Annotated in this window: 43 protein-coding genes, 4 pseudogenes and 1 riboswitch; of the genes and pseudogenes, 29 read left to right on the top strand and 18 right to left on the bottom strand. The window is 53.9% G+C overall.

Features of this window, described 5'->3' with window-relative positions; translation table 11 throughout:
- Positions 1-480: 480 nt before the first annotated feature.
- The 6 genes from F7Q90_RS10910 (at position 481) to aceK (ending at position 8,405) form a co-directional block, all read left to right on the top strand.
- Positions 481-1,551, top strand: a complete 1,071-nt coding sequence (locus F7Q90_RS10910; RefSeq protein ID WP_006121524.1) for an ABC transporter substrate-binding protein — start codon at positions 481-483, stop codon at positions 1,549-1,551.
- A complete protein-coding gene (locus tag F7Q90_RS10905) occupies positions 1,520-2,278 on the top strand; it encodes a substrate-binding domain-containing protein (RefSeq protein WP_006121530.1) in 759 nt (252 codons plus the stop codon). Before F7Q90_RS10910 ends, F7Q90_RS10905 begins: the two co-directional genes overlap by 32 nt.
- Before the next feature lie 138 nt (positions 2,279-2,416).
- Entirely contained in the window at positions 2,417-3,346 is a 930-nt protein-coding gene (gene metA / locus F7Q90_RS10900) for a homoserine O-acetyltransferase MetA (protein WP_006121532.1), read from the top strand.
- A 262-nt stretch (positions 3,347-3,608) separates the two neighbouring features.
- On the top strand, positions 3,609-5,207 hold the full coding sequence (gene aceB, locus F7Q90_RS10895; protein ID WP_006121533.1) for a malate synthase A: 1,599 nt from the start codon (positions 3,609-3,611) through the stop codon (positions 5,205-5,207).
- Positions 5,208-5,224: 17 nt separating this feature from the next.
- Positions 5,225-6,526 (top strand): isocitrate lyase, encoded by a 1,302-nt coding sequence (gene aceA / locus F7Q90_RS10890; RefSeq protein ID WP_006121534.1) that lies wholly within the window; start codon positions 5,225-5,227, stop codon positions 6,524-6,526.
- 58 nt (positions 6,527-6,584) lie between these two features.
- The gene (aceK, locus tag F7Q90_RS10885; protein WP_006121535.1) at positions 6,585-8,405 is read left to right on the top strand and encodes a bifunctional isocitrate dehydrogenase kinase/phosphatase; all 1,821 of its coding nucleotides are present in this window, start codon (positions 6,585-6,587) and stop codon (positions 8,403-8,405) included.
- Here aceK and uxuR read toward each other — a convergent pair.
- From uxuR to F7Q90_RS10865, 4 genes and pseudogenes are all read right to left on the bottom strand, one after another.
- Positions 8,363-9,120, bottom strand: a pseudogene (gene uxuR / locus F7Q90_RS10880) (Uxu operon transcriptional regulator). The gene aceK and the pseudogene uxuR overlap by 43 nt on opposite strands.
- Positions 9,121-9,327: 207 nt before the next feature.
- Positions 9,328-10,590 (bottom strand): glucuronide uptake porin UidC, encoded by a 1,263-nt coding sequence (gene uidC, locus F7Q90_RS10875; RefSeq protein WP_006121536.1) that lies wholly within the window; start codon positions 10,588-10,590, stop codon positions 9,328-9,330.
- A gap of 104 nt (positions 10,591-10,694) precedes the next feature.
- Positions 10,695-11,132 (bottom strand): annotated as a pseudogene (locus F7Q90_RS10870) (MFS transporter); the annotation flags it as partial.
- A gap of 158 nt (positions 11,133-11,290) precedes the next feature.
- Positions 11,291-11,887 (bottom strand): hypothetical protein, encoded by a 597-nt coding sequence (locus F7Q90_RS10865; RefSeq protein WP_237166101.1) that lies wholly within the window; start codon positions 11,885-11,887, stop codon positions 11,291-11,293.
- Positions 11,888-12,045: 158 nt separating this feature from the next.
- Between F7Q90_RS10865 and F7Q90_RS10860 the strand changes: the two genes are divergently transcribed.
- Positions 12,046-13,047 carry a serine hydrolase domain-containing protein gene (locus tag F7Q90_RS10860; RefSeq protein ID WP_080577460.1) on the top strand — a complete coding sequence of 334 codons (1,002 nt, stop codon included), beginning with the start codon at positions 12,046-12,048 and terminating at the stop codon, positions 13,045-13,047.
- A 90-nt stretch (positions 13,048-13,137) separates the two neighbouring features.
- On the opposite strand, the gene iclR is transcribed toward F7Q90_RS10860, so the two are convergent.
- The 6 genes from iclR to pgi form a co-directional block, all read right to left on the bottom strand.
- A complete protein-coding gene (iclR, locus tag F7Q90_RS10855) occupies positions 13,138-13,968 on the bottom strand; it encodes a glyoxylate bypass operon transcriptional repressor IclR (protein WP_006121537.1) in 831 nt (276 codons plus the stop codon).
- A 359-nt stretch (positions 13,969-14,327) separates the two neighbouring features.
- Positions 14,328-16,418, bottom strand: a complete 2,091-nt coding sequence (locus tag F7Q90_RS10845; protein WP_006121538.1) for a YjbH domain-containing protein — start codon at positions 16,416-16,418, stop codon at positions 14,328-14,330.
- Positions 16,418-17,161 (bottom strand): capsule biosynthesis GfcC family protein, encoded by a 744-nt coding sequence (locus F7Q90_RS10840; RefSeq protein ID WP_006121540.1) that lies wholly within the window; start codon positions 17,159-17,161, stop codon positions 16,418-16,420. The genes F7Q90_RS10845 and F7Q90_RS10840 overlap by 1 nt, the downstream gene beginning before the upstream one ends.
- Positions 17,158-17,805 carry a YjbF family lipoprotein gene (locus tag F7Q90_RS10835; RefSeq protein WP_006121542.1) on the bottom strand — a complete coding sequence of 216 codons (648 nt, stop codon included), beginning with the start codon at positions 17,803-17,805 and terminating at the stop codon, positions 17,158-17,160. Before F7Q90_RS10835 ends, F7Q90_RS10840 begins: the two co-directional genes overlap by 4 nt.
- 192 nt (positions 17,806-17,997) lie before the next feature.
- Entirely contained in the window at positions 17,998-18,243 is a 246-nt protein-coding gene (gene yjbE, locus F7Q90_RS10830; RefSeq protein ID WP_006121543.1) for an exopolysaccharide production protein YjbE, read from the bottom strand.
- Between the two features lie 558 nt (positions 18,244-18,801).
- A complete protein-coding gene (gene pgi, locus F7Q90_RS10825; protein WP_006121544.1) occupies positions 18,802-20,448 on the bottom strand; it encodes a glucose-6-phosphate isomerase in 1,647 nt (548 codons plus the stop codon).
- A gap of 399 nt (positions 20,449-20,847) precedes the next feature.
- Positions 20,848-21,041: riboswitch (Lysine riboswitch) on the top strand.
- A 110-nt stretch (positions 21,042-21,151) separates the two neighbouring features.
- Here pgi and lysC point away from each other — a divergent pair.
- Both lysC and panS read left to right on the top strand, forming a co-directional pair.
- Positions 21,152-22,504 carry a lysine-sensitive aspartokinase 3 gene (lysC, locus tag F7Q90_RS10820; RefSeq protein WP_006121545.1) on the top strand — a complete coding sequence of 451 codons (1,353 nt, stop codon included), beginning with the start codon at positions 21,152-21,154 and terminating at the stop codon, positions 22,502-22,504.
- A 115-nt stretch (positions 22,505-22,619) separates the two neighbouring features.
- Positions 22,620-23,552 carry a ketopantoate/pantoate/pantothenate transporter PanS gene (panS, locus tag F7Q90_RS10815; protein WP_006121546.1) on the top strand — a complete coding sequence of 311 codons (933 nt, stop codon included), beginning with the start codon at positions 22,620-22,622 and terminating at the stop codon, positions 23,550-23,552.
- A 39-nt stretch (positions 23,553-23,591) separates the two neighbouring features.
- Here panS and F7Q90_RS10810 read toward each other — a convergent pair whose 3' ends face one another.
- Together F7Q90_RS10810 and F7Q90_RS10805 are read right to left on the bottom strand one after the other, a co-directional pair.
- Positions 23,592-25,217: a Na/Pi cotransporter family protein gene (locus F7Q90_RS10810; RefSeq protein ID WP_006121547.1), complete on the bottom strand. Its 1,626-nt coding sequence runs from the start codon at positions 25,215-25,217 to the stop codon at positions 23,592-23,594.
- Between the two features lie 380 nt (positions 25,218-25,597).
- On the bottom strand, positions 25,598-26,410 hold the full coding sequence (locus F7Q90_RS10805) for an alkaline phosphatase family protein (protein WP_006121548.1): 813 nt from the start codon (positions 26,408-26,410) through the stop codon (positions 25,598-25,600).
- A gap of 574 nt (positions 26,411-26,984) precedes the next feature.
- Here F7Q90_RS10805 and psiE point away from each other — a divergent pair.
- The 3 genes from psiE (at position 26,985) to ubiA (ending at position 28,887) form a co-directional block, all read left to right on the top strand.
- Entirely contained in the window at positions 26,985-27,395 is a 411-nt protein-coding gene (gene psiE / locus F7Q90_RS10800) for a phosphate-starvation-inducible protein PsiE (RefSeq protein WP_006121549.1), read from the top strand.
- An 83-nt stretch (positions 27,396-27,478) separates the two neighbouring features.
- Positions 27,479-27,991 carry a chorismate lyase gene (gene ubiC, locus F7Q90_RS10795; RefSeq protein WP_006121550.1) on the top strand — a complete coding sequence of 171 codons (513 nt, stop codon included), beginning with the start codon at positions 27,479-27,481 and terminating at the stop codon, positions 27,989-27,991.
- 29 nt (positions 27,992-28,020) lie between these two features.
- Positions 28,021-28,887 carry a 4-hydroxybenzoate octaprenyltransferase gene (ubiA, locus tag F7Q90_RS10790; protein WP_377776251.1) on the top strand — a complete coding sequence of 289 codons (867 nt, stop codon included), beginning with the start codon at positions 28,021-28,023 and terminating at the stop codon, positions 28,885-28,887.
- 101 nt (positions 28,888-28,988) lie between these two features.
- On the opposite strand, the gene plsB is transcribed toward ubiA, so the two are convergent.
- Positions 28,989-31,415, bottom strand: coding sequence for a glycerol-3-phosphate 1-O-acyltransferase PlsB (plsB, locus tag F7Q90_RS10785; RefSeq protein WP_006121552.1), 2,427 nt, complete (start codon positions 31,413-31,415; stop codon positions 28,989-28,991).
- 128 nt (positions 31,416-31,543) lie between these two features.
- On the opposite strand from plsB, the gene F7Q90_RS10780 reads away from it, so the two are divergent.
- The 4 genes from F7Q90_RS10780 to F7Q90_RS10765 all read left to right on the top strand — a co-directional run bounded on the left by F7Q90_RS10780 (position 31,544) and on the right by F7Q90_RS10765 (position 34,449).
- Positions 31,544-31,912 (top strand): diacylglycerol kinase, encoded by a 369-nt coding sequence (locus tag F7Q90_RS10780; protein WP_006121553.1) that lies wholly within the window; start codon positions 31,544-31,546, stop codon positions 31,910-31,912.
- Positions 31,913-32,018: 106 nt separating this feature from the next.
- Complete coding sequence (lexA, locus tag F7Q90_RS10775; protein ID WP_006121554.1) at positions 32,019-32,633, top strand: transcriptional repressor LexA; 615 nt, start codon at positions 32,019-32,021, stop codon at positions 32,631-32,633.
- A gap of 109 nt (positions 32,634-32,742) precedes the next feature.
- Positions 32,743-34,065 carry an MATE family efflux transporter DinF gene (gene dinF, locus F7Q90_RS10770; RefSeq protein ID WP_006121555.1) on the top strand — a complete coding sequence of 441 codons (1,323 nt, stop codon included), beginning with the start codon at positions 32,743-32,745 and terminating at the stop codon, positions 34,063-34,065.
- Positions 34,066-34,236: 171 nt separating this feature from the next.
- On the top strand, positions 34,237-34,449 hold the full coding sequence (locus F7Q90_RS10765) for a CsbD family protein (protein ID WP_006121556.1): 213 nt from the start codon (positions 34,237-34,239) through the stop codon (positions 34,447-34,449).
- Between the two features lie 71 nt (positions 34,450-34,520).
- Here F7Q90_RS10765 and zur read toward each other — a convergent pair whose 3' ends face one another.
- Complete coding sequence (gene zur, locus F7Q90_RS10760) at positions 34,521-35,042, bottom strand: zinc uptake transcriptional repressor Zur (protein ID WP_006121557.1); 522 nt, start codon at positions 35,040-35,042, stop codon at positions 34,521-34,523.
- A gap of 423 nt (positions 35,043-35,465) precedes the next feature.
- Between zur and F7Q90_RS10755 the strand changes: the two genes are divergently transcribed.
- The 3 genes from F7Q90_RS10755 to pspG all read left to right on the top strand — a co-directional run bounded on the left by F7Q90_RS10755 (position 35,466) and on the right by pspG (position 38,260).
- The gene (locus F7Q90_RS10755; protein WP_006121558.1) at positions 35,466-36,737 is read left to right on the top strand and encodes a conjugal transfer protein TraF; all 1,272 of its coding nucleotides are present in this window, start codon (positions 35,466-35,468) and stop codon (positions 36,735-36,737) included.
- Positions 36,738-36,836: 99 nt separating this feature from the next.
- Entirely contained in the window at positions 36,837-37,832 is a 996-nt protein-coding gene (gene dusA / locus F7Q90_RS10750; RefSeq protein ID WP_006121559.1) for a tRNA dihydrouridine(20/20a) synthase DusA, read from the top strand.
- A gap of 161 nt (positions 37,833-37,993) precedes the next feature.
- Positions 37,994-38,260 carry an envelope stress response protein PspG gene (gene pspG / locus F7Q90_RS10745; RefSeq protein WP_006121560.1) on the top strand — a complete coding sequence of 89 codons (267 nt, stop codon included), beginning with the start codon at positions 37,994-37,996 and terminating at the stop codon, positions 38,258-38,260.
- Between the two features lie 363 nt (positions 38,261-38,623).
- On the opposite strand, the gene F7Q90_RS10740 is transcribed toward pspG, so the two are convergent.
- A complete protein-coding gene (locus F7Q90_RS10740) occupies positions 38,624-39,607 on the bottom strand; it encodes a quinone oxidoreductase (RefSeq protein WP_006121561.1) in 984 nt (327 codons plus the stop codon).
- A 96-nt stretch (positions 39,608-39,703) separates the two neighbouring features.
- Between F7Q90_RS10740 and dnaB the strand changes: the two genes are divergently transcribed.
- From dnaB to F7Q90_RS10705, 6 genes and pseudogenes are all read left to right on the top strand, one after another.
- Entirely contained in the window at positions 39,704-41,110 is a 1,407-nt protein-coding gene (gene dnaB / locus F7Q90_RS10735) for a replicative DNA helicase (protein ID WP_006121562.1), read from the top strand.
- 126 nt (positions 41,111-41,236) lie between these two features.
- Positions 41,237-41,728 carry an Lrp/AsnC family transcriptional regulator gene (locus F7Q90_RS10730; protein WP_006121563.1) on the top strand — a complete coding sequence of 164 codons (492 nt, stop codon included), beginning with the start codon at positions 41,237-41,239 and terminating at the stop codon, positions 41,726-41,728.
- A 183-nt stretch (positions 41,729-41,911) separates the two neighbouring features.
- Positions 41,912-42,526: a YitT family protein gene (locus F7Q90_RS10725; protein WP_006121564.1), complete on the top strand. Its 615-nt coding sequence runs from the start codon at positions 41,912-41,914 to the stop codon at positions 42,524-42,526.
- 42 nt (positions 42,527-42,568) lie between these two features.
- Positions 42,569-43,762, top strand: a complete 1,194-nt coding sequence (locus tag F7Q90_RS10720) for an amino acid aminotransferase (RefSeq protein WP_006121565.1) — start codon at positions 42,569-42,571, stop codon at positions 43,760-43,762.
- A 296-nt stretch (positions 43,763-44,058) separates the two neighbouring features.
- Positions 44,059-44,949, top strand: a pseudogene (locus F7Q90_RS10710) (polysaccharide biosynthesis C-terminal domain-containing protein); the annotation flags it as partial.
- A gap of 8 nt (positions 44,950-44,957) precedes the next feature.
- Positions 44,958-45,908 carry an ATP-grasp fold amidoligase family protein gene (locus F7Q90_RS10705; protein WP_006121567.1) on the top strand — a complete coding sequence of 317 codons (951 nt, stop codon included), beginning with the start codon at positions 44,958-44,960 and terminating at the stop codon, positions 45,906-45,908.
- 52 nt (positions 45,909-45,960) lie between these two features.
- Here the strand turns inward: F7Q90_RS10705 and F7Q90_RS10700 are convergent, their stop codons facing one another.
- Positions 45,961-46,242, bottom strand: coding sequence for a YjcB family protein (locus tag F7Q90_RS10700; RefSeq protein ID WP_006121568.1), 282 nt, complete (start codon positions 46,240-46,242; stop codon positions 45,961-45,963).
- Positions 46,243-46,485: 243 nt separating this feature from the next.
- Complete coding sequence (soxS, locus tag F7Q90_RS10695) at positions 46,486-46,911, bottom strand: superoxide response transcriptional regulator SoxS (protein WP_006121570.1); 426 nt, start codon at positions 46,909-46,911, stop codon at positions 46,486-46,488.
- A 155-nt stretch (positions 46,912-47,066) separates the two neighbouring features.
- On the opposite strand from soxS, the gene soxR reads away from it, so the two are divergent.
- The 4 genes and pseudogenes from soxR to F7Q90_RS10675 form a co-directional block, all read left to right on the top strand.
- Positions 47,067-47,552, top strand: a complete 486-nt coding sequence (soxR, locus tag F7Q90_RS10690) for a redox-sensitive transcriptional activator SoxR (protein ID WP_006121571.1) — start codon at positions 47,067-47,069, stop codon at positions 47,550-47,552.
- Between the two features lie 39 nt (positions 47,553-47,591).
- The gene (locus tag F7Q90_RS10685) at positions 47,592-48,257 is read left to right on the top strand and encodes a glutathione S-transferase family protein (protein WP_006121572.1); all 666 of its coding nucleotides are present in this window, start codon (positions 47,592-47,594) and stop codon (positions 48,255-48,257) included.
- Positions 48,258-48,602: 345 nt separating this feature from the next.
- Positions 48,603-49,952 (top strand): NCS2 family permease, encoded by a 1,350-nt coding sequence (locus F7Q90_RS10680; RefSeq protein WP_006121573.1) that lies wholly within the window; start codon positions 48,603-48,605, stop codon positions 49,950-49,952.
- Between the two features lie 144 nt (positions 49,953-50,096).
- A pseudogene (locus F7Q90_RS10675) lies at positions 50,097-51,356 on the top strand (Na+/H+ antiporter); the annotation flags it as partial.
- A gap of 69 nt (positions 51,357-51,425) precedes the next feature.
- Here F7Q90_RS10675 and F7Q90_RS10670 read toward each other — a convergent pair.
- Positions 51,426-51,874, bottom strand: a 449-nt coding sequence (locus tag F7Q90_RS10670; RefSeq protein ID WP_151160891.1) for an IS66 family transposase, incomplete at its 5' end; no start/stop codon positions are given.

The raw sequence follows: 51,874 nt of genomic DNA, 5'->3' as shown, positions 1-51,874 counted from the left end.
GCTCTGGCCATGGTTCGGGCGCTGAACAGAATGACAAAGGCAGGAATGCCAGAAAGTGTCCGTATTGCCTGAAACTCTGCCCTGCTACAGGGACACTCGCCCCGAATCTGATTTATTCAACAAAGCCGCCCAGATCATGAGTAAACAGGTTAAATGCACCAGGATAAAGCGCATTTGCTGAGTACGCACTAATCCTGCCGATTTATTCTCATCTTTTGTAGTTTGTCTCAGCTAAAAACATGCCCTCTTAAGTGGATATCAGCATGCAGATCGATGTCAGGGCATACGCGCATTTCAGGGTCAGCAAACCGAACCAATGGGCTGGCGCTGTCTGTCAGGCGCGCCCTGCATCGAAAACGCCACGACACCGACAGTCATCCCTGCCACGCAGACCCGCGACAACGACAGGCGCATCCACTGTCTACCTTGTCACGGTGTATCGCTATATAATCAAATACATTACGCTACAGGGGACCCTCATTGAAAATCAGACTGAATCGCCTCGTCTTTGCAGGCTTACTTATCTTTACCGCATGGAACAGCTACGCCAGCCGCATCGTGACCGATCAGCTTGGCCGTAACGTTACAATCCCGGATCGGGTTGATCGCGTGGTTGTGCTTCAGCACCAGACGCTGAATCTTCTGGTGCAGTTAAATGCGACAGATAAAATTGTAGGGATACTGGCTAACTGGAAACAGCAGTTAGGGGACAATTACGCAACGCTGGTGCCTGAGCTGACGCATAAAGCAATGCTGGGTGATTTGACCCATGTTGATCTGGAAAAGCTAATTGCACTGCATCCACAGGTGGTATTCGTCACCAACTATGCGCCGAAAGAGATGATTGACCAGATCTCCGCACTGGGCATTCCTGTACTGGCGATTTCACTGCGTCACGATGACGCCGGGCAGCAGGGCGAAATTAATCCCAGTATGCAAAATGAAGATAAGGCCTACGATCTCGGGATAAAGGAAGGCATCACCCTGATAGGTGAGGTGGTGAACAGGCAGCAGCAGGCCAAAGCTCTCATCTCAGCAGCCTTTGCGGGGCGTAAAGAGGTGACTGATCGTCTCCACGATCTCCCTGAACAGCAGCGTGTACGCGCCTATATGGCCAATCCCAGTCTGACGACATACGGTGCCGGGAAATATACGGGGCTGATGATGACCCATGCTGGCGCACTGAACGTGGCAGCATCGACTATTCAGGGTTTCAGGCAGGTCAGCATGGAACAGGTGGTGGTCTGGAATCCGCAGGTAATTTTTGTGCAGAACCGCTATCCGCAGGTTGTTCAGTCGATTCAGCACGATCCGCTCTGGCAGACCATTGATGCTGTCAAACATCACCGTGTCTGGTTGATGCCTGACTATGCCAAGGCATGGGGCTATCCGATGCCAGAAGCCATAGGGTTAGGTGAACTGTGGATGGCGAAAAAACTCTATCCTGACAAATTTCGCGATGTGGATATGCAGCAGCGGGCCGACCGCTGGTATCGCCGCTTTTACCGGACCGCCTATCATGAAACCTCTCCAGATTCTGGCGGCCGGTAGTCTGCGCGATGTGTGGCCGGTGCTGGTTGCCGCGTTCAGCGCGGAATACGGCATAACGACACAAACACACTATGGCCCGGCTGGTTTACTGCGTCAGCGCATCGAACAGGGTGAAGTCGGTGACATGTTTGTTTCGGCCAACCTGCAGCATCCCACAAGCCTGTCGCGACAAGGTCTGGCAGAGGACACCGGTCATTTCATCGATAACAGGCTGTGTCTGACTGCCAGGCGGGAGGATGTCTCTGCAGAAGACGACTGGCTGTCATTACTGCAACGTGATGATTTACGGCTGGCAACCTCAACGCCCCTGTACGATCCCTCAGGGGATTACACGTGGCAGTTATTCGAAAACATTGAGCAGCGATATCCCGGTCAGGGCAGCCGAATCCGGAACAAAGCAAACGCCCTGGTTGGTGGCCCGGACAGTCTGCCTGTTCCTGTTGGCAGACTGGCAGCCCAGTGGCTCATTGATGAAGGCTACGCTGAACTGTTTATCGGCTATGCCAGTTATGCGCCCCGCCTGAGGCATCATCAGTCCCTGCTGGTGCTTAATATTCCTCCTGCTTACAACGTACGGGCGCAATACGGCTGGGCCACTCTTTCACCCTCCGCCATACCGCTTGCCGCCTTCCTCCATACAGATGAGGCACAGCGTATTTTGCGGCGTTACGGTTTTTTGCCACCGTCTGGTTCCAGAAAGCCCGCACAAGGTAAAGCCTGTCTCTGACCCGCCAGTGCGGGCTGTAACAGTGCCTTGAAACTTTTTCACCTGTCGATATGCAGACTCGACATTTAGCAAAAGAGCCGTTATCTTTGGCTGTCTGGATGTCTAAACGTATATATGGTTACAAGAGGTGATTAAGTCATGCCAATCAGGATTCCCGATGAATTACCGGCAGTGAATTTTTTACGTAACGAAAATGTCTTCGTGATGACGTCGTCGCGCGCCAGTGTTCAGGAGATCCGCCCACTTAAAGTTCTGGTACTTAATCTGATGCCTAAAAAGATTGAGACCGAAAACCAGTTCCTGCGCTTGCTCTCTAACTCACCTTTGCAGATTGATGTCCAGTTGCTGCGTATCGACAGCCGTGAATCGCGTAACACACCCAGCGATCACCTTAATAATTTCTACCGTAACTTTGAGGACATCCAGCACGATAACTATGATGGCTTAATCGTTACAGGTGCGCCGCTGGGCCTGGTTGAATTTAACGATGTCGCCTACTGGCCCCAGATACAGCAGGTGCTGGCGTGGGCGAAAGATCATGTTACCTCGACCCTGTTTGTCTGTTGGGCTGTACAGGCAGCACTGAATATTTTGTATGGTATTCCTAAACAAACCCGACAGACGAAACTTGCAGGCGTATTTGAACATCAGATTCTCCATCCCCATGCCTTACTGACGCGGGGATTCGATGATAATTTCCTCGCTCCGCATTCGCGTTATGCGGATTTCCCCACTCAGCTGATCACCGATTACACCGATCTGGAATTATTTGCTGAATCGGAACAAACCGGTGCCTACCTGATGGCAAGCAAGGACAAGAGGCTGGTGTTCGTTACGGGTCACCCGGAATATGATGCGTTAACACTGGCGGGAGAGTTTCAGCGCGACTATGACGCAGGGCTGAACCCTGACGTGCCGTACAATTACTTCCCCCACGATGATCCGCAGCGTCATCCACGCGCCACATGGCGTAGCCATGGAAACCTGTTGTTTTCAAACTGGCTGAACTATTACGTCTATCAAATTACGCCGTTTGATCTGCGCCATATGAATCCGACGCTGGAATAAGCGCACATTCATTACAACTGAACCGTGTTAGCTGGCTGGCAACACGGTTTTTTTTCGTCCTTAAAAATATTTGAAAGGCATTACCTAAAGGAAAATAAAAATAAAACCATAAATTTCAATGGTATAAATATAATATTTAATTAAAATGGAAATAGTTTTTGATTTTGCATTCAAAATACATATGCTCTGCTCCTGTAGAGCACTAATCACCCTTTTTGTGGATCGACCATGTTGATCTGCCTGTAAACAGGAGAGAGCAAGCATGACAGACTCAGTTATTACCCACGAATTACACTTCCAGAAGCCCTTTTATCATCTTGAAAAACAGCTTCTTACTGAAGAGACCGTCGCGTTTTTACAGGATCTGGTTATCCGTTTTGCCCCCCAACGCGATACGTTATTAGCGGCGCGACAGGCACGACAAGAAAAGTACGATGCCGGGTCGTTACCTGATTTCGAAATGGAAACGGCTTCCATCAGAGAGCGAGAATGGACGATTCGCGGTATTCCCTCGGATTTACGGGATCGTCGCGTGGAGATTACCGGACCGCCGGATCGCAAAATGGTAATTAATGCCCTGAATGCGAACGTAAAAGTATTTATGGCTGACTTTGAGGATTCCCTGGCACCGACCTGGGAAAAGCTGATGGAAGGGCAGCAAACCCTGCGTGAAGCCGTGGCTGGCACATTGTCTCATACCAGCGAGACAGGCAAGATCTACCAGCTTCGCGCCGATCCGGCTGTCCTGATGTGTCGGGTACGCGGACTGCATCTGTCAGAGAAACATGTCAGCTGGCAGGGCAATGCCATTCCTGGCGGACTGTTTGATTTTGCACTCTACTTTTTTCATAACGTCACGAATCTCCTGGCGAAAGGTAGCGGTCCCTATTTTTATCTGCCTAAAACGGAAAGCTGGCAGGAAGCGGCCTGGTGGCGAGAGATCTTTAGCTTCGCTGAGGATCGTTTTGATCTGGCGCGAGGCACAATTAAAGCCACAGTCTTAATTGAAACGCTGCCCGCCGTGTTTCAGATGGACGAGATTCTGTGGAATCTGCGCGATCATATCGTGGGCCTGAACTGCGGGCGCTGGGATTACATTTTCAGCTACATCAAAACATTACGGGAACATGAAGATAGGGTTCTCCCTGATCGTCAGTCCGTGACCATGGCTCAGCCTTTTCTGGATGCTTACTCGCGGTTGCTGGTTAAAACGTGTCATCGCCGCGGTGCCTTTGCTATGGGCGGTATGTCGGCGCTTATTCCAAGTAAAGACAGCGCACGTAATCAGTGGGTGTTGCAGCGCGTCAGGGAAGACAAGCAGCGCGAAGCCAGTAACGGACATGATGGCACCTGGATCGCACATCCAGGCCTGGCCGATACCGCAATGGCGGTGTTTAACCAGGCGCTGGGCGATCACCCCAATCAGCTTCATGTTCTGCGCCACGAAGACGCTCCGGTGCAGGCCGAACAGCTTCTGGCGCCCTGCGAAGGCGATCGAACGGAAGCAGGGATGCGCGCCAATATCCGTGTGGCATTGCAATACCTCGAAGCCTGGATTAGCGGCAACGGCTGCGTTCCTATTGACGGCCTGATGGAAGATGCCGCCACCGCCGAAATCGCCCGTACCTCTATCTGGCAATGGATCCATCACAAGAAAACTCTGCGCGATGGGCAGCAGGTCACGGCGTCGCTGTTTCAGCAGTTGCTCAACGATGAGTTGCACACGCTGCAGATGAATCTGGGTGATAAGACGTTCAGTTCAGGCCGTTATGAGGAAGCGGCGCGATTAATGGCGCAAATCACTACCGAAAACGAACTGGTTCCTTTTCTTACTCTGCCGGGCTATCGACTGCTTCCCTGACATAAGGAGTGGTTGCCATGACACGTACACAACAGATTCAGCAACTCGAACAAGACTGGCAGGAAGCACGCTGGCAGGGAATTACCCGCCCTTACAGCGCACAAGATGTTATCTCGCTGCGCGGTTCAGTTCTGCCAGCCTGTACGCTGGCCGAGCGGGGTGCCGGTAAACTCTGGTCATTACTTAATGGCAGCGCGCGCAAAGGTTACGTCAATAGCCTCGGCGCTTTAACCGGCGGTCAGGCATTGCAGCAGGCCAAAGCCGGAATAGAAGCCATATACCTCTCTGGCTGGCAGGTAGCCGCCGATGCCAATCTGGCGGGGCAAATGTATCCCGATCAGTCGCTGTATCCGGTGAACTCGGTGCCTGAGGTTGTCACCCGGGTTAATCAGACCTTTCAACGTGCCGATCAGATTCAATGGGCCAACGGCATTGAACCGGGCGACAGCCGCTTTATCGACTATTTTCTGCCCATCGTGGCGGATGCCGAAGCGGGCTTTGGTGGTGTGCTGAATGCCTTTGAACTGATGAAGGCGATGATCAGCGCAGGGGCCGCAGCGGTCCACTTTGAAGATCAACTTGCGGCCGTGAAGAAATGCGGCCACATGGGAGGCAAGGTACTTGTGCCTACCCAGGAGGCCTTACAGAAACTGGTTGCTGCACGCCTGGCCGCTGATGTGATGGGTGTTCCCACCATTCTGCTGGCGCGAACGGATGCCGATGCCGCTGACCTGATCACCTCTGACTGCGATGACTATGACCGTCCGTTTATCCGTGGCGATCGTACCGCGGAAGGCTTCTACCGCACTCATGCCGGCATCGAGCAGGCTATCAGCCGCGGTCTGGCTTATGCGCCTTATGCTGACGTGCTGTGGTGTGAAACGTCGACGCCCAACCTGGCGATGGCGCAGCGCTTCGCCGAAGCCATCCATGCCCGCTTTCCCGGTAAACTGCTGGCTTACAACTGTTCGCCTTCGTTTAACTGGAAAAAGAACCTCGACGACAGCACCATCGCGGCCTTTCAGCAGGCGCTCAGTGAGATGGGCTATCGCTTCCAGTTCATTACCCTGGCCGGTATTCACAGCATGTGGTTCAACATGTTCGACCTGGCACAGGCTTATGCTCAGGGCGAAGGCATGCGTCACTATGTTGAAAAAGTCCAGCAACCAGAGTTCGCTGCCCGGGAGCGGGGGTACAGTTTTTCCTCGCATCAGCAGGAAGTGGGCACCGGCTATTTCGATCAGGTCACCACGATTATTCAGGGCGGTCAGTCCTCCGTTACGGCGCTGACCGGATCGACCGAAGAGCATCAGTTTTGAGTGAAGTCTGTGTCTTTCCCGCCCGGTAACTGTGGGCGGGCTTTTTCAGGAGTGGATTATGCCACCACGTGAATCCCTAATCGCGCACACCATTCTGCAGGGCTTCGATGCGCAGTATGGCCGTTTTCTTGATATTACGGCGGGTGCTCAGCAGCGTTTTGAACAGGCTGAGTGGCTGGCCGTACAGCAGGCTATGAAGGCACGAATTCATCTTTATGACCACCATGTGGCGCTGGTTGCCGATCAACTGCGCGCACTGAACGGGGCGGCGCACTGGGACGATGCTTTTTGGCTGAAGATCAAAAACCACTATGAAACCCTGTTACCCGGTTATCCGCGTTATGAAATTGCTGAAAGCTTTTTCAATTCCGTTTACTGCCGGCTGCATGGTCACCATGCATTACAGCCGGAACGGTTATTTATCTTCAGCTCGCAACCGCCTGCGCCACAACGTCAGGTTTCGCGTCCACTGGCGCGAACCTATCGGCCCGATCGGGGCTGGCAAACACTGCTGCATGAGGTGCTACGCGATGTGCCTTTGACGCTGCCCTGGCAGGATCAGGCGCGCGATGAAGCCTGGATTGTACGCCATTTGCATGAGGCGTTCTCTTCCGCGCAACTGGCACAGGGCTGGCTGGACGTCTGTTGTGAGCTGTTTTACCGCAACAAAACCGCCTGGATAGTGGCTCGCCTGCATCTGCCCGACGCTATCCTGCCATGCCTGTTGCCGGTTCAGCGCAGCGAGCAAGATGAATTGTGGATCGATACCTGCCTGACGGATGTGAACGAGGCCAGCATCGTGTTCGGCTTTGCCCGCGCGTACTTCATGGTTTATGCCCCATTACCCGGCGCGCTGGTCGCATGGCTGAAGCCTGTCTTACCGGGTAAAACGCTGGCAGAACGTTATATGGCCATCGGCTGCCAGAAACATGGCAAAACGGAAAGCTACCGGGAATATCTGCAGGCGCTGGAGCAAACGGATGCCGCCTTTGAGATTGCGCTAGGCATCCCTGGCATGGTGATGCTGGTCTTTACGCTGCCGGGCTTTGATCGGGTGTTCAAAGTCATCAAAGATCGCTTTGCTCCGCAAAAAGAGGTCACGGAAGAGCAGGTAAGGGCCTGCTATCAGCAGGTTAAAGAACATGACCGTGTGGGACGCATGGCTGACACGCAGGCCTTTGAAAAGTTTGCGCTGCCGCTCGCACGCATTACGCCAGCACTGCTGGTGGCGTTCCAGAATACGATTGCCGGAAAAATGCGTATTGAAGGCGATCGCCTGATCATCAGTCATCTGTGGCTGGAACGTCGTATGCAGCCGCTTAACCTTTTTCTGGCTGAGGCCAGCGACAGCCAACGCGCTCAGGCCATTGAAGAATATGGCAACGCGATCAAACAACTGGCTGCCGCCAATATCTTTCCCGGTGATATGCTGTTTAAAAATTTTGGCATCACCCGTCATGGACGCGTGGTGTTTTATGACTACGATGAGATTCGCCCGATGCAGGAACTCCATTTCCGTGACGTGCCTGCGGCGCGTTACGAGGAGGACGAGTTAAGCGCCGAGCCCTGGTACAGCGTTGGGCCAGATGATGTTTTTCCTGAAACCTTTCGTTATGCCCTGTGCAGTGAGCCGAAAGTCGGTGCGCTGCTCCAGCAACGGCATCCGGAAATTTTTGACGCGGGCTGGTGGCGCGCCCAGCAGCGGCGCATTGCGCAGGGGCATATTGAGGATGTTATTGCCTGGCAGCCCGCCCAGCGCTTCTGTGTGCGCTATGGCAGCAGGCTTGCACCACGTTATAAAACCCCAGAGCATCCCGACCAGGAACGGGAACCGCTTCAGCCGTCACTCTTTGCCAGCGGCCAGGAGTCAAACAGATAACCATCAAAGTCGAGATCGTCCACGTTGGAAAATTCCAGTAAACGCTGCTTCACATTTTCCAGATGCTGCCACATAGCCAGCTTAGCGGCGCGGGCATCTTTTTTGATCAGCGCGGCAAGAATTTGCCGGTGATCGACCAGCCACGCTTTACGATATTGGGTATCGCCAAGATGACTGTGCAGCTGAATCCACATAGGGTTGTTTTCGCGCCACTGCCATGACTGGCGAAATACGTCGACCAGCATACTGTTATGCGTGGCTTCAGCGATGGCCAGATGAAAGTGCATATCACCTTTTTCCGGGTTTCCCAGCGAACACGAGGTCAGCTCGCGTTCTTCCAGCAGCAAAGCCTGACGCATTTTGATGATGTCCGCCCGTGTCGCCTGCAGGGCGGCAAACTCCGCGATATTGCTTTCCAGCAACTGTCGCGCCTGAAGCTGCTCAAACGGGCCGGCATCGTTGTGAAAGCACTAATACGGCATGGAGAGTTGTGCGCTGTGACGTAAATACCGGCTCCCCGTCTGACTTCGATCAGCCCTTCGATTTCCAGCATAATGAGCGCCTCGCGAACGACGGTGCGGCTGACGTTAAGCATGCCAGCCATTTCACGCTCGGGTGGCAGGCGCCCGCCCGGGCGATAGGGCGTTTCCACAATGCGCTGCCGGATTTTTGCGGCGACTTGCTGATAAGGACGTTGCTGAGAGACAGATCTCATAGTGATGCTCCCGTCAGATACCGTTGCGGCAAAAATTTTACCACCTCACGATCGGGATAACAGGGTTCAGCGCACGTTAAGATAAGCAGGCTGACGCGTTGGCACGCTGTTTTATTCTTTATTTAACAATAAATTGCGAGAATAATTAAAAGCGGCATCAAGAGATGCCACTTTGGAAACATACAGACTACTTCATCTGATGATTTGTTACTTCAGCATGAAGTCATATTGCATACCGGCTTTCACATCCCAGTAATTGAGCCGGTCACCCAGTGAGCTACCGGGGCGCTTCTCCCTGGCTCTGTCGGCGGCAATATACATGTTCAGGCCTTTAAACGGGCCCTCTGCGACGTTGTACAGGATCGCGCCCATCAGGCCCACTCCGTTGATTCTGGTGTGACGCTGTTTGTCTTCATAACCGTGGGTAAGAATCGGGCCCAGCATAACGCCGACGTTCGGGGTGAAGAAATATTGCCCGCCAAGCTGAACAGACAGCATGCCTTCTTTATTGCGATCAATACTCAGCGAGTCGGGATAGCCAATATCCGTATAGATAATGCGACCATCAATATCATGGGTAAGCTTACCCACGGCACCAAATAACCGGGCATTCGCAAACGAATAGGTTAATCGCCCGGAAATCAACGCCGTCTCGTGGTGATAACTGAGAGGCTTACTCATCCCCTCAACCTGACCATAAAAACCCATCAGCTCCCATTTGAGTGCGCGATCGTCAGCAAAGGCATAGGTTTTTTCGACGATGCTTTGCACCTGAGTCGATACATCTTGTTGATAAGAGGCACCCAGTGAATACCGCGAAGAAGCATCGTGCCAGGATCCCACCAGATAGCCGCGGCTCCGATGGGGATGGTATTTCCCTGTTGTGCTGTTAATCACGCCTTCATCACGCACGCCCGTGGCAGAGTCGACATAATAGAACGCGCGCTTACGCCACATTGACCAGAATTCCAGATTCTCTGTCGCCTCAAAGTGGGCCAGCGCACCTTCAGAAATTGTCTGTATCGTGCGTGACGAATTATCGGCGATCAACGGGATGCGCCAGGGCAGGCTGCCGTAACCATAATCCGTCCCAAACCGCCCGAGCGTCAGGCGAAGATTCTCTGCCGGTTTAAGTTTGACCGCGCCAATGGCCACACCAAAGCTGTCGTGGCCGTCCAGATAATAGCGGGTGCTCCAGCCGGCGTTTGCACCCAGCTTGTACACATAATACGCTCCCGCGCTCACGCCGATGACGTCATTGTAATAGCGCGTATTCACATCAATCAGCCCACCCTGTACCCAGGCGTAAATATGACGATCTGAACCCGCGCTGGGTTTGTCGGCCCGCCGAAAATCGTTTTTCAGACGAATGCGCAGGCTGTCCTCATCGTCATTAATCGCGGCAGCATAAAGCGGAGAGGACGGGAAAAACAGGCTGACAAGCAGAATGCAAAATAGGGCAATTTTCATCACGTATCCATACCGTATGTGAACAGAGCCGGATGACGTCGGGCCGGGCGGTTATCCGCATGCCTTGCGTTTTACCTTTCCTGACCCGCGTCAACCCGACCAGATTAAGGCCGGGTGCATTTATCCTGTTGCCAGACCTGCTCGTAGTCGTAGCCCGTCAGGGCTTTCACGACCTCTTTGGTTTCGGGTGTGCAGTCGGCTTTATCGCCGCCTGCCTTGAGGCGATCAATTTCATTCACCAATACCCGATGCGTTTCGCGTGTCAGTTTAAATTTGAAGGTCATATATAAACTGATCAGTAACAGACCGCCGGTGCCGAAGACCAGGAGCCCGGTAATCGCGTTGAGCGCACTTTCCGGTTGAATTAACTGGCCTTTAACAAAATGATTGTGTTCCAGTACCGCACCCACCACCATAATGGCGACGGCCACGGTACTTTTTCGCATCAACGTCATGACGCCAGCAAAAACGCCTTCGCGCCGCTGACGCGTGACCATTTCATCCACATCGGGAATAAAGCTGTAAATATTCCAGGGGATAAAGGCTTTGTTGAATAATAGGTAATCATTCTGTTTTGTCTGCACTGTTTTGGTAGAAAACGCTGATGCCAGACAGAACACCGTCATACGCAAGCATGTAACGCATTGATTTTATGTTATCTGAAACAACCGTTTTCATAGTACCACAGCATAAAATCCATTTATTCAACAAAGCCGGGGATAAAGTAAAGCCCCGCACGGCCAAAACCCAGCAGGACAAAAATGAGCGTGGTCAACCACCATGACGACACTGCCGAATGGCCGATAAACATTAAAATCAGATAACCCAGCACACCTAAAATACACAGGTAGGAAATACGCATGGCGTAGGCGGGCCTGACATTCAGTTTATCCAGCATAAACATGAAAAGCAGCGTGGAAGGAATGGAGACGGACGTCGCAATGGAAAGATAGGCCGACGCGTTGGCCGCATCCAGATTTAAACCGTAGACAACAAAGTAAACGAAGACAGCAATAAAAATATCCAGTGCAGTAAATGAAGAGATATAGATAATTAAATGTTGTCTGAATATTTTTATTTTGAAGGTTGTCATTAACTCGACAAACATATTTTTCAGGTGGCTCAATAATCCGAGGCTGGGACCCGTATTGCGCCGTTCAAACTCTTCCGGGTTCATATTTTTTGACTCCCAGGTACAATACCAGGTAATCAACACCACAATAAAGAACAGGCAGGAAAACATAATACCGGTGTAGGTATAGGTCAGCGCCGAATCCTGGCCAAAATACTGAATCACAATGCCCGGCAGGCTTTGTTGAATAAATGGATTTTATGCTGTGGTACTATGAAAACGGTTGTTTCAGATAACATAAAATCAATGCGTTACATGCTTGCGTATGACGGTGTTCTGTCTGGCATCAGCGTTTTCTACCAAAACAGTGCAGACAAAACAGAATGATTACCTATTATTCAACAAAGCCCCGTCTTGCGTCACTCACCAAACCCATTGTCAGCCTGACCGCCATGCGCCTGATCGAGCAAGGGGATATCACACTGGACGACGATATCACCCGCTGGCTTCCGGATTTCCGTCCCTGCCTTGAGAACGGTGAGCCAGCCACTATCCGGGTGCGGCATTTGCTGAGCCATATGTCAGGTTTACGCTATCGTTATTCCGCCCCGGCGGATTCGCTTTATCACTCACGCAATGTGTCAGACGGCATCGACTATCAGCCCGGACTCACCCTGGAAGAGAATCTGCAGCGCCTTGCGGGCACCCGGTTACAGTTCCGTCCCGGCACCGGCTGGCGTTATTCCCTGGGCATCGATGTCCTCGGTGAAATCATGGTGCGGGCGACCGGTAAAAGCCTGCCAGAACTGGTGAATCACCATATAACGAGCCCACTGGGGATGGCAGACACGCTGTTTAGCGTCAGAGACGCATCGCGATTAACCACGGTCTACACGGACGACAACCCGGTGCCTTCAGTCATGCGTGATAATCAGCAGATCCCTTTCGGTGAAGGCGCCGCGATTTTTAGCCCCGGCCGTATTCTCAAACCCGATGCCTGGCCGTGCGGCGGCGGCGGTATGGCAGGAACGGCCCTCGATTTTATGCAAGTGCTGGAAACCGTCCGGCGTGAAGGCGCGCCGCTAATCACGCGTGAAAGTTTTGACTACATGACGCAGGAACACGTGACGGCAAACTGGGCTACGCAGGGGCCGGGATGGGGATTTGGTGTGGGCTGGGCACTGCTGGTGGATCCGGATGCTGCCCTGTCGCCTCAGTCAGCCGGTACGCTGTCGTGGAGTGGAGCGTATGGACACACCTGGTTCGTGGATCGTCAAAACGCGCTGTGCGTGGTCGCCATGACCAATACCACACCGGAGGGGGTGAATGGGCAGTTTCCTGTGATGGTGCGTGATGCCGTCTATAAAGGTTTACTAAGCGCCTGATATGACAGTCCATCAGCCACTGGCGCGCTGGATCGCGCCAGTGATCTACGCGTCGATTTCCGGACTCGCGCACGGTGCAAAGCCCGTTCCTTAACGACCACTGTAAGCCTGGGTAACCTGGCGCGCTTCCCGAATGACCAGCGCGCCCAGTTCGGTAATGCGATCGTCAGTCATGCGGGCAATTGGACCCGAAATCGACAGCGCGGCACAAGGCTCGCCGTGTTCGTCATAAATGGGTGCCGCCACGCAACGCAAGCCGAGCGCATGCTCTTCGTCATCGAAAGAAAATCCACGGGTACGTATTTGTGCCAGGTTAGTTTTCAGGCTCTGCGGAGACATCAGCGTATTGGGTGTGTAGTAATGCAGGCCCTTCTGGTGCAGCAGCGCGGTCACTTTGTCGTCGCTGAGATGGGCAAGAAAGGCTTTGCCCGCTCCGGAAGCATGCATGGGCAGCTTGCCGCCGATCGGTGCGGACATGCGCATGAGCTGCGTGCACTGTACCTGGTCAATAATGACCGCCTGGAAGTCGCTCAGGTCCAGCACCGCCAGATTGACCGTTTCGCCCGAACTCTCCATCAGTGAACGTAACACCGGATGCACCAGCGCCAGCAGGTTGCGGCTCTGCAAAAAACTGCTTCCAACCACAAACGCATGCGCGCCGATTGTCCAGAAACCCAGATCGCCCACCTGGCGTACAAAGCCCTGCTGCTGCATTGTGGTCAGCAGACGATGGGTGGTCGAGTTTGGTAAACCCGCCTGTTGTGCCAGTTCGGTAAGTGCCACGCTACCCTGTGAACTGGCGATCAACTCCAGCAACGTCAGCCCCCGTGTCAGTGACTGAACCTGACCGCCAGCCGGAGCGGGAGGTGCCGACGTGCTGCGAGGTTTTTTACCGCGTTTGGCGGCAACAGGCGTAGCCATAGAGTCTCTCCTTTCACATAGTGGAAACCATTTTCGTTTTAATCACCATAAATGCAAACGCTGGTGCGCTGGTCAGACCTGCTCTCCGTCTCCGCAATCCGCCGGGCCTGACCGGATGTGGAGGCACACGCTGGAATGAAACCTGTGGGGGTAATTTGCGATGTGGTCAGGCGCGTCAAGGTGAGGCAGATATTTTAGTCATCCTGCCAGCCGCTATGTTGCGGTGGCGCAAAGCCAGCGCGATCGGGTGGAAGATTATGCGGCTGTAAAAACACATCGGTGAGCGGCGTGGCGCGCGGGCCTTTCAGCTGAGGACGACGCAGACAAAAAAGAAGGCAGCCCGCAGGCTGCCCTCTTTATCAGTTGAACCGCGCATCGCGATCCGAGGTCATGTCATACAGCTGGTACTTGCGTCCCAGCATCTGACCGCCATCGCGGGTGAGCGGAACCCAGTTAATCTGCGCACGGCCACGCGTTGGCGTCACGGTAAACAGATCCATTGGGATGGAAATGTAGAAACCTTTCGTAAAGTCGCCTTCGCCGTACTGCTGAGAGGAGACATTGGTTTTGGTCGCATAGACGCCGACCATGACGCCGCTGTCGAAGCGTTTAGAGACATCCAGCGTGACGCCTTTATCCTTCGCCAGATACTGGCCGATACTGGCCTTAACCAACACATCTTCCGCAAACCACGGCCGCCAGTAACCTGTCAGGTTGCCGGTCGGGGCTTCGTAATGCGTAAACCGCATCATGTCGTTCCAGTCACGCTGGCGCACATAGTTGGCGTCTACGCCCACCGCCCAGTTGCTGTCCACCGGACGATAAAGCACTTCGCCCCCGACACCACCGTACATGGTTTCCAGATAGCCGCCATAGACCTGGCCGTAGAAACCATTGCCCAGATAATCCATGTAGTTAGCCTGCAGATCGTTGACGTAAACGTTGTTCTCAACGTAGTCACGAATATGCGTACGCACGCGGGGCAGGGTAGAATCGGCGGGGGCACCGTTGTAGTTGAATTTATTATAGTTATTTGCCACGTTAGCAAACAGGCTGCCACTGACCAGCAGATGATTGGTCAGCCAGTAATCGACGTTGCCCATGACGCCGACCTGATACAGATAGAAGCTCTCCGGGCCGCCGACAGACTGATTGAGTACCGGAGACAGACCGTAATCCAGGCGATCTTTGCGAATAAACATCCCCTGCTCGGTCTGACCCGGATCGACCGGATTTTTGCGTACCTGCTGCAGAGACTGCTCATGTCCTAACGGGTAGCCAGTCAGATCATTACGCAGGCTGGCAACGGACGTTTCTGTCGTCACCTGCGGCATATTGAAGCGCGACTCTGTGACGTTAATCGTATCGATGCCGTCCGGCAGGTTGTTCATGATGATACGATTGGCGCGGTCGACCCCTTCGCGGGTATCGCGATATTTGGTCTGCTCGCCCGATACATACAGCGTATTGCCTTTGGTCTGGATTTTCGGGCCCGCCAGGCCTGCGTCGTACTTCAGCGCAGACAGCTGATTGCCTGTCACCGTGGTCTCCAGCAATTTCGGCTGCGGATGCGGATCATAGGCCGGTTTAGGGCTGTCGATATGATCCTGATGCATATCGTTAAAGTTAGTCCGGATGGTAAAGCCGAACATAAAGGTATTGCCGCGCTCATAGCTGGCATTGATATCCGCCCAGTCAGTTACGCGGTAGATCGCACCGACGTTAACTTTACTGCGCTGCGGCAGGCGTCCGGCAAAATCATCTTTATAATCATTGCCTTCATATTCCACTTTCAGGCGCAGCGGCTGCCACGGCGTTTGGTATTCAATACCGCCGAACACGGCAGAAGGGCCGTGAAACATCTGAGAACCGTTAATCGAGCCAGCCTGTCCCACGCCCGGGCGCTGACAGAAGCTGTCGCTGTAAGAGCAGAAGGGGTTGGAAACGGTTCCGCTGTTGCCCAGATAGCCCCAGCCAAAGCCCAGCGTAAAGTCAAAGGGCCCCCAGGCTTTGGTGGCGACCAGATATTCACTGTCAAATAAGCCGGTACCGCCAAGATCGCGCGTACCGAACGAGACTTCAGGTAACCAGTATCCTTCCTGCCACAGCCGCAGTTTCAGGTCGAAGGCTTTATCTTTATAGCTTTGATTACCACTGAAACTCTCTACCGCACTGTAACGTCGTGTCCGCACATCGGTGTAGCGCACAGTCGTTTCCAGCCAGGGGAAAAGCTGTAATGAGGCGGAATAGTAGCGATACTGGTCATTATCGCGGAAGTTAAGGCTGAATTCGCCTTCTCTTGCCATTCGCGCGGTCGGTACCTGCATCAGCCCTACGCCGCCGAAATCAGACTGCGACGGCGTGACGGGCGCCTCATACATTTCCGCCTGCGCCTGGCAGGCGCTTGCTACTGAAACAGCCAACAGGCTGAGAAGATAACGTTTTTTCATCAGTCTGGTATCCGGTGAGTCAGAACAGAAACAAGGCGGCTATTCAGATCGTCAAAGGCGCCTGGCAGGCTCCATGAGGAAAAGCCCACAAAAATAATGCTGCCAGGTTCAGGTTCGACATGGCGATGGTTCCAGTAAGCAATCGGGACGTTCTGCGTCGTTCCGTCTGGCGCAATCACAACCGCGAAATTGCGTTCTGCGCCGGCCAGCCGTGGATGGTCACGCAGGTATTCCCGCACGGACTTGCCCGGTTGCCAGGCTTCGCGTCCGGCTCCGGCAATCGCGCCCAGCAGCAGCACATGATGACTGGGCTGAGTGAGATAGAGATCATAACGCCCGTCCAGGCGGCGGTTGTCTGCTGAATGCAGCCGGATGCGATCAGGATCCAGCGTGACGAGCTGACGGCCCGTCACCTTCATGTTGCTGAACTGCCGAATCACCGCCTCAATGGCGGCGGCTTGTTCACCACTGCTGTCGGCCCGCCAGGTACGCAGCGCGGCCAGGGCCTGCTGATACTGCTGCCGGGCCTGGGCTGTCGCTCCCTGCTCAGCAATCACGGCCCGTCGCCAGTCGGTTTGGGCCATTAAGGCGGGCTGTGTCACCAACTGCGCCAGATTTTCGACCTGATTGAGTTGCACACTGGCGGTGTCCTGCGGGGCATGGACGGTAACCTGACCTGCGGCACGGGCACCCAGACTGGTAAGCAGGCTCACGCCTGCCAACAATAGCGTTATTTTTTTCATGATTTCGCCGGTTTCAGAATGGTGATTTCAACAGGGAAGGTATCGGCAGCAAGCATCTGTCGGGATTGCACGACCTGACCGCTGCTGTTATCGATCCAGAACGTGTTTTGCCACTCACGGCCAAGGCTGTCGATACGTAACGCCTCATGCCAGACGCGGCAGGGGATGCGGTTTCCGGCAATCGTCAGAACTTCATCATCGCCACGCTCGAAAGTGGAACTGACGGTGGCGCTCTGGAATTTGCCCTGCCCGGTCCACTGCACAATCCGCGTCCAGTGCTGGCCGTTGGTCAGCGACAGGCCTTTCGCCAGCGGATCCTGTTGCAGGTTACTGACGTTCATCAGGTTGTCGGGCAGGCCCAGCGTTTTAATCAGCCTGCCGTGGGCCGTTACCAGCATGGACTGGTCACGCGTAATCCATTTTTGCTGGCCGTTTTCGTTGTAACCCAGCACGACAAAAATGCGTGGGCCGTCATTAATGCGTGCATACAGGCTGGCGTAGGGCAGCGCATCAATTTCCTGAGGCGTGACAGTGACATCTTTTGGCCCTTCGATGGCCATTATCACCGTCTGTTCGAGTCCTTTTTGCGTTTGTGTACAGGCCTGCAGCAGCAGGCAAACGAGCAGCAGCGGAAGTTGGCGCACAATGTGTCCCTGATAAATGATGCCAAAGTAAAAATAACCACACGAATGTGTGGTTATGATTAATGCTCCCATACCTCTGTTCTTTCAGCTGCCGACACGCTGGCGTCCTCGTTGCAACACACTCACCTGCGTAAATGCATCACGACTCACACGTTCGCGGCCTTGCTGCAGCCTAAAGAATCAGGGTACCCATCAACGTGTGGTGCCCGTTGTGGTCGTGGTAGTTGTACCCGTATTTGCCCCGTCACCACCGCCAGAAGCGGCAACGCCGAGTCCTACTAACGCGCCGAGCACGCCGATACCTACAGCGGTAGTCGTACCTGCGGAGATTGTCCCCGCCTGTGCGCCTGCTGCGGCACCAGCTTCTTCCGGTGCCGCATAAGCGCTGGAAGAGACGGCGACGAGTAATGCCAGACCGGCAATCATGCGTTTTTTCATAACAACACCTACATTGGTTGAATGAAGGATTGCTATCCAACACATTCGCGAAACAGAATAAACGGTTATCGCAAACCGAAGGACAGACCCATTATGGGCGCGTCCAGTATAGGGCAACAAAATACCAGAGTTGAGTAGTCTTAAAACCTGGTAAATGACGCGTAAAAAAACGGGGCAAATTAAGCGGATTCAGCGTTAACTTATTTTAAATTGGTGGATTTACCGTGAAAGGCCGGATATTTGTCTGTGAGTAAGAGGAAAGCAAAGCGGTTTCTACTTATTTAGTATCTTTTGGTACGGAATGAGAATAATCGGAATTACCTGAATAAGCGTAAAATCCAATCACCTTATAAAACAAGAGGTAAGAAGCATTGGCTTACCGTTTTAGATCCGGTTTTTAGTAGGGTGATGCGCTCTGCGCAGCGCGAGGTTCAGAATTGCCGCAGTGCATTTTAAGAATTTTCCAGTCTGCCAGCAGGCTTTTCAGATAAAAAGCAGCGTGCCCGATCGTGATGACAAAAAAAAGGCGGCCGGCAGGCCGCCTCTGTCACTATACGATTAGCGCCATTTCTTGTAGCAGTTAATTAAGGCGTTAGTCGAACTGTCATGACTGGTAATATTACTGTCATCTTCCAGCTCCGGCAGAATACGGTTAGCCAGCTGTTTGCCTAATTCCACGCCCCACTGGTCAAAGGTGAAGATATTCAGAATTGCCCCCTGGGTGAAGATCTTATGCTCGTAGAGCGCAATCAGCGCGCCCAGGCTGAATGGCGTGATTTCGCGCAACAGAATTGAGTTGGTCGGGCGGTTCCCTTCAAACACTTTAAACGGCACGATGTGCGCGACAGATTCCGCCGATTTACCCGCATCAGTAAATTCTTTCTGCACCACTTCGCGTGACTTACCAAATGCCAGCGCTTCGGTCTGAGCAAAGAAATTCGACAGCAGCTTAGGATGGTGATCGGCCAGGGCATTGTGGCTGATGGCAGGTGCAATAAAATCGCAAGGTACCAGTTTAGTGCCCTGGTGAATCAACTGATAGAACGCATGCTGGCCGTTGGTGCCGGGTTCACCCCAGATAATCGGGCCCGTCTGATAGGTCACCGGCTGGCCTGCGCGATCAACGTACTTCCCGTTCGACTCCATATTTCCCTGTTGGAAATAGGCTGCAAAACGGTGCATGTACTGATCGTAAGGCAGGATAGCTTCGGTTTCCGCGCCAAAGAAGTTGTTATACCAGATACCAATAAGCGCCAGCAGAACGGGGATATTCTTTTCGGCTGGCGTGGTAGAGAAGTGCTTATCCATGGCATGCGCGCCACTCAGCAACTGCTCAAAGTTCTCAAAACCAATCGACAGAATAATGGACAGGCCAATGGCCGACCACAGCGAATAGCGGCCGCCGACCCAGTCCCAGAACTCGAACATATTGTCGGTATCGATACCAAATTCGCCCACGGCTTTAGCATTGGTGGAGAGCGCAGCAAAGTGCTTCGCAACGTGTTGTTGATCGCCGGCCGTTTTCAGGAACCAGTCGCGTGCGCTGTGCGCATTGGTCATGGTTTCCTGGGTGGTAAAGGTTTTTGACGCCACCAGAAACAGCGTGGTTTCGGGGCTGAGGTCTTTCAGCGTTTCGGCGATGTGCGTACCGTCAACGTTGGACACAAAATGCATGTTCAGGTGGTTTTTGTACGGGCGCAGTGCCTCAGTCACCATAAACGGCCCCAGATCGGAACCGCCGATACCAATGTTCACCACATCGGTGATCGGTTTGCCGGTGTAACCTTTCCAGTCACCGCCAATAATGCGCTCGGAGAAGCTTTTCATTTTCGCCAGCACCGCGTTGACTTCAGGCATCACATCTTTGCCATCCACCTTGATTGGCGTATTGCTGCGGTTGCGCAGGGCGACGTGCAGGACGGCGCGATCCTCCGTCCGGTTAATTTTTTCGCCCGAGAACATGGACGCAATCGCGCCGCTTAAATCGGTTTCTTTTGCCAGGGCCAGCAGTTTATCGAGCGTCTCCTGCGTGATGCGGTTTTTCGAGAAATCTACCAGCATCTGGTCGTCAAAGGTGGCTGAGAATTTAGCAAAACGATCGGCATCCTGGGCAAACAGGTCGGCGATTTTCGCCGTTTTCATCTGTTCATAATGCTCTTGCAGCGCTTTCCAGGCTGCGGTTTGGGTCGGATTGATATTTTTCATGGCAACACTCTTGTTGATATTAAGAACCGTCATTCCATCGGGGTCGCATCGTACCCGGTTAGCATTTCAGTATGACCACAGTTGCAACTGAAAGGAAAAACTTTGTCAGTGCGATGGTGTCAGCGCACGATTACAGCCCGTTTCGCAGTGGATGATGCGGCAATCATTCGGACTGTTTCCATGGGCGAAAGGCTGAAAAGTATGGCGCAACGGCAGCCCACGAACATTGTGCCGCATCAGAATGTGACGACGTTGCTGAAGCCATTTAGCACTGTAGTCGCAGAGATTAGGCAAAATTTGTTATCCGGTGCGCTCTGCATGAAAAATTGTCCCGTGACGGTCATTGACAGCAGGGCCAGAAATCGCTAAATCTATGCGCGCTACTTGCGCACCTGTGCGCAAGCCAGAAGAGGCGCGTCGACCAGGCAGTGTGTTGGAGGAACCGTATCCAGAGATAACACATCAGGGGGAGCGACGCCGAGGTGGTCAACATCACGGTGTGTTGACTGTCGGCTACAGGGGCTGAATCCCCTGGGTTGTCACCAGAAACGTCCACAGTCGGACGTTTCGCAAGGTGGAGCGCTTCTGGGTGACTCGTCTATTCGATTTTACCCGTTTCTGCTCTTTCCTTGTGCTTAGGCTGAATTACTGTTTCTCATCTCTTAACGGGTGAGGGCAACGTATCCTGACACGAGGTCATACAATGTCTCTGAATCTGAATGTAGCGAAATTTGGCGGTACCAGCGTTGCCGATTTCGATGCCATGAACCGTAGCGCCGATGTGGTGTTGCAGGACAGCAATACCCGGCTGGTGGTGCTTTCTGCCTCTGCAGGCATCACCAATCTGCTGGTCTCCCTTGCCGAAGGTCAGGAGACATCGCAACGCGCGGCGCAGCTCGATGATATCCGCCGCATTCAATATGCCATCATCGATCGCCTGAACAATCCAGACGTTATCCGCGATGAAATCGACCGCATTATCGACAATATCGGCATGCTGTCTGACGCCGCGGCTCTCGCCACCTCCAGCGCCTTAACCGACGAACTGGTCAGCCACGGCGAACTCATGTCGACTCTGCTGTTTGTCGAGATCCTGCGTGAGCGCGGGGTCAATGCGGAATGGTTTGACGTGCGTAAAGTCATGCGCACCAACGATCGCTTTGGCCGTGCGGAGCCTGATGTTGCCGTACTGGCCGAGCAGGTCAGTGTGCAGTTGCAGCCGCGCATTGCCGCCGCTCTGGTGGTCACGCAGGGCTTTATCGGCAGCGAAGAAAAAGGACGCACCACCACGCTGGGCCGCGGCGGCAGTGATTACACGGCCGCCCTGCTGGGTGAAGCATTAAACGCTGCGCGCGTGGATATCTGGACAGACGTACCGGGCATTTACACCACCGATCCGCGTGTAGTCCCGGCGGCTAAACGTATTGATGAAATCACTTTTGAAGAAGCGGCTGAAATGGCCACTTTTGGTGCCAAAGTTCTGCATCCAGCCACGCTGCTGCCCGCTGTCCGTAGCGACATTCCGGTGTTCGTCGGCTCCAGTAAAGATCCTGCAGCGGGCGGTACGCGCGTGTGCAATGAGACGGCGAATCCGCCGCTGTTCAGAGCGCTGGCGCTGCGCCGCAAGCAAACCCTGGTCACGTTGCACAGCCTGAATATGTTGCATACGCCGGGCTTCCTGTCTGAAGTGTTCAATATCCTGGTGCGTCACAACGTGTCAGTGGATCTGATTACCACCTCGGAAGTCAGCGTCGCGTTGACGCTGGATACGACCGGCTCGACTTCAACCGGCGACCATCTGCTGAGCCAGGCGTTGTTAACCGAGCTCTCATCCCTGTGTCGGGTGGAAGTAGAGGAAAACCTGGCGCTGGTGGCCATAATCGGCAATGAACTGTCGAAAGCCTGTGGGGTAGGTAAAGAGGTGTTTGGCGTACTTGAGCCCTTTAACCTGCGCATGATTTGCTACGGAGCCAGCAGCTATAACCTCTGCTTCCTGGTGCCAGGTGACGATGCGGAAAGTGTGGTGCGTACGCTGCACCACAACTTGTTTGAATAAGCGCCGCTGACATCAAAAGAAAGCCGGACCCTGTCCGGCTTTTTACTGACCGGCTGTGATGCCGCCGGACATCATTCCACGCACGTCGCTGATTTTGCTAAAAGGATGTTTGTTGATGCTTGCCACCTTAACCCGTCTGTTCCCCCTGTGGGCCGTCCTGTTGTCTGTCGCGGCTTACTACTCGCCCACCACCTTTCTGGGTATTGGCCCGTGGGTCGCGTATCTGCTGATGCTGATTATGTTCGGTATGGGCGTCACGCTGAATATCAATGATTTCAAACGCGTCTTAACCCGTCCGGCACCGGTGCTTGCAGTTACATTCCTGCACTATCTGGTGATGCCCCTGGCGGCATGGGCGCTGGCAAAACTGTTTAACATGCCGCCCGATCTGGCTGCCGGGATGATTCTGGTGGGCAGCGTTGCCAGTGGAACCGCCTCGAACGTGATGATTTATCTGGCGAAAGGCGATGTGGTGCTCTCGGTGACCATCTCCTCGGTGTCCGCGCTGGTTGGTGTGTTTGCCACGCCGCTGCTGACCCGTTTTTATGTGGATACGCATATTCAGGTTGATGTTGCCGGTATGCTGCTGAGCATCATCAGGATCGTCGTGATCCCTATCGGGTTAGGGTTGATCATTCACCACACGTTTAACGGTCTGGTTCGTCGGGTAGAGCCTTATCTTCCCGCTTTTTCAATGGTGTGTATTCTGCTGATCATCAGTGCTGTGGTCGCCGGTAGCCAGAGCTTTATTGCCTCGGTTGGCGTGATGGTGATCGCCGCCGTCATGTTACATAACGCTATTGGTCTGCTCGGCGGTTACTGGGGCGGCAAGCTGTTTGGCTTTGATGAATCTACCTGCCGCACGCTGGCGCTGGAAGTGGGCATGCAGAATTCAGGGCTGGCGGCGACGCTGGGTAAACTGTATTTCTCGCCACTGGCTGCACTGCCGGGGGCGTTGTTTTCCGTCTGGCACAACCTTTCCGGTTCCCTGCTGGCGGGCTACTGGTCCGGTAAGCCCACAGATAAAAAGCCGTCATCCCGTCCCTGAGAGACACAGTGCGAAGGCCAAACGGCCTTCGCACTTTCTTTAGTCATAATCCCGCTCATCGTCAGGCTGCTCCAGAACCGTGTAAGCGACCGCGCAAAACAGCGAGTTCAGACGCTTCATATCGCCCAGCAAGCCCAGGTGCAGCGAACTGGTTTCAATGCTCTGAATGTTCTGCTGATGTAACCGATCAACATGCGAGTGTGAATAGCGGCGTATTTTCAGGCGAAAGCGGTGTTTGGCGCGGCGTAGCCGCTTAGCGCTGGTAACATCGTGAGATAAAAATACCGACAGGCTCAGCCGTAGATTCGCGATAAGCTGCTCATGCAAGGCTTCCAGCTCTTTCAGGCCCTCGGGCGAAAAGGTTCGCCGGGCAGCCAGAGATTTATCGGCGACGTCCCCGCTCATGCGCTCGATAATGTCACCGGCCTGCTCCAGATTCAGCGACATTTCTATGATTTGCCCCCAGCGGCGGGAATCCTCCTCTGATAAATCCTCTTTCGGCATGCGCGCCAGATAGAGTTTGATGGCGGTATACAGGACATCCACATCATCATCCAGCCGCCGTACCGTGCGTTCTGCCCGCGACTCGCCGCGCACCACCTGCAGAAACGTATCCAGCATCTGCTCCAGCACGTCGCCCATACGCAACGCTTCGCGCGCAGCATTCACCAGCGCCAGAGCGGGCGTATCCAGCGCGCTGCTGTCAAGGTGTCTGGGTTTTAGCGTGACGTCACTTTCGGCATCGTCCGCTATCAGTCGACGGCACAGGCGTGCCATCGCATCGGCAAAGGGCACCATGATAATGCAGCGAAACAGGTTGTAGAAAACGTGAAAGAAGATCACCAGCTCTTCGTCATTAACGGGCAGTTTATCCAGCCAGCCCGCTACGGTTTCAACAAAGGGCAGAATTATTACACAACCCGTCAGCTTAAACAGAAAGCTGCCCATTGCAACGCGTTTACCGGCCGCATTGGATCCGCTGCCGTTAATAACCGCCAGTAAGCCGCTGCCCAGGTTCGCGCCGATTACCAGGCACAGGGCCACCTTGAAGGCGATCACGCCTGTGGCGGTCAGTGTGGCGGTAATCAGCACAGCGGCGAGACTGGAGTAGCTGATAATGGCAAAGACGGCTCCGAGCAGAGCGTCCAGCATTACGTCACCGGTTAAGCTGGAAAACAGAACCTGCACGCCAGCCGCCTGGGTAATCGGTCGGGCGGCTTCAACAATCAGCTGTAGCGCCAGCAGAATTAACCCCAGACCTATGCTGGTCCGGCCAAGCTGACCTGCCCGGCTTTGTTTGCGACTCAGGAAGAAAACCACGCCAAAAAAGATAAACAGCGGGGAAAGCCAGGAGAGATCGAATGTCAGGACGCGCGCCATAATGGCCGTACCGACGTCAGCGCCCAGTATCACTACCAGAGCGGGTGTCAGGCTGACAAGATTTTGAGCCACAAACGAGGTAACCAGCAGCGTGGTGGCATTACTGCTTTGCACCAGCATCGTTACGCCGATACCGGCAAGAAACGCCATCGGCTTCTTTTCCACGCTGCGACTGAGCACCCGGCGCAAATCGGCCCCGTAAACGCGCATAATGCCGGAGCGCGTAATGTGCGTGCCCCAGACCAGAAGCGCAACGGCAGACAGTAAGTTAAGCAGGGTTAACACGTAACGTTGCTCCTCAACCATCAGGCTTACGGCATGACAGATTGCCAGCCTGATGGAGAGCGCAATCTGCGAACATGGCTGCCGGACGTTGCGAACTTTTTTCCAGTGTTTTAAATGACCTGCGCAGCGTCGGCCCCTTTAAATGTAGACCACTCTGCGGATACCTCACGACAAATCCGGCTGGCCTCAGGCGGACCTTTCCCGCCGCGCGCGGCCGGTGCGCTTTTTTCTGTGGTCAGTGAAGGGCGTGGCGACAAAGTCAGTACGGCAGGTGATCAGCGGAATAACGGCAACAGAAGTACGGGTTGTGCCGTTCGCCCAACCCGCCAGACCCGGGGCGGCAGTTTACTGTATTTCTGCCGCCAGAAACGGGAAGAGGGTCAGAACGAAACCTGTGCCAGCAGATCGTGATGCACCGGCTTGTCATGAGGAACGCCGAGCAGTGTACACAGCGTGCCGCAGAGATCGGTTTGTTGCAGTTCCAGCCCAGGCTTTAGCGAGAATCCGTCACCAAAGACAAACAGGGGAACGGTCGTTTCCTCCGGCAGCATGCCACCATGTGAGCGGTCGTCGTTCATGCCATGGTCGGCGGTCACCATCACCTGATAGCCTTCTGCCAGCCAGCCAGGCATCCATTGCGACAGGTAACCATCCGCCATGCGTGCCCGGTTACGATACTGGGGCGAGGACAGGCCATGTTGATGACCGGCATAATCGATATTCATCGGATGGATGAGGAGGAAGTCCGGGTTGTGCCGCAACCTCAGGCTCTCGGCATCTTCAAACAGGTGCGAATCGGGGTAACTGTCGTCAACGTAAAAGTGCCCGAACTGGACAGGCAGGGCCGGCGCTTCGGTATGACGATCGCGCGCGGGCTCGAAAGGGCTGCGGTTGTAAAGTTCACTGATCCAGTGATAAGCCGCTGCGGCGGTGGTCAGGCCCGCATCATGCGCATAGTGAAATACGCTCTGTTCGTGACTCAGGCGGTTTACCCCGTTGTGGATGATTCCACTTTGCACAGGCGCAACACCGGTCAGAATGCATTCATACAGCGGACGCGACAGAGAAGGCAGTGCACAGGTGAGATGATAATAATGCCCTTTACCTTGCGCACATTCTGCGTGCAGATAACCCATCGCATGATGGGCAACGTGATGGCTCAGGCCGTCCAGAATCACCAGAATTGTTTTCATGTTGTCCTCTCTTGCTGCGGCGTCTTCACGCCACAGGGGGCGTTTGTCTGCGTCTCTGACGTCGGGCTGTTTTAACGCCGCCAGCGCAACGCCGTCCGGCCGCATCTTAATAGTTGAGTAAGTGCACACTAACCTGACGTAATCCCGTAACCGTTAATGCGGAACAGATTAAGCCTGGCCGGGCCTGAACGCCGCTGTTGGCTGCGCGGAGAGCAACGCAGCGTGTTACCTCAGGACGCTTATCCATTGAGTCGGGTATGGAAGCGGGCGCTAGCTGACTGCCGGGGTTGAAAAACCGAGCCAATGTAAATGTCGGATGTGAAAACCGTATGACAGGACGGCACGACGGAGTGGGTCTGCCAGCCGATATGATCGGTCTGTCCGGTTGGCTTTCATCAAAAGACAGGTTCGTACGGTCCCGGCGGTATAACCCAGGGTGCCGGGGCTGGCATTCCATCGCGCAGTCTGGTGATTTGAAAGACGCTGTTAAGTAAGCCTGACGGCTATATTGTGATTTACGTCACACTAAAGCATGATAATGCCAGAAAACATCCCTTTATTTTCGAGGCGTGAAATGAGTGATAAAAACCCGATAGCACAAAAGATAGCGCGCCTGATGCAATGGGTGCTGAATGCAGGATTGCTGATTCTGGCGTTCATTTTAATGGTCTTCCTGGGCAAAGAGACGGTCCATTTAGCCAACGTCCTGTTCAGCACGGGCGAGCAGGCGTCCTCCTATCTTCTGATCGAAGGCATCGTGATTTACTTCCTTTACTTTGAGTTTATTGCCCTCATCGTGAAGTACTTCCAGTCGGGTTACCATTTCCCGTTACGCTATTTCGTCTATATCGGCATCACGGCTATCATCAGGCTGATTATCGTCGACCACAAAAATCCCTTTGATACGCTGTGCTACTCGGCTGCTATTCTGCTGCTGGTTATCACCCTGTGGCTGGCAAACAGTAACCGGCTTAAGCGCGAATAACCTCGCGTTTGCATGACGGACGGGTGTGCCGTGAATCGCTCTGCGCTAAACTACCTGCCTGAAAATTTTTGGGGGAAAGTGTCATGACGCAAGACCCGCTCCGTTTATTACGTTCACTCAACTGGCTGGCGCTGGACGGTGCTGCTCTGTCGCCATCACTTCGTGACTGGCTGATGGAGGAGGACTCTATGACCAGGCGCTTCGAACAGCATTGCCAGAAGGTCAGGGTGGAGCCCGTTCGTGAAGGGTTTATCCACGCTGACGAATTAGGTGACGAAGGTGCGCTGTTACCCGCTGATCAGCGCTTCTGGCTGCGTGAAGTGATCCTGTATGGCGACGAACAACCCTGGCTGGCGGGACGCACGCTGGTGCCTGAAAGCACCCTGAACGGTCCCGAAGCGATGTTGCAGCAGCTCGGAACGCGACCGCTGGGACGTTACCTGTTCTCCTCTTCAACCCTGACCCGCGATTTTATCGAGCCCGGTAACGTTGAATCGCTGTGGGGACGTCGGTCGCGCCTGCGTTTATCGGGGAAGCCCCTGCTACTAACCGAATTATTTTTACCGGCGTCGCCGGTTTACCGTTACCAGGGTTAAGGATTTGACCTGTGCAAAACAGACAACAAATGACCAAATGGCAGGCTTACAGCCGCCTCATGCGAATTGATAAACCTATTGGCACACAGCTGCTGCTGTGGCCGACGTTGTGGGCGCTGTGGCTGGCTAACAGGGCGATGCCGCCGTTACCGGTACTGATCGTGTTTGTCGCGGGCGTATTTGTCATGCGTGCAGCTGGCTGTGTGATTAACGATTATGCTGACCGCAAAGTCGACGGCCATGTGGAACGCACAAAGCTCCGGCCACTGGCCAGCGGTGCTGTCACGGCGAAAGAGGCTAAAATGCTGTTTGTGGTACTGGGGCTGATCGCGTTTGGCCTGGTACTGAGCATGAACCTGATGACGATTATGCTTTCTGTTGTCGGGCTGGCGCTTGCCTGGGTTTATCCTTTTATGAAGCGCTATACGCATTTGCCGCAGGTAGTCCTTGGCGCCGCATTTGGCTGGGCAATTCCCATGGCCTGGGCCGCGGTTAGTGAGTCCTTACCTCTGGTTTGCTGGCTGGTCTTTCTCGCCAACATTTGCTGGACGGTGGCCTACGATACGCAATATGCCATGGTGGATCGCGAGGACGACCTGAAGATTGGCGTGAAGTCCACAGCCATTCTGTTTGGCCAGTACGACAAATTGATTATCGGCCTGCTGCAACTGGCGACGCTGGGGCTGATGGCGCTGGTAGGGACACGGCTGCATCTGAATGGGGCGTTTTACTGGACGCTGTTACTGGCGGGCGGTTTATTTGTTTATCAGCAAAAACTGATCGCAAAGCGCGCGCGTCAGGCCTGTTTCCAGGCGTTTCTGAATAACAATTATGTAGGGCTGGTGCTGTTTCTCGGCGTGTTAATGAATACTCCGCCGTTCTTAAACCTGTTATAGGGCAGGCACCGAACGTAGCGCCAGTGCGATGCACAGTGTGAGGTTCAGTAAGCAATAAAAAAGGCGACCAGTCAGGTCGCCTTTTTTGTCATGCCAGCACGTTAGCTGTGTGCAACGGCGCTCTCGATGGTCATACGGACATCGCTGGTGACCAGTTCTGCCAGAATGTGCCAGGTCGCCAGCGTCTGCGCCACATCCGCATCGCCACTGTCGCTGATATAGCCTTCATCGCGCAGGGTCAGTACCAGTGTAGAGAACACCGCTTTATCGAAAAACTCAGGCGCATTGATGGCATGCAGTACGCTCAGGCGCTGGGCCAGCGTGCGGCTCTCTTTTTCCAGCGTGCCGCGGTTGATGGTGGGCTTGGCGCTGAGAATCGAGAAGGTGATGGCGTAACGTTGCAGCGTTTCACGTACACCGGCAGCCAGCAACTGCAGCGTACGGTAACGTGCCGTGTTGAACGACAGCAGACCTGCCTCAACGGTAATCAGTCCCTGGCGCGCCAGCTCCTGGCATAAGTCAGCCAGCAGCTGCGGCAGCTGGTCGTTGCCCCAGCGCAGGAACAGCTCGCTCTTCAGCATGGGGTAAATCAGGCTGACCTGGCGCAGCAGTTCGGCTTCGCTCAGGTTACGGTGCTGCTGGATGATGGCCGCAATCAGAGAGGGCATCACCAACATATGGTGGATGTTATTCCGGTAATAGGTCATCAGCACCGCCTGCTCGCGCGGCAGAATAATGATGTCGCCGATACTGTCCTTCTCACTCTCAAACTTGTTCATACTCAGCGCGTGATCCAGCAACGCTTCCGCAGACATGTCAGGCAAAGTGGCATCCGGCGAGTAGGGCACATTACGTAATAACTGGGTATAGCACTCCAGCTGCTCAATCAGCTGTTCACGGGTCAGCGAACGCTGGCGGGAAGCGAGCAGTGCCGTTACGCACAGGTTCATGGCGTTCGCGGCACCGGCTTCATTAATACGTACCATGATGGTGGCGGCGATATCATTGGCCGTTGGCGTTAACCAGCCCGGACGTTGCGCTTCAATGGGATCGATAGACTCACGCCATTCCGGTACGCGCTTGTTCAGATAGTTGATCAGCGGCAACGGCTCACCAAAGTTCACATAACCCTGGCCCAGGTTGCGCAGCTTACGCAGGCCGCGCACCATCTGCATAAAGCCTTCTTTCTCTTTTGCCGCACCGCGTAGCTCTTTAGCGTAAGTACCCACTTCCATTACATGTTCATAACCGATGTAAATGGGCACTAACGTGATAGGTCGCGTGCCGCCGCGCAGCATGGCCTGCAGCGTCATAGAGAGGGTGCCGGTTTTCGGATCCAGCAGTCGGCCGGTACGTGAGCGTCCACCTTCCACGAAATACTCGACGGAATAGCCGCGGGTAAAGAGCTCGCCAAGGTATTCACGGAACACGGTTGAATAGAGCTTGTTGCCTTTAAAGGTACGACGAATAAAGAAGGCACCCAGACGACGGAAAATCGGCCCGGCAGGCCAGAAGTTCAGGTTAATCCCTGCGGCAATATGCGGCGGAACCAGGCCCTGGTAATACAGCACATAAGACAGTAGCAGGTAGTCCATATGGCTGCGGTGGCAGGGCACATAAACAATTTCATGGCCGTCCTGCGCCAGCTGACGTACCCGCTCACCGCCGTTAACGTTGATCCCCTGGTAGAGTCGGCTCCAGAGCCAACCCATCACGCGGTCGGTGATACGAATCGCTTCGTAGGAAAAGTTGGCCGCAATTTCTTCCATCATTTCAATGGCGTTTTGCTGCGCTTTCTCATGGGAGATTTTCTTGCTACGCGCCTCGTCTTCCACGGCTTTTTCAATCGCCTTCGACTGCAACAGGCGATTGAATAAATCCTGGCGAGCCGGCAGACGCGGTCCCACCGCGGCCAGGCGCTGACGGGCAAAGTGGATGCGCGCTACGCGAGCCAGCTTCTGCGCAATCGACTTGTCGGTACCGTGTTCGGTCGCCATACGACGCAGGGAGACCGTGGGCGAAAAACGCACAAAACTGTCGCGGCCATGCCAGAGAACGGCAAAGAATTTCTGAATGCCGTTAAGGAGCCGCAAATGAGGCGGATGATCGTCGCCCTGGACTTCCCGACCCGGCGCACGGCCAAACATGACTGAAACCGGTAACATCTGAACATCAAGTTCAGGATTGCTGCGGTGCAGATCAAGATACTCGTGGAAGATTTTGACCGATTCAAGGCTGGGCACAAAATAGGGGAACACACGCGGACCGTCATTGATAAAGACATGACGCGGCAACAGGGCGCCGTCTATCTCCAGCGGAATAAGCGGATCAGGCAGATCGTGCCGGATGCACTGCGCGCGTAAAGTCAGGAGATCGGCCTTTGAATCATAAGGCAGGACATACATAATAGGCCGGGTAGGATCCAGCCCATGTTCGGACACGGGATCAGCCGGAATGGCCTTACTCTTTACCAGAAATGAAAGGGGTAAGTTCAGCAATTTATAAAAAATTTTACGCCAACCTGACATAGACAACATGAAGCCTCTTGTTAGCAAAGCGGCGCAAGCATATCAGAACGCGCAGCAAAAATCTGTGACAGCGACAATTGTGCGCTGCCCGGTATTGACGTCAATCCTTTGAAACGAGTTCCTTTATCATGACAAATAATGTCACCGGCATTACCCGGATTGTGAAAGCGGCTGGCTACTCATGGCAAGGTCTTCGCGCCGCCTGGCAGCATGAAGCTGCCTTCCGCCAGGAAGCCGTAATTTCACTGGCGGCAATTATCCTGGCCTGCTGGCTGGATGTCGATACTATTTCGCGCATCCTGATGATTGGCGCGGTCATGCTGGTGATGATTGTTGAAGTTCTGAACAGCGCCATCGAAGCGGTGGTGGACCGCACAGGGCAGGAACGTCATCCTCTTGCCGGCCGAGCCAAAGATATGGGATCGGCCGCTGTTTTGCTGGCAATAGTACTGGCCCTGTTCGTTTGGGGAACGCTACTTTGGTCGCATTTGCGATAAGCATTCCATCTCCCGTCAAATTACTGATTTTGGCCTGACTTTTGGTTTCCATTTCACCAATACCTGTATATACTCACAGCGACTGTATAAACAACCAGGGGGCGGGATGAAAGCATTAACCAGCAGGCAGCAACAGGTCTACGACTTGATTCGCGACCACATTAATCAAACGGGCATGCCGCCTACGCGTGCAGAAATTGCTGCGCAACTGGGCTTCCGCTCACCTAACGCGGCAGAAGAGCATCTGAAAGCGCTGTCGCGTAAAGGCGTGATTGAAATCGTCTCTGGTGCGTCCCGCGGTATCCGTTTGTTAATGGAAGAAGAACCTTCAGATGGCCTGCCACTCATTGGGCGCGTTGCGGCGGGTGAGCCGTTGCTGGCCCAGGAACATATCGAAACCCACTACAAAGTGGATCCAGACATGTTCAAGCCCTCTGCCGATTTCCTGCTGCGCGTTAGCGGCATGTCAATGAAAGACATTGGCATCATGGATGGTGATTTGCTGGCCGTGCATAAAACGCAGGAAGTGCGTAATGGTCAGGTGGTGGTAGCGCGCATTGACGACGAAGTCACTGTGAAGCGCTGGAAAAAACAGGGATCAGTGGTGCATCTGTTACCTGAAAATACGGATTTTGAGCCTATCATTGTCGATACACGTGCGCAGTCGCTGACGGTTGAAGGTCTGGCGGTTGGCATCGTACGTAACGGTGAGTGGTTGTAACTCTTCTTAAGGTTGGCTCTTTACGTCAACCTTGACGTTACCCAGTCTGCCCCTGTTTTGCCGCTGTGGGTTCATCTGTAACACCAGCGGCGCATTGCACGGACGTTACATGCGCTTCCTGACAGCTACCGATAAAAAACTGTGGCGGCTGGCGCTGCCCATGATCCTGTCAAATATCACCGTTCCTCTGCTCGGCTTAGTCGATACAGCCGTTATTGGCCATCTCGACAGCCCGGTTTATCTGGGCGGCGTTGCGGTCGGGACGACCGTTACCAGTTTCATCTTCATGCTGCTGCTTTTTCTGCGGATGAGTACGACAGGCCTGACGGCTCAGGCGTTTGGCGCGGGCGATAAAACGGCGCTGGCGCGTGCATTGGCACAGCCCCTGATCATTGCCTTACTGGCCGGCAGCCTGTTTATTGCCCTGCGTCATCCCGTGACGGCATTAACAACCCGCTTTATCGGCGGAGAGGCCGCCGTGCTTGAGCAGGCTGCGCTGTTTATCCATATTCGCTGGCTCAGTGCGCCCGCCATGCTGGCTAACCTGGTGATTCTGGGCTGGCTGCTGGGCGTACAGTATGCCAGAGCGCCGGTCATCCTGCTGGTGGTGGGCAACGTTATCAATATTCTGCTGGACCTCTGGCTGGTGCTGGGGCTGCACTGGGGCGTCGCCGGGGCTGCAGCCGCGACGGCTATCGCGGAATATGCGACGTTGCTGGTCGGGGCACTTATGGTCTGGCGCGTGCTGGCGCTGCGTGGTATCACGCTGCGCAGTCTGGTCCATAGCTGGCGTGGCGATATCCACCGCCTGCTGCGCCTGAATCGCGATATCCTGCTGCGTACCTTACTGTTACAGCTTTGCTTTGCCTCTCTGACCGTGCTGGGAACGCGTATCGGACCTGATGTGGTGGCGGTAAATGCCATCCTGCTGATGTTCATGACGTTTACCGCCTATGCGCTGGATGGCTTTGCTTACGCCGTCGAAGCCTTTGCTGGTGAGGCACACGGCGCAAAAGACGGCAGCAGGTTGCAACTGGTATGGATTGCTGCCTGCCGTCAGGCACTGTCAGTCGCGCTGTTTTTCTCCCTGGTCTATGCTGTTTGTGGCTATCAGATCGTGGCTCTCCTGACATCGATTCCCGCACTTCAACAGGCGGCTGACCGCTTTCTGCCGTGGCAGGTTGTCATGCCGCTGGTTGGCGTCTGGTGCTATCTGCTGGATGGCATGTTTATTGGTGCGACCCGCGGAAGAGAAATGCGCAACAGTATGGCGATTGCCGCACTGGGCTATTTCCTGACGCTGTTAACCGTGCCTTTTATCGGTAATCACGGTCTATGGCTGGCGATAGCCGTTTTTCTGGCGCTTCGCGGCCTGTCACTTTTGCTGGTCTGGCGCAGGCACTGGCGCAATGGCACCTGGTTTAGCGCCTGAGCAACTTGCCTGAAATATGACGCAGGCTACATAAAATTTTCATTTTTTCCGGCAAAACTGAAATTAGCTACTGCAATTATCTTTTAATGGCGCTATCAAACAGCGCTTTATATCGTAATTTTGCCTGATGGCAAAATAAAACGAAATCGAAGGATGACGTGGAGGTCTGCAATGAATAAAGACGAAGCGAGTGGTAACTGGAAACAGTTCAAAGGAAAAATGAAAGAGAAATGGGGCAAGCTGACCGATGATGACATGCAAGTCATTGAAGGTAAACGCGATCAGCTGGTCGGCAAAATTCAGGAACGTTACGGCTACGCGAAAGATCAGGCGGAGAAAGAAGTAACGGACTGGGAAGGTCACAACAAGGATTACCGCTGGTAATCACGTTATTCAGGGATGCTCCTACCCGGGCCGGTACGCTCATGCCGGCCAGACCGCACAAGGATGTGCAATTAACTTCGTTTACTGCGTTTCCTCCCGTCAGCCTGATGGTCATGATCACAATGTTCATGCTGTTCACAGGCTTCAACTTCCGCACAGTTTTCACATAACCCGTGCGCCTCTATCACGCTATGCCGTAGGACAAAGCTTGCCTCTTGCGCCAGCGATGCGATGATTTTTTCTGCGCCCTGCGCCTGCTTTTCCGTGACCACTGCACAGCGATCGCAGACCAGCATCACCGATGTATGGGCGGGTGCGTCGAAATGGTGACACATCACATAGCTGTTATTGGACTCGACGCGGTGGATAAAACCCTGCTCAAGAAGAAAATCCAGCGCACGGTAGACGGTAGGAGGCTTGGCCTGGGGCTCACTGACACGCAACTGATCAAGCAGGTCATAAGCACTGATCGATCCTGGCTGTCCGGCCATCAACCGCAGGACCTCTGCGCGCTGGGTCGTCAGGCGTACACCGCGCTGTAAACACAGTTTCTCAGCCTGGGTCATGATTTGCTCTGGCGTCATGGTTGACATGGAATTTCTCCGATTGACAGGTGATGTTATCTTATCACATTAATGATACGTACGATGCACCTTGCCTGTCTGCACCTTCTCCCTTTACCCGTGCTTATCTGTTCCTTACGACTTTGCGCCCGTCTGCGATGCCAATATATGTCAGAATGTTTGTAAATATTTTTTCCTTTTGCTTTACATCTCACTGAGTTAAGAACTAATGTTTAAAAGTTCTTAATAAAGTGCTGGTCCCGGCCTCCTTCTGTTAACGCTTTTTGGACGGTAACCAGACATAACCGATCGAAAAATAATCAATCAATGGAATTGCGCCACTATTTACTCTGAATTCACAGCAATAAAGCGTTAGCCATCCTCCACAATGGGGCTAACAAACTATTCGGTCGTTAATGTTTTAACGGCAATTTTTCAGGTGATGATAAGCAAATGGCAAAATTAACCGTCCCACGTTCCGTTCTGGTTTTCCCTGCAGTGTTTAATGCTCTGGTTTTTTCATCATCCGCGCTGGCCGCGGGAACCTGGTACGATGCCCGTAACGATGCAATGGGGGGAACGGGCGTGGCGTCCTCTACCTACGGGTCTGCCGTTTTAGCTAACCCGGCGTTAATGACCAAAGCAAAACCCGATGACAACGTCAGCATCATTTTTCCCAGTGCGGGCGCGCAAATTACTGATAAAGACAAGATGGTCGATAAGATCGATAACATTACTGACACGGTAAATCGCTATCAGGATCTGTTTGATAATGCCTCGACGTTAGAGCTGCTGCGCCGTATTCCTGAGATACAGGCTGCGTCAGGGGATCTGGCCAATACGCTCAGAGATTTACGCGGTAACAAAGCCAACGCGACAGCAGGTGTCGCGATTGCAGTCACCGTTCCGAATGAAACGCTGCCTTTTGCCTTTGTCACCAAAGCCTATGGTACGGCGCATGTCCGCGCGAATGTAAAAGAAGGCGATATCGTTATTTTACAAGGCGTGGCTGACGAAACGTTTGCCGGTATTCCTGGCGGTGTATTTGGTCTGCCTAATGTACAAAACTTGCTGGGCTCCAGCGCGAACGGGCTGGCTGCGCTAAATACCGATTATGGTATCGCCGTTGCCCATGAGTTCACGATTGCCGGCCATCCGGTGTCGATTGGTGTGACGCCTAAGCTGCAAAAGACCTGGCTGTATAACTATTCCGCCAGCGTTTATAACTACGATAAAAACGATTTACGGGATGGCCGCTACCGCAGCACCGAAAGCGGGTTCAACGTTGACGCCGGCCTGGCGACGGTATTCGCAGAAAACTGGACGTTAGGCGTGACCGGACAGAACCTGGTATCACGTGACCTGCAAACCAAAGAGGTGAATGGCTATCAGGATACCTATGAAATCCGTCCATTAGTGACGGCGGGTTTAGCCTGGGATAAAGGGCCGGTAACGCTGACAGGCGATGTTGACCTGACCGAAACGCACCGTTTCAAATCTCAGGAAAACAGTCAGTATGCAGGCGTGGGCGCGGAATATCGCGTACTGGACTGGTTACAGTTACGCGCCGGTTATCGCGCAGATATGCGTTCCAACGACGAAAATGTGGCGACCGCAGGTTTTGGGCTGTCACCATTCAACAATTCTGTGCATCTGGATCTGGCAGGCTCGGTGGGGCAAAACAATACCTGGGGTGCCATGGCGCAACTCGGATTTAACTTCTGATTCCGTGCCATTAACGGGCGGGCGATACCTTGTCGCCCGCCCTTATGCTATCCTTGCGCAGAATATCATCACTGTTAACCACCGGATCGACTGCGCTTCATGACCGACACTTTTTCCTCCCAACGCTTCTCTGTTGCTCCCATGCTCGACTGGACAGATCGTCACTGTCGCTATTTCCATCGTCTGCTGACCGGCGATACGCTTCTGTATACCGAAATGGTCACCACGGGAGCCATTATTCACGGTAAAGGCGATTATCTGGCCTTTAGTGAAGAGGAGCACCCGGTCGCGTTACAACTGGGCGGCAGCGATCCGGCTGCACTGGCGCAGTGTGCGGCGCTGGCTGAACAGCGCGATTACGATGAAGTTAACCTCAATGTGGGTTGCCCGTCAGATCGTGTTCAGAATGGCCGCTTTGGTGCCTGCCTGATGGCGGAAGCCGGGCTGGTCGCTGACGGCATTAAAGCGATGCGTGATGTGGTGGATATTCCGGTCACGGTCAAAACCCGTATCGGTATCGATGAACAGGACAGCTATGCCTTCCTGACCGATTTTATCGGCACTGTGGCAGAGCGCGGTGGCTGCGACACCTTTATCATTCATGCGCGCAAGGCATGGCTTTCGGGTCTGAGTCCGAAAGAAAACCGCGAGATTCCACCGCTTGATTACCCCCGGGTTTATCAGTTAAAGCGTGATTTTCCACAACTGACGATTGCCATTAACGGCGGCGTGAAAACGCTGGAAGAGGCTAAAACACATCTTCAGCACCTGGATGGTGTCATGATGGGCCGCGAGGCCTATCAAAACCCCGGCATCCTGGCGCATGTCGATCGGGAAGTGTTTGGCCGGGAACAGCCTGCCGCTGATCCGGTGGCGGTGGTGCGCGCCATGTACCCTTATATTGAAGCCGAGCTGGCAAAAGGCACGTACCTTGGCCATGTGACGCGGCATATGCTGGGGCTGTTCCAGGGGATCCCTGGCGCGCGCCAGTGGCGTCGTCACCTTAGCGAGAATGCCCATAAGCCCGGTGCCGATGTGCGGGTACTGGAGGCTGCATTAGCACTGGTCGCCGATAAGATCCCTCAGGAAGCCTGATACAGTTAAACCAGCCAGCCGGCTGGTTTTTTTTCACCATAATCTGGTGAATCTCGCCAGGTTGATTTTGCATACTTCATACTTAACTCATCACTATCAACAGGTTACTTGTTGGCATGGTTCTTGTAATACGTAACGTATTCATCGTGAGGAGTGAACAAATGGACATTATTTTTGTATTCGGTTTCTTCCTGATGCTGTTGCTGACTGGCGTGTCCTTAATCGGCGTCATTGCTGCCCTGGTCGTGGCCACGATCGTGATGTTTGTCGGCGGCATGGTGATGCTGATTGTTAAGGTGCTGCCCTGGCTACTGCTGGCCGTGGCCGCAGTATGGCTCTATCGGCGCTTTTTCACTGACGAAGACACTCGCCAGCGCGTCCTGTACAGGCGCAGGATCCGCAGGCTGGAGCGGAATGGCAGGGGATAAATGTGTGCGTGATCACACAGTGAAAAATTGGTGCTCAGAATATTAACAACAATCATACTTTTTACTTATGTTTTCTGTCAGGATAGCTGTCGTTGATTCATAACATATTCATCGCTTCTGCCCCTACATGGCTTTGTTGAATAAATGGATTTTATGCTGTGGTACTATGAAAACGGTTGTTTCAGATAACATAAAATCAATGCGTTACATGCTTGCGTATGACGGTGTTCTGTCTGGCATCAGCGTTTTCTACCAAAACAGTGCAGACAAAACAGAATGATTACCTATTATTCAACAAAGCCCCCCTACATCAGTGCGAATGAAAAATAAAAGAAGGGCTTCCTGCGGGAAGCCCTTTTTACATCAGGGAATCAGCAGGCTCGATCCCTGCGTCGCGCGGCTCTCCAGTAACTGGTGAGCGCGGCTGGCCTCTTTCAGTGCAAATTTTTGCTGCTCGGGCACATCGACCTTAATGGCGCCACTTGCCAGTAAAGAGAACAATTCTGCACTGGCCGTTTCCAGCTCCTGACGATTGGTGATGTAGCCGAACAGGGAAGGACGGGTAACAAACAGTGAGCCTTTCTTATTTAAAATGCTGAGATCAACATTGGTCACCGGCCCTGAAGCATTCCCGAAGCTCACCATCAGTCCCTGACGACGCAGGCAGTCCAGCGAGGCTTCCCAGGTCGCTTTCCCCACAGAGTCGTACACCACGCCAACCTTCTTGCCGCCGGTCAGCTCACTGACCCGTTGTGCAATGTCCTCTTGCTGATAATTAATGGTGGCCCAGGCTCCCGCGTTTTTGGCCAGTGTCGCCTTTTCGGCGGAGCCGACGGTGCCGATCAGATGGGCGCCGAGCGCTTTTGCCCACTGGCAGGCAATCAACCCCACGCCACCCGCCGCGGCATGAAACAGAAAAATTTCGTCGGCTTTGACCTTATAGGTCTGTCGTAACAGGTACTGCGTCGTCAGGCCTTTCAAAAAACTGGCGGCAGCCTGCTCGAAACTGATGGCGTCGGGTAACAGCATCAGACGGTCTTCCGCCACGTTATGCAGCTCGCTGTAAGCCCCGAGTGCGGCCTGGCAGTACACGACGCGATCGCCGGGTTTGAAACGCGTGACCGCCGATCCCACGCGGGTGACCACACCCGCCGCCTCGGTGCCCAGACCAGAGGGAAAATGACCTGTCGGATACAGCCCGCTGCGCACGTAAGTATCAATATAGTTCATGCCAATCGCGCGGTTTTCGACCTGGATTTCATTATCGGCGGGATCGGCAGGCTCAAAATCAATCCAGGTCAGGACATCCGGGCCGCCGTGTGCGTTGAACTGAATACGCTTTGCCATGCTTACTCCTGTGATTGTTTCATCATGAAGGTGAGGCACGCCCCTTAACTGAGGTATACTTGCGCGTCCCCACAGAAGATCGGTAATGCATTCACTATGGCAGGAAATAAACCCACCAACAAATCGAACGAAACGCAGGATCGCCAGTTAGAAGGCGTGAAAATGCCCCCGCATTCGCTGGAAGCGGAGCAGTCGGTGCTGGGTGGGTTAATGCTGGATAACGAGCGCTGGGACAACGTGTCCGAACGCGTCGTGGCAAATGATTTTTTCAATCGCTCGCACCGTCTTATTTTCTCAGAGATGCAGCGTCTGCTGGAAAACAGCAAACCTATCGACCTGATTACGCTGTCAGAATCGCTGGAAACGCGCGGCGAACTGGAGATGGCCGGCGGATTTGCTTACCTGGCTGAGCTGGCGAAAAACACGCCCAGTGCGGCGAACATCGGCGCTTACGCGGATATCGTGCGTGAACGTGCGGTCGTACGCGAAATGATCGCCGTGGCGAATCAGATAGCCGATGCCGGTTATGATCCCCAGGGGCGCAGCAGTGAAGACCTGCTGGATTTTGCCGAGTCGAACGTATTTAAAATCGCTGAGGCGCGGGCTAACAAAGACGATGGCCCCAAAAACATCGAACAAATTCTGGAAGCGACGGTTTCACGGATTGAGTCGCTGTTTCAGACGCCGCACGATGGCGTCACGGGCATCGATACCGGTTATCAGGATCTGAATAAGAAAACGGCCGGGCTGCAACGCTCAGACTTAATTATCGTGGCCGCACGTCCCTCAATGGGTAAAACCACGTTCGCCATGAACCTGTGTGAAAACGCGGCGATGCTGCAGGACAAACCGGTACTGATTTTCAGTCTGGAGATGCCCAGCGAACAGATCATGATGCGTATGCTGGCCTCCTTGTCGCGGGTTGACCAAACCCGTATTCGTACCGGTCAACTTGACGATGAAGACTGGGCGCGCATTTCCGGCACGATGGGCATTTTGCTGGAAAAGAAGAATATGTATATCGATGATTCTTCTGGCCTGACGCCGACCGAGGTCCGTTCCCGCGCGCGTCGCATCTATCGTGAAAACGGTGGCCTCAGTCTGATCATGATCGACTACCTGCAGTTGATGCGCGTGCCCGCATTGTCAGATAACCGTACGCTGGAGATTGCCGAGATTTCCCGTTCATTAAAAGCGCTGGCAAAAGAGCTTAACGTGCCCGTGGTGGCGTTATCTCAGCTGAACCGCTCACTGGAGCAACGTGCCGATAAACGTCCCGTAAACTCGGATCTGCGTGAATCGGGTTCGATCGAGCAGGATGCTGACCTGATCATGTTTATTTATCGTGACGAGGTTTATCACGAAAACAGCGACCTGAAAGGGATCGCAGAGATCATTCTGGGTAAGCAGCGTAACGGCCCGATCGGTACCGTACGCCTGACATTTAACGGTCAGTGGTCACGCTTTGATAACTATGCAGGCCCGCAGTACGACGACGAATAATCCGTCACTGGCCCGCCATGCACGATCTGTGCATGGCAGGCAGGACCGTGCAAAATAGTGTTGGACAACGTCGCAGTGAATCGGGTTATCTGTAGCAAAGCGACACTGACACGCGACGGAAACAGCATGACGCACGTAGACGATTACGATCTAAAAATCCTTACTCTGCTCCAATCTAATGGCCGTTTGACCAATCAGAAACTCAGCGATTTGGTCGGTCTTTCTGCTTCACAATGTTCACGTCGGCGTATCAATCTTGAACAGGCCAACCTGATTCTTGGCTATCACGCACGGCTGTCGCCGGACGCGGTGGGGCTGGGCATTGTCGGACTCATTGAAGTGCGGCTCATTAACCATACTGCTGACTATGTCGACAGCTTCCATCGCATGGTGGAACAGGAAGACGCAATTATTGATGCCTATAAAACCACCGGTGATGCCGACTACCTGCTGAAAGTCGCCGTGGCCGATTTGGCTTCACTGAGCGCGGTAATCAGCCAGCTGTTAGCCGGTCACCAGAGCGTTTCCCATGTCAAAACATCGGTGGTACTGGGCAGACTCAAAGAGAACGGATTAATGATGGGCGAGCAGCAGGCTGTGCGCCAAAAAAGAGCATAATGCGCGCAGGTGGTGCATGATGTGGCGGAATGATGCGTTTTTTATGCGTATTTGAGTCGTGCAATGCACAATCGACCTCCCCGGCGGGGCAGTAAAATCCGGTAAGACGCTTATGCCTGAGCGCCTGCACAGGCTGGCGCAGTTATTGCATTGGTGCTGCATCATTCGCACTGAGACTGCTTTATGGACAACATTGTACAACCCGCCGATATTCCTCACTCTCGCCTTGAAGATGCGCTGGCTATCCTGCTCGGCACCTTAATGGTCTCGTTTGGTGTGCTCATGCTGAAGCAGGCAGGCGCATTGACCGGCAGCACGGCTGGGCTGGCATTCCTCATCAGCTATCTTTCGCCCCTGTCATTTGGCAGCGTTTTCTTTGTAATCAACCTGCCGTTCTACTGGCTGGCTGTGAAGCGAATGGGCTGGGAATTTACGCTAAAAACCTTTTGTGCCGTGGGGCTGGTGTCGCTTTTTACCCATCTTCATCCCCTGTTTATGCATTTTTCCACACTGAATCCTTTTTATGCGGCATTGTTCGGTAACGTCATCATGGGGATTGGGTTTATAGTGTTGTTTCGCCATAAAGCCAGCCTGGGCGGGATCAATATCCTGGCGCTCTGGCTGCAAGACCGTTTCGGCATTCGCGCCGGTAAACTGCAAATGGCGGTCGATACCTGCGTGGTGCTGGCCTCGCTGTTTGTCGTCAGCCTGCCGATGTTGCTTGCGTCCATTGCGGGCGCGGTGATACTGAATATGATCATCGCAATGAACCATCGTCCCGGGCGGTACAGGGTTTAATCGCCCTTTTTTATTTCAAGAACAATCATGGAGATCTGCACCGTGTTCCAGAACGTTGATGCCTATGCTGGCGACCCGATTTTGTCGCTAATGGAAGCCTTTAAACAGGATCCGCGCGAGCATAAAGTGAACCTGAGTATTGGGCTTTATTACAACGAGCAAGGCATCATCCCTCAGCTGCAGGCGGTGGCTGATGCTGAAGAGCAGTTACGTGCCGAACCGCAGCAGGCTTCGCTCTATCTGCCTATGGAAGGATTAAATACCTACCGCAACGCGATAGCGCCACTGCTGTTCGGAGCCGATCATCCCGTATTAAAAGCGGGCCAGATCGCCTCGATTCAGACCCTGGGCGGCTCAGGTGCGTTGAAAGTCGGTGCGGATTTCCTGAAGCGTTATTTCCCGCAGTCCAACGTCTGGGTCAGCGATCCGACCTGGGAAAACCATATCGCCATCTTTAACGGTGCCGGTTTCAAGGTGAAGACCTATCCGTGGTATGACCCGGAAACCAACGGTGTACGTTTTGATGCGTTCCTGAGCACGCTTAAAACCCTGCCAAAGCAAAGCATCGTGCTGCTGCATCCGTGCTGTCATAACCCAACCGGGGCCGACCTGACCAATGCGCAGTGGAACGAAACCGTTGCCGTGCTGAAAGCACAGGAGCTGATCCCGTTCCTGGATATCGCTTATCAGGGCTTTGGTGCTGGCATGGAAGAGGATGCGTACGCGATGCGTGCGGTTGCTGCGGCAGGTCTGCCTGCGCTGGTCAGCAACTCCTTTTCAAAAATCTTCTCGCTGTATGGCGAGCGCGTCGGCGGCCTGTCTGTGGTATGTGACAGCGCTGAAGAGGCCAGCCGCGTATTAGGTCAGCTCAAAGCGACCGTCCGCCGTAACTATTCCAGCCCGCCAAACTTCGGCGCACAGGTTGTGGCCCGCGTGTTAAACGACGCTACGCTGAAAGCTAACTGGCTGGCCGAGGTCGAAGCCATGCGGTTGCGCATTATCGACATGCGCCAGGCGCTGGTACAGGTGATGAGTACGGCGCTACCCGGTAAGAACGTCGACTACCTGTTGAAGCAGCGCGGGATGTTCAGCTACACCGGCCTGAGTGCGCAGCAGGTGGACCGCCTGCGTGAAGAGTTTGGGATCTACCTCGTCGGCAGCGGCCGTATGTGTGTGGCAGGTCTGAACAGCAAAAACGTGCATCAGGTCGCGGAAGCCTTTGCGGCAGTAATGTAATTCCGCACACAATCTTCCCCGGGCCGCCAACCTTGTTGGCGGCTTTTTTATTTTTACGGATCGGGTTTACCTTTGCGCCACATTCTGCACACTTAACTGTGTCTCACAGATTCAGGAAAAAAGTGGCTTTGTTGAATAATAGGTAATCATTCTGTTTTGTCTGCACTGTTTTGGTAGAAAACGCTGATGCCAGACAGAACACCGTCATACGCAAGCATGTAACGCATTGATTTTATGTTATCTGAAACAACCGTTTTCATAGTACCACAGCATAAAATCCATTTATTCAACAAAGCCTCACGCAGGATACGTTTAGCGTTTATAACAATGCACGTCTTGCATCAAAGCTGAATACCGTGGCGAATGCCGTCGGCATGCTGGTGAGTTTTGCGTTGAGTTTCACTATTGCCTGGCTACGCCTGAATCCGCTGTGGCTGACATTGTCAGTTATCACGGTAACGCTGGTGCCGTATGTCATTAAACGCTACTGCTTTTACCAACAGCATCAGGAGCAATTTCCCCCGCGGGAAACACGCACCCTGTATTTGCGTTATCTACTGTATGCGGGCTTGCCATTGGCCATTTCCAGCATTTTTATTTCTGTCCAGGTCAAAACCGCGCAGATGTTTTTGGCCGGCATCGCCTCGGCGCGCGAGCTGGGTTTATTCGCTGCTGCCAATACGATTGCCGCGTCCTGGATTTTTATTCCCGTGGCGCTGATTACCTCCTGTTTCAGCGAGATTTTTCGTGCGCGTGGAGACGAAGCCGTCAGGCTGACGGCCCGACTCAATGGCTACGTGATGGCCGTGTCGCTGTTGATGTTGTTTATCGTCGCGTTGTGGGGTGAGCACATTATTGTGGCGTTATATGGCCCGGCCTACAGGCAGTCAGGCAACCTCATCACGCTGTTATCCCTGGCGACCAGTTTTTCGGCAATGGGAACCGTCGCGTACCGTTTTATGGTGAAAGAAGGGGGCTTTGATTATTTACTGAAGAAAATCATTTGTCTGGTGCTCATCAGCATCCCGCTTTCCTGGTGGCTAATTCAGGGCTACGGCATCATGGGGGCCACCTGGAGCGTTTTTCTGTCTGAGCTCCTGTCCCTCACCGTCATGAATTACTTCTTTAAACGCGGCGTGATTCAAAAAATTCAGGTTTCCTCACTTAACTACAAAACCTACAAATGAGGTCAAATATGCTCAGGTTGAAGCAAGAGCTCAGAAGAAGTTTGCAGTACTTTATTAAGAAGATGCTCTGGACTTATCAGGACCGTATTTATTACTTCCGCAAGTTCAGAAAGCTCCCGAATCTGCGTGAGCCCAAGGTCTTCAACGAAAAAGTGCTGTATCGCAAGTTTATCCATGGTGATTATCAGCTGTATGCGCGTCTGTCCGATAAGTATTCGGTGCGCGACTATATTGCGGAAAAGATTGGTAATGACTATCTGATTCCGTTGCTCCACGACACCACCGATCCCACCACGTTGAATGATCTTACGCGCTGGCAGGGCACGGTTATCAAACCGAATCATGCTTCAAACATGGTAGAGATCGTGCTGGAAGAACCGGATGCGCTTCGTAAGCAGCAAATCATTCATAACTGCTATTCGTGGTTAAAAACCGATTTCGCTAACGAAGCGCGTGAGATCCACTATCGCTATATCAAGCCACGTATTCTGGTTGAGCAGTATATTGGTGACGGTAAAAGCGCGCCGGTTGATTACAAGTTTCATATGTTCAATAAGCGCGATGGCAATTTTGAGTATGTTCTTCAGGTCATCTACAACCGCTGTCAGCCTCAGCTTTCGATGAATTTTTACGTTAATAACCTCTCCGAGGCTTACCATAAAATTCGCGATACCGGCCTGGATGTTTCCCCGATCATGCCCTCACTGGAGCGGGCACTAGCCCTAAGCAAAACGCTGGCCAGTGACTTTGACTACGTGCGAGTCGACTGGTATATCCACGACCAGCACATCTATTTTGGTGAACTGACGTTTACGCCTGGCGCAGGCATGGTAACCGGACTGGATCGTGGCTTAGACAAGATGATGGGTGAAATGTGGATTCAGGAACGTCGCGGAACGCAGAGACCGGACGTTGACGTACAGGATGTCGCCATTCCTGTCATGTTGAAGAAAATTTGACCTTACACAGCAATATAAAAAACCCCGCTTTGCGGGGTTTTTTATTGGTCATTCAGGGCATTGGCCAGTTCGCAGGCGCACGGCTCATCATGTCAATGAACACTTCTTTAGAGACGCTCAAAAAATGGTGCACGTTTTCCATGCTTAGCGTGATGCCCATTAAACCGGTCACAAACCAGCACGACAGACCAACGCCCACGCCGCCACAGAGAAAGGCCATGACATGATGGCTGTCCTGGCGAAGGCGGGTTTTCAGTGTACTGGCGAAAAACATCATTACAGCGCTCAGCAATTCCCAGCGCATAACAAGAAAACTGGTGGTTAGGGTAGCCATCAATTTTGACCTCAAAATCGGAAAGGACGCCTGACTGTCTGCGAACATCACGTCGGCGGAAAAGTCTGTCAGGTGGGGCTCTTTCGTCGGCAACAAACGTCATAATGTGATGTGGGTCACATTATATCATCTGGTTCTCAATTTTTGTACAGAATTTGTTTGATTTGTCAGCGCAGTGTCAAGCCAGCGGAAGGGTAAAAAGAGGGGATAAAGCCGTGCGCCCGATCGGGCGCACGCGGGCTGTTAATTAAGCGGACAACATTCACCCGTTGTACGCTGCGTAAAGCTGCTCATCGTTTCCCCACAGTCAAAGCTCAGCAGGCGTGGACGCTGAACCGCCTGGCGACGCATGTAGTGGCGATACGCCGTAGGCGTCTGGGAAAACTGGCGGCGAAAGACCCGTGAGAAGGTCTGCTGCGAATCGTAGCCATACTGCATCGCAATATCGAATACCGGACGCTGCGTCTGACGCAGCGCTTCTGCGGCCAGCGTCAGCCGGCGTTCGCGGATATAACCACCCAACGTCTGTTTCGTTACGCTACGGAACATACGTTGCAGGTGCCATTTCGAATAACCGGACTTCGCGGCCACCTCATCGATTGACAGGCTTTTATCCAGATTCTGGTCAATCCAGTGGGTCAGTGAATGAATGATCTCTTCTTGTATCATGGCCTCATCCTTCTGGTGAATGTCCCCGTCACCGTGCATGCCGCAGTTTGTGAGGCTGATAATCAGCCTGCAGGGGGCGTGACGTCGTCAGGGCGGGTGTTGTTCTGATGGGAAAGGAGTATAATTCCTCAAGTTAACTTGAGGTAAAGTGCCAGATGAAAAAAGATCGCAATTATCCAAAACCGGTGCTGACACCGGGGGAAGTCGCGCGGCGAAGCGGCGTGGCCGTATCAGCGCTGCATTTTTATGAAAGCAAAGGGCTGATTTCCAGCACGCGCAATCCCGGCAATCAGCGGCGCTACAGCCGTGATGTCCTGCGCCGTGTGGCGATCATTAAAATCGCCCAGCGCATCGGCATTCCGCTCGCCAGCGTCAGCGACAGTCTGGAAAACATGCCTGCGGATAAACGCATGTCTGCGCAGGACTGGGGCAATCTGACGCAGCACTGGCGGGATGAACTGGATAAGCGCATCGAAACCTTGACGCGCCTGCGTAACGACCTGGATGGCTGCATTGGCTGCGGCTGTTTATCCATGCGTGACTGTCCGCTCCGTAACCCCGGTGATCGGCTGGGACAGCAGGGATCAGGTGCGGTCCTGCTGGATCCCGAGCAGGATGGTTCTCTGCACAAGGTGAAGTGACGTCTATACTGTCTGCATATTCATTCGCAGGGAATCATGATGATTACTGTTCACCATCTGGAACAATCTCGTTCGCACCGCGTGCTGTGGATGCTGGAAGAGCTGGAAGTGCCTTATCAGGTTAAACGTTATCAGCGTGAAGCCTCCATGCTGGCACCGGAAGCACTGAAAAAAGTGCATCCCTTAGGCAAATCGCCGGTTATCACAGATGGCAATCGGGTGGTGGCGGAGTCCGGGGCCATACTGGAATACCTGGAAGAAAAGTACGACAGCGAGAAGCGATTACAGCTTACCGACGAAGAGGCGCGCCTCCAGGCGCGTTACTGGTTACATTACGCTGAAGGTTCCCTGATGCCGCTGCTGGTCATGAAGCTGGTGTTTGGCCGGCTGGGCAGCGCGCCCGTGCCCTGGTTGCTCCGTCCCGTGGGTGCCGCGCTGGGGAAAGGCGTACAAAAAGCCTGGCTGGACAAACAGCTCCACGTCCACAGGCAAATGATCGAAGATCATCTCTCGGCCAATCCCTGGTTTGCCGGTCAACGATTCAGCATCGCCGATGTGCAAATGAGCTTTCCTGTTCTGGCGCTGAGCCAGCGCGCCGGCTTGCACAATGCGCCCGCCACGCAAAAATGGTTAACCACCGTTCAGCAGCGCGCCGCATGGCAACGGGCCATTCAGCAGGGCGGTGAACTCTCTCTGCCGGGCTGAGGCGATGCGCTCTGATGACGCCGTCCGGCGTCATCTCTCTTCCACCAACATCCTCTTTCATCGACCGGCCACGCTGCCTGCAAGAATGTTACTGGCAGGTTTCCAGCACGTTCCTGATGTTACTAACCTGATCTTTATACGCAGTAATTCCCTCTGAACGGTTGAAAAGCGGCGGTTAAAGACCGGATAATCTGCCCCCTTCAGTCTGGTGGTGCTTGTTACACCCGTTCTGCGTGGCGAAGTAAACGTTTGCCTTTTGTCGGTTGCCCGTGGGTAAAGACATATTCAGGGAATGCAGAACGGTGACCGCGTGAATTACACAATAAAAATTTTTGAGGCTTAACTATGTCAATTGAATCACGCCCGACCAGTGGAAGACTGGATGCCTGGTTCGCCATTTCGGCCCGTGGCAGCAGCGTGCGACAGGAAATCCTGGCCGGGCTGACGACCTTTCTTGCCATGGTCTATTCGGTGATCGTGGTCCCCGGTATGCTGGGTAAAGCGGGGTTCTCTCCTACGGCGGTGTTTGTTGCCACCTGCCTGGTGGCAAGCTTCGGGTCAATCCTGATAGGGCTGTGGGCCAATTTACCCATGGCGATTGGCTGTGCAATCTCGTTGACGGCCTTTACAGCGTTCAGTCTTGTACTGGGTCAGCACATCAGCGTGCCGGTCGCGCTTGGCGCTGTGTTCCTCATGGGGCTGCTGTTTACGCTGATTTCCACCACCGGGATTCGGGCCTGGATCTTACGTAATTTACCCATGGGCGTCGCACACGGTACGGGCATCGGGATTGGCCTGTTTTTACTGCTGATTGCCGCTGACAACGTGGGGCTGGTGGTCAGAAACCCTGGCTCAGGTTTACCGGTGGCGTTGGGGCACTTTAGCTCCTTCCCCGTCCTCATGTCTTTGCTGGGGCTGGCGGCGATTTTTGGTCTGGAGAAGCGCCGGGTGCCTGGCGGTATTTTGCTGACGGTCATCGTGATCTCTGCTCTCGGCCTGGCCTTCGATCCCGCCGTCCGCTGGCAAGGGCTGTTTGCGCTGCCGAGCCTGCGTGATGCGCAGGGGACATCGCTGTTTTTCAGCCTCGACATTATGGGCGCGTTGCAGCCTGCCGTCTTGCCCACCGTACTGGCGTTAGTGATGACGGCGGTATTTGATGCGACCGGCACGATTCGCGCCGTGGCCGGGCAGGCCAATTTACTCGATAAAGACGGGCAGATTATTAACGGCGGACGGGCACTGACCACGGATTCGCTGAGCAGCCTGTTTGCCGGACTGGTGGGCGCATCGCCTGCCGCGGTATATATTGAATCGGCGGCCGGTACGGCGGCAGGCGGTAAAACCGGCCTGACGGCAATCGTCGTGGGTCTGCTGTTTCTGGTGATTCTGTTTATGTCTCCGCTGGCTTATCTGGTACCAACTTATGCGACGGCACCCGCCCTGATGTATGTCGGCCTGCTGATGCTGAGCAACGTCGCTAAAATTGACTTCGCCGACTTTGTCGATGCGATGTCGGGCCTGCTCACCGCAGTCATTATTGTCCTGACCTGTAACATTGTTACCGGCATCATGATCGGTTTTGCCACCCTTGTGGTTGGCCGACTGTTTGCTGGTGAATGGCGTAAGTTAAATATTGGCACGGTCGTGATTGCCGTTGCGCTGGTGGCTTTTTATGCCGGAGGCTGGGCGATCTGACTGTCTGACCGGACGTGCAGCCGCGCGTCCGGAATTTTCCGCTTTTTCCTCACCGAAGCACACGTAGCTTTTTCCGCGCTTGCCAGTTTGTTTTACACTTTATCTTCACGTTGATTCAAAGATAACAACCCGCCTAAGGAAAGCATGGAAATCTTTTTTACTATTTTGATCATGACGCTGGTGGTGTCGCTCTCTGGGGTCGCCGCGCGTATCTTGCCTTTTCAAATCCCGCTGCCGCTGGTGCAAATTGCCGTTGGTGCGCTGCTGGCCTGGCCCACGTTTGGGCTGCATGTGGATTTTGACCCGGAATTATTCCTCGTCCTGTTTATTCCGCCGCTGCTCTTTGCCGACGGCTGGAAAACACCGGTCAGCGAGTTTCTGCACTATGGCCGGGAAATCCTTGGCCTGGCGCTGGTACTGGTGTTGATCACCGTCGTCGGTATCGGCTACCTGATTTACTGGACCGTGCCGGGCATTCCGCTTATCCCTGCGTTTGCGCTGGCCGCCGTGCTCTCACCCACCGATGCCGTGGCCCTTTCTGGTATCGTCGGTGAAGGCCGCATTCCTAAGAAAATCATGGCGATTCTGCAGGGCGAAGCCTTGATGAACGATGCCTCTGGCTTGGTTTCACTGAAGTTCGCCGTCGCGGTCGCGATGGGCACCATGGTATTTAGCTGGGGCGGTGCCAGCGTAGAGTTCCTCAAGGTGGCGCTGGGCGGCCTGGTGGCTGGGGTTGCGGTCTGCTGGCTTTACGGGAAGTCGCTACGTGTGCTGAACCGCTGGAGCGGCAGTGATGACGCAGCCACACAAATTGTTCTGCTGTTACTGCTGCCTTTCGCCTCTTATCTGATTGCTGAGCACCTCGGCGTATCCGGGATCTTAGCCGCCGTCGCGGCCGGGATGACGATTACGCGCTCTGGCATTATTCGTCAGGCACCGCTGACGATGCGCCTGCGCGCCAACAGCGTCTGGCATATGCTGGAATTTGTGTTTAACGGCATGGTGTTCCTGATGCTGGGTCTGCAACTGCCCTCTATCCTGCAAAAATCCATCGCCGAAGCCAATGCGGATCCCAATGTGGATATCTGGATGATTTTTGCCGATATCGTGCTGGTCTATGCGGCGTTAATGGTGGTGCGCTTCGGCTGGTTGTGGATCATGCAGCGCTTCAGTAGAAAAACAAGCCGTTAGTGTTCTCCTCGTACTCACTGCGTGAACTGTTAATCGCCTCCTTTGCGGGCGTGCGCGGTGCGATTACGCTGGCCGGTGTGCTGTCGATCCCGCTGTTTCTGAGCAACGGCAATCCTTTCCCGGCCCGTTACGAACTGGTGTTTATCGCGACCGGGGTGATTCTGTTCTCCCTGCTGGTCGGCGTCATTATCCTGCCCGTCCTGCTGCGCGGCGTCGAAACACTGGATAAAAATGCGCATCGCCATGAAATACGTAAGCGTCACATCCAGACCGTATTGACTGTCAGGCTGAGGTAAGATCGACTTTCCACGGCAGCAGATCGTGCAGCCGGTTTACCGGCCAGTCCTGGATATGCCCCAGCACATAGCGCAGCCACGCCTCCGGCTCCACGCCGTTCAGCCGGCAGGTGCCGATCAGCGAGTACAGCACGGCGGCCCGCTCCCCGCCTGCGTCTGAACCGGCGAACAGCCAGTTTTTCCGGCCCAGGGCTACGCCCCGCAGTGCGTTCTCCGCGATGTTGTTGTCTATCTCCGCCCAGCCATTGCTGCAGTACAGGTTTAACGCGTCCCACTGCTTCAGTAGATAGGCGAACGCCTTCGCCGTATCCGAGTGGCGCGACAGTACCTTCATCTGAACCTGTATCCAGTCGTACAGTGACTGCATTAACGGGATAGTCTGCTCTTTACGTACCGCCAGCCGCTCGTCTGCCGGGCTGCCGCGTATCTCAGCCT

It is taken from the genome of Pantoea stewartii subsp. stewartii, assembly GCF_008801695.1.
Lineage (GTDB): Bacteria > Pseudomonadota > Gammaproteobacteria > Enterobacterales > Enterobacteriaceae > Pantoea > Pantoea stewartii.
The sequence above is the reverse complement of the archived record's forward strand: the minus strand, read 5'-3'. Positions and strand labels throughout refer to the sequence as shown.

What these genes read in the sequence shown, in the direction of transcription:
- F7Q90_RS10840 (WP_006121540.1), bottom strand. Translation starts at nt 17,161, where the DNA reads ATGAAAAAAATAACGCTATTGTTGGCAGGCGTGAGCCTGCTTACCAGT.
- lexA (WP_006121554.1), top strand. Translation starts at nt 32,019, where the DNA reads ATGAAAGCATTAACCAGCAGGCAGCAACAGGTCTACGACTTGATTCGC.
- pgi (WP_006121544.1), bottom strand. Translation starts at nt 20,448, where the DNA reads ATGAAAAATATCAATCCGACCCAAACCGCAGCCTGGAAAGCGCTGCAA.
- yjbE (WP_006121543.1), bottom strand. Translation starts at nt 18,243, where the DNA reads ATGAAAAAACGCATGATTGCCGGTCTGGCATTACTCGTCGCCGTCTCT.
- F7Q90_RS10805 (WP_006121548.1), bottom strand. Translation starts at nt 26,410, where the DNA reads ATGAAAACAATTCTGGTGATTCTGGACGGCCTGAGCCATCACGTTGCC.
- F7Q90_RS10730 (WP_006121563.1), top strand. Translation starts at nt 41,237, where the DNA reads ATGACGCACGTAGACGATTACGATCTAAAAATCCTTACTCTGCTCCAA.
- metA (WP_006121532.1), top strand. Translation starts at nt 2,417, where the DNA reads ATGCCAATCAGGATTCCCGATGAATTACCGGCAGTGAATTTTTTACGT.
- zur (WP_006121557.1), bottom strand. Translation starts at nt 35,042, where the DNA reads ATGTCAACCATGACGCCAGAGCAAATCATGACCCAGGCTGAGAAACTG.
- ubiC (WP_006121550.1), top strand. Translation starts at nt 27,479, where the DNA reads ATGACGCAAGACCCGCTCCGTTTATTACGTTCACTCAACTGGCTGGCG.
- F7Q90_RS10685 (WP_006121572.1), top strand. Translation starts at nt 47,592, where the DNA reads ATGATTACTGTTCACCATCTGGAACAATCTCGTTCGCACCGCGTGCTG.
- plsB (WP_006121552.1), bottom strand. Translation starts at nt 31,415, where the DNA reads ATGTCAGGTTGGCGTAAAATTTTTTATAAATTGCTGAACTTACCCCTT.
- soxS (WP_006121570.1), bottom strand. Translation starts at nt 46,911, where the DNA reads ATGATACAAGAAGAGATCATTCATTCACTGACCCACTGGATTGACCAG.
- aceB (WP_006121533.1), top strand. Translation starts at nt 3,609, where the DNA reads ATGACAGACTCAGTTATTACCCACGAATTACACTTCCAGAAGCCCTTT.
- ubiA (WP_377776251.1), top strand. Translation starts at nt 28,021, where the DNA reads ATGACCAAATGGCAGGCTTACAGCCGCCTCATGCGAATTGATAAACCT.
- dusA (WP_006121559.1), top strand. Translation starts at nt 36,837, where the DNA reads ATGACCGACACTTTTTCCTCCCAACGCTTCTCTGTTGCTCCCATGCTC.
- F7Q90_RS10740 (WP_006121561.1), bottom strand. Translation starts at nt 39,607, where the DNA reads ATGGCAAAGCGTATTCAGTTCAACGCACACGGCGGCCCGGATGTCCTG.
- iclR (WP_006121537.1), bottom strand. Translation starts at nt 13,968, where the DNA reads ATGGCTACGCCTGTTGCCGCCAAACGCGGTAAAAAACCTCGCAGCACG.
- F7Q90_RS10680 (WP_006121573.1), top strand. Translation starts at nt 48,603, where the DNA reads ATGTCAATTGAATCACGCCCGACCAGTGGAAGACTGGATGCCTGGTTC.
- soxR (WP_006121571.1), top strand. Translation starts at nt 47,067, where the DNA reads ATGAAAAAAGATCGCAATTATCCAAAACCGGTGCTGACACCGGGGGAA.
- psiE (WP_006121549.1), top strand. Translation starts at nt 26,985, where the DNA reads ATGAGTGATAAAAACCCGATAGCACAAAAGATAGCGCGCCTGATGCAA.
- uidC (WP_006121536.1), bottom strand. Translation starts at nt 10,590, where the DNA reads ATGAAAATTGCCCTATTTTGCATTCTGCTTGTCAGCCTGTTTTTCCCG.
- aceA (WP_006121534.1), top strand. Translation starts at nt 5,225, where the DNA reads ATGACACGTACACAACAGATTCAGCAACTCGAACAAGACTGGCAGGAA.
- F7Q90_RS10780 (WP_006121553.1), top strand. Translation starts at nt 31,544, where the DNA reads ATGACAAATAATGTCACCGGCATTACCCGGATTGTGAAAGCGGCTGGC.
- lysC (WP_006121545.1), top strand. Translation starts at nt 21,152, where the DNA reads ATGTCTCTGAATCTGAATGTAGCGAAATTTGGCGGTACCAGCGTTGCC.
- dinF (WP_006121555.1), top strand. Translation starts at nt 32,743, where the DNA reads ATGCGCTTCCTGACAGCTACCGATAAAAAACTGTGGCGGCTGGCGCTG.
- panS (WP_006121546.1), top strand. Translation starts at nt 22,620, where the DNA reads ATGCTTGCCACCTTAACCCGTCTGTTCCCCCTGTGGGCCGTCCTGTTG.
- F7Q90_RS10725 (WP_006121564.1), top strand. Translation starts at nt 41,912, where the DNA reads ATGGACAACATTGTACAACCCGCCGATATTCCTCACTCTCGCCTTGAA.
- F7Q90_RS10860 (WP_080577460.1), top strand. Translation starts at nt 12,046, where the DNA reads ATGATTACCTATTATTCAACAAAGCCCCGTCTTGCGTCACTCACCAAA.
- pspG (WP_006121560.1), top strand. Translation starts at nt 37,994, where the DNA reads ATGGACATTATTTTTGTATTCGGTTTCTTCCTGATGCTGTTGCTGACT.
- F7Q90_RS10755 (WP_006121558.1), top strand. Translation starts at nt 35,466, where the DNA reads ATGGCAAAATTAACCGTCCCACGTTCCGTTCTGGTTTTCCCTGCAGTG.
- F7Q90_RS10705 (WP_006121567.1), top strand. Translation starts at nt 44,958, where the DNA reads ATGCTCAGGTTGAAGCAAGAGCTCAGAAGAAGTTTGCAGTACTTTATT.
- F7Q90_RS10700 (WP_006121568.1), bottom strand. Translation starts at nt 46,242, where the DNA reads ATGGCTACCCTAACCACCAGTTTTCTTGTTATGCGCTGGGAATTGCTG.
- aceK (WP_006121535.1), top strand. Translation starts at nt 6,585, where the DNA reads ATGCCACCACGTGAATCCCTAATCGCGCACACCATTCTGCAGGGCTTC.
- dnaB (WP_006121562.1), top strand. Translation starts at nt 39,704, where the DNA reads ATGGCAGGAAATAAACCCACCAACAAATCGAACGAAACGCAGGATCGC.
- F7Q90_RS10765 (WP_006121556.1), top strand. Translation starts at nt 34,237, where the DNA reads ATGAATAAAGACGAAGCGAGTGGTAACTGGAAACAGTTCAAAGGAAAA.
- F7Q90_RS10905 (WP_006121530.1), top strand. Translation starts at nt 1,520, where the DNA reads ATGAAACCTCTCCAGATTCTGGCGGCCGGTAGTCTGCGCGATGTGTGG.
- F7Q90_RS10845 (WP_006121538.1), bottom strand. Translation starts at nt 16,418, where the DNA reads ATGAAAAAACGTTATCTTCTCAGCCTGTTGGCTGTTTCAGTAGCAAGC.